At 34.9% G+C, this 57,671-nt stretch carries 58 protein-coding genes and 1 tRNA gene (2 of these 59 only partly in view); 37 read left to right on the forward strand and 22 right to left on the reverse strand.

Features of this window, described 5'->3' with window-relative positions; genetic code table 11:
* Together fsa and EGI24_RS04395 are read left to right on the forward strand one after the other, a co-directional pair.
* Positions 1–24, forward strand: partial view of a fructose-6-phosphate aldolase gene (gene fsa, locus EGI24_RS04390; protein WP_255047116.1) — the 3' end only. The gene continues 633 nt to the left of window position 1, outside the view; only the last 24 of its 657 coding nucleotides appear in the window; its start codon lies off the left edge, out of view; its stop codon occupies positions 22–24.
* Positions 25–69: 45 nt separating this feature from the next.
* Positions 70–753, forward strand: a complete 684-nt coding sequence (locus EGI24_RS04395) for a cell division ATP-binding protein FtsE (RefSeq protein ID WP_255047117.1) — start codon at positions 70–72, stop codon at positions 751–753.
* Here the strand turns inward: EGI24_RS04395 and EGI24_RS04400 are convergent.
* Genes EGI24_RS04400 through kdsB form a run of 3 tightly spaced genes read right to left on the reverse strand, consistent with a single transcriptional unit; the run spans position 737 to position 3,795 of the window.
* Positions 737–1,441, reverse strand: a complete 705-nt coding sequence (locus tag EGI24_RS04400; RefSeq protein WP_255047118.1) for a hypothetical protein — start codon at positions 1,439–1,441, stop codon at positions 737–739. The two genes, EGI24_RS04395 and EGI24_RS04400, sit on opposite strands and share 17 nt — an antisense overlap.
* Positions 1,442–1,443: 2 nt before the next feature.
* Positions 1,444–3,009, reverse strand: coding sequence for a PglZ domain-containing protein (locus EGI24_RS04405; protein ID WP_255047119.1), 1,566 nt, complete (start codon positions 3,007–3,009; stop codon positions 1,444–1,446).
* Between the two features lie 36 nt (positions 3,010–3,045).
* The gene (gene kdsB / locus EGI24_RS04410) at positions 3,046–3,795 is read right to left on the reverse strand and encodes a 3-deoxy-manno-octulosonate cytidylyltransferase (protein ID WP_255047120.1); all 750 of its coding nucleotides are present in this window, start codon (positions 3,793–3,795) and stop codon (positions 3,046–3,048) included.
* 122 nt (positions 3,796–3,917) lie between these two features.
* Between kdsB and EGI24_RS04415 the strand changes: the two genes are divergently transcribed.
* From EGI24_RS04415 to EGI24_RS04460, 10 genes are all read left to right on the forward strand, one after another.
* Positions 3,918–4,808 carry a LysM peptidoglycan-binding domain-containing protein gene (locus EGI24_RS04415; protein ID WP_255047121.1) on the forward strand — a complete coding sequence of 297 codons (891 nt, stop codon included), beginning with the start codon at positions 3,918–3,920 and terminating at the stop codon, positions 4,806–4,808.
* A 3-nt stretch (positions 4,809–4,811) separates the two neighbouring features.
* Positions 4,812–5,597, forward strand: coding sequence for a TIGR02757 family protein (locus EGI24_RS04420; protein WP_255047123.1), 786 nt, complete (start codon positions 4,812–4,814; stop codon positions 5,595–5,597).
* 61 nt (positions 5,598–5,658) lie between these two features.
* On the forward strand, positions 5,659–6,243 hold the full coding sequence (locus tag EGI24_RS04425) for a bifunctional nuclease family protein (protein ID WP_255047124.1): 585 nt from the start codon (positions 5,659–5,661) through the stop codon (positions 6,241–6,243).
* A gap of 41 nt (positions 6,244–6,284) precedes the next feature.
* Positions 6,285–7,145, forward strand: coding sequence for a 1-acyl-sn-glycerol-3-phosphate acyltransferase (locus EGI24_RS04430; RefSeq protein WP_255047125.1), 861 nt, complete (start codon positions 6,285–6,287; stop codon positions 7,143–7,145).
* A gap of 86 nt (positions 7,146–7,231) precedes the next feature.
* Positions 7,232–8,110 carry an ABC transporter permease gene (locus EGI24_RS04435; protein WP_255047127.1) on the forward strand — a complete coding sequence of 293 codons (879 nt, stop codon included), beginning with the start codon at positions 7,232–7,234 and terminating at the stop codon, positions 8,108–8,110.
* 4 nt (positions 8,111–8,114) lie between these two features.
* A complete protein-coding gene (locus EGI24_RS04440) occupies positions 8,115–8,348 on the forward strand; it encodes a DUF3098 domain-containing protein (protein ID WP_255047128.1) in 234 nt (77 codons plus the stop codon).
* A gap of 3 nt (positions 8,349–8,351) precedes the next feature.
* Positions 8,352–9,143 (forward strand): undecaprenyl-diphosphate phosphatase, encoded by a 792-nt coding sequence (locus EGI24_RS04445; protein WP_255047129.1) that lies wholly within the window; start codon positions 8,352–8,354, stop codon positions 9,141–9,143.
* Complete coding sequence (truB, locus tag EGI24_RS04450; RefSeq protein ID WP_255047133.1) at positions 9,143–9,823, forward strand: tRNA pseudouridine(55) synthase TruB; 681 nt, start codon at positions 9,143–9,145, stop codon at positions 9,821–9,823. The genes EGI24_RS04445 and truB overlap by 1 nt, the downstream gene beginning before the upstream one ends.
* Positions 9,810–10,745 carry a bifunctional riboflavin kinase/FAD synthetase gene (locus EGI24_RS04455; RefSeq protein WP_255047135.1) on the forward strand — a complete coding sequence of 312 codons (936 nt, stop codon included), beginning with the start codon at positions 9,810–9,812 and terminating at the stop codon, positions 10,743–10,745. The genes truB and EGI24_RS04455 overlap by 14 nt, the downstream gene beginning before the upstream one ends.
* A complete protein-coding gene (locus EGI24_RS04460) occupies positions 10,738–12,426 on the forward strand; it encodes a hypothetical protein (protein WP_255047137.1) in 1,689 nt (562 codons plus the stop codon). The genes EGI24_RS04455 and EGI24_RS04460 overlap by 8 nt, the downstream gene beginning before the upstream one ends.
* On the opposite strand, the gene pheA is transcribed toward EGI24_RS04460, so the two are convergent.
* The gene (gene pheA, locus EGI24_RS04465; protein WP_255047139.1) at positions 12,423–13,496 is read right to left on the reverse strand and encodes a prephenate dehydratase; all 1,074 of its coding nucleotides are present in this window, start codon (positions 13,494–13,496) and stop codon (positions 12,423–12,425) included. The genes EGI24_RS04460 and pheA overlap by 4 nt on opposite strands.
* 12 nt (positions 13,497–13,508) lie before the next feature.
* Positions 13,509–15,392, reverse strand: a complete 1,884-nt coding sequence (locus EGI24_RS04470) for a DNA topoisomerase IV subunit B (protein WP_255047140.1) — start codon at positions 15,390–15,392, stop codon at positions 13,509–13,511.
* 159 nt (positions 15,393–15,551) lie between these two features.
* Between EGI24_RS04470 and EGI24_RS04475 the strand changes: the two genes are divergently transcribed.
* From EGI24_RS04475 to bshB1, 8 genes are all read left to right on the forward strand, one after another.
* Positions 15,552–18,053, forward strand: a complete 2,502-nt coding sequence (locus EGI24_RS04475; protein ID WP_255047142.1) for an SLBB domain-containing protein — start codon at positions 15,552–15,554, stop codon at positions 18,051–18,053.
* Positions 18,054–18,055: 2 nt separating this feature from the next.
* Positions 18,056–19,147 (forward strand): hypothetical protein, encoded by a 1,092-nt coding sequence (locus tag EGI24_RS04480; protein ID WP_255047143.1) that lies wholly within the window; start codon positions 18,056–18,058, stop codon positions 19,145–19,147.
* 10 nt (positions 19,148–19,157) lie between these two features.
* Positions 19,158–19,997, forward strand: a complete 840-nt coding sequence (locus EGI24_RS04485) for an ABC transporter permease (protein ID WP_255047144.1) — start codon at positions 19,158–19,160, stop codon at positions 19,995–19,997.
* 13 nt (positions 19,998–20,010) lie between these two features.
* Positions 20,011–21,252 (forward strand): ABC transporter ATP-binding protein, encoded by a 1,242-nt coding sequence (locus EGI24_RS04490; RefSeq protein ID WP_255047146.1) that lies wholly within the window; start codon positions 20,011–20,013, stop codon positions 21,250–21,252.
* 53 nt (positions 21,253–21,305) lie between these two features.
* Positions 21,306–22,388, forward strand: coding sequence for a DegT/DnrJ/EryC1/StrS aminotransferase family protein (locus EGI24_RS04495; protein WP_255047147.1), 1,083 nt, complete (start codon positions 21,306–21,308; stop codon positions 22,386–22,388).
* A 1-nt stretch (position 22,389) separates the two neighbouring features.
* On the forward strand, positions 22,390–23,517 hold the full coding sequence (locus tag EGI24_RS04500; protein WP_255047148.1) for a glycosyltransferase family 4 protein: 1,128 nt from the start codon (positions 22,390–22,392) through the stop codon (positions 23,515–23,517).
* A gap of 89 nt (positions 23,518–23,606) precedes the next feature.
* Complete coding sequence (locus EGI24_RS04505; protein WP_255047149.1) at positions 23,607–24,830, forward strand: M23 family metallopeptidase; 1,224 nt, start codon at positions 23,607–23,609, stop codon at positions 24,828–24,830.
* Complete coding sequence (gene bshB1, locus EGI24_RS04510) at positions 24,830–25,546, forward strand: bacillithiol biosynthesis deacetylase BshB1 (RefSeq protein WP_255047189.1); 717 nt, start codon at positions 24,830–24,832, stop codon at positions 25,544–25,546. The genes EGI24_RS04505 and bshB1 overlap by 1 nt, the downstream gene beginning before the upstream one ends.
* Here bshB1 and EGI24_RS04515 read toward each other — a convergent pair.
* Entirely contained in the window at positions 25,529–26,290 is a 762-nt protein-coding gene (locus EGI24_RS04515; RefSeq protein ID WP_255047150.1) for a glycosyltransferase family 2 protein, read from the reverse strand. The genes bshB1 and EGI24_RS04515 overlap by 18 nt on opposite strands.
* Positions 26,291–26,406: 116 nt before the next feature.
* Between EGI24_RS04515 and EGI24_RS04520 the strand changes: the two genes are divergently transcribed.
* From EGI24_RS04520 to EGI24_RS04530, 3 genes are read left to right on the forward strand one after another with little or no spacing between them, the layout of a single operon-like run.
* Positions 26,407–27,573, forward strand: a complete 1,167-nt coding sequence (locus EGI24_RS04520) for a glycosyltransferase (RefSeq protein WP_255047151.1) — start codon at positions 26,407–26,409, stop codon at positions 27,571–27,573.
* Positions 27,536–28,249, forward strand: a complete 714-nt coding sequence (locus EGI24_RS04525; protein ID WP_255047152.1) for a DUF5672 family protein — start codon at positions 27,536–27,538, stop codon at positions 28,247–28,249. Before EGI24_RS04520 ends, EGI24_RS04525 begins: the two co-directional genes overlap by 38 nt.
* Positions 28,250–28,251: 2 nt before the next feature.
* The gene (locus tag EGI24_RS04530; RefSeq protein ID WP_255047153.1) at positions 28,252–29,409 is read left to right on the forward strand and encodes a glycosyltransferase family 4 protein; all 1,158 of its coding nucleotides are present in this window, start codon (positions 28,252–28,254) and stop codon (positions 29,407–29,409) included.
* Here the strand turns inward: EGI24_RS04530 and EGI24_RS04535 are convergent.
* From EGI24_RS04535 to EGI24_RS04550, 4 genes are read right to left on the reverse strand one after another with little or no spacing between them, the layout of a single operon-like run.
* Positions 29,385–30,890, reverse strand: coding sequence for an oligosaccharide flippase family protein (locus EGI24_RS04535; RefSeq protein WP_255047154.1), 1,506 nt, complete (start codon positions 30,888–30,890; stop codon positions 29,385–29,387). The genes EGI24_RS04530 and EGI24_RS04535 overlap by 25 nt on opposite strands.
* Positions 30,891–30,936: 46 nt before the next feature.
* Positions 30,937–31,662, reverse strand: coding sequence for a TylF/MycF/NovP-related O-methyltransferase (locus EGI24_RS04540; RefSeq protein WP_255047155.1), 726 nt, complete (start codon positions 31,660–31,662; stop codon positions 30,937–30,939).
* On the reverse strand, positions 31,646–32,383 hold the full coding sequence (locus EGI24_RS04545; RefSeq protein WP_255047156.1) for a class I SAM-dependent methyltransferase: 738 nt from the start codon (positions 32,381–32,383) through the stop codon (positions 31,646–31,648). The genes EGI24_RS04540 and EGI24_RS04545 overlap by 17 nt, the downstream gene beginning before the upstream one ends.
* Positions 32,367–34,862 carry a YfhO family protein gene (locus EGI24_RS04550; protein ID WP_255047157.1) on the reverse strand — a complete coding sequence of 832 codons (2,496 nt, stop codon included), beginning with the start codon at positions 34,860–34,862 and terminating at the stop codon, positions 32,367–32,369. Before EGI24_RS04550 ends, EGI24_RS04545 begins: the two co-directional genes overlap by 17 nt.
* A gap of 299 nt (positions 34,863–35,161) precedes the next feature.
* Between EGI24_RS04550 and EGI24_RS04555 the strand changes: the two genes are divergently transcribed.
* From EGI24_RS04555 to EGI24_RS04565, 3 genes are read left to right on the forward strand one after another with little or no spacing between them, the layout of a single operon-like run.
* Positions 35,162–35,518: a hypothetical protein gene (locus EGI24_RS04555; RefSeq protein ID WP_255047158.1), complete on the forward strand. Its 357-nt coding sequence runs from the start codon at positions 35,162–35,164 to the stop codon at positions 35,516–35,518.
* Positions 35,519–35,550: 32 nt separating this feature from the next.
* Positions 35,551–36,153 carry a phage holin family protein gene (locus EGI24_RS04560; protein ID WP_255047159.1) on the forward strand — a complete coding sequence of 201 codons (603 nt, stop codon included), beginning with the start codon at positions 35,551–35,553 and terminating at the stop codon, positions 36,151–36,153.
* On the forward strand, positions 36,150–36,869 hold the full coding sequence (locus EGI24_RS04565; RefSeq protein WP_255047160.1) for an alpha/beta fold hydrolase: 720 nt from the start codon (positions 36,150–36,152) through the stop codon (positions 36,867–36,869). The genes EGI24_RS04560 and EGI24_RS04565 overlap by 4 nt, the downstream gene beginning before the upstream one ends.
* On the opposite strand, the gene rodA is transcribed toward EGI24_RS04565, so the two are convergent.
* Positions 36,866–38,140 (reverse strand): rod shape-determining protein RodA, encoded by a 1,275-nt coding sequence (gene rodA / locus EGI24_RS04570; RefSeq protein ID WP_255047161.1) that lies wholly within the window; start codon positions 38,138–38,140, stop codon positions 36,866–36,868. The two genes, EGI24_RS04565 and rodA, sit on opposite strands and share 4 nt — an antisense overlap.
* A complete protein-coding gene (locus EGI24_RS04575) occupies positions 38,140–40,005 on the reverse strand; it encodes a penicillin-binding protein 2 (RefSeq protein WP_255047162.1) in 1,866 nt (621 codons plus the stop codon). Before EGI24_RS04575 ends, rodA begins: the two co-directional genes overlap by 1 nt.
* Positions 40,006–40,252: 247 nt before the next feature.
* On the opposite strand from EGI24_RS04575, the gene tsaE reads away from it, so the two are divergent.
* Genes tsaE through EGI24_RS04590 form a run of 3 tightly spaced genes read left to right on the forward strand, consistent with a single transcriptional unit; the run spans position 40,253 to position 42,299 of the window.
* Positions 40,253–40,663 (forward strand): tRNA (adenosine(37)-N6)-threonylcarbamoyltransferase complex ATPase subunit type 1 TsaE, encoded by a 411-nt coding sequence (tsaE, locus tag EGI24_RS04580; protein ID WP_255047164.1) that lies wholly within the window; start codon positions 40,253–40,255, stop codon positions 40,661–40,663.
* The gene (locus EGI24_RS04585) at positions 40,663–41,880 is read left to right on the forward strand and encodes an alanine dehydrogenase (protein ID WP_255047165.1); all 1,218 of its coding nucleotides are present in this window, start codon (positions 40,663–40,665) and stop codon (positions 41,878–41,880) included. The genes tsaE and EGI24_RS04585 overlap by 1 nt, the downstream gene beginning before the upstream one ends.
* Before the next feature lie 14 nt (positions 41,881–41,894).
* On the forward strand, positions 41,895–42,299 hold the full coding sequence (locus EGI24_RS04590; protein ID WP_255047166.1) for a hypothetical protein: 405 nt from the start codon (positions 41,895–41,897) through the stop codon (positions 42,297–42,299).
* Here EGI24_RS04590 and EGI24_RS04595 read toward each other — a convergent pair.
* The 5 genes from EGI24_RS04595 to EGI24_RS04615 all read right to left on the reverse strand — a co-directional run bounded on the left by EGI24_RS04595 (position 42,271) and on the right by EGI24_RS04615 (position 47,521).
* Positions 42,271–42,990, reverse strand: a complete 720-nt coding sequence (locus EGI24_RS04595; protein ID WP_255047167.1) for a lysoplasmalogenase family protein — start codon at positions 42,988–42,990, stop codon at positions 42,271–42,273. The two genes, EGI24_RS04590 and EGI24_RS04595, sit on opposite strands and share 29 nt — an antisense overlap.
* Complete coding sequence (locus EGI24_RS04600) at positions 42,983–43,573, reverse strand: hypothetical protein (protein WP_255047168.1); 591 nt, start codon at positions 43,571–43,573, stop codon at positions 42,983–42,985. The genes EGI24_RS04595 and EGI24_RS04600 overlap by 8 nt, the downstream gene beginning before the upstream one ends.
* A 122-nt stretch (positions 43,574–43,695) precedes the next feature.
* Positions 43,696–45,003 carry a Gfo/Idh/MocA family protein gene (locus EGI24_RS04605; protein WP_255047169.1) on the reverse strand — a complete coding sequence of 436 codons (1,308 nt, stop codon included), beginning with the start codon at positions 45,001–45,003 and terminating at the stop codon, positions 43,696–43,698.
* A gap of 103 nt (positions 45,004–45,106) precedes the next feature.
* Positions 45,107–46,048: an SUMF1/EgtB/PvdO family nonheme iron enzyme gene (locus EGI24_RS04610; protein ID WP_255047170.1), complete on the reverse strand. Its 942-nt coding sequence runs from the start codon at positions 46,046–46,048 to the stop codon at positions 45,107–45,109.
* Between the two features lie 75 nt (positions 46,049–46,123).
* Positions 46,124–47,521 carry a PQQ-dependent sugar dehydrogenase gene (locus tag EGI24_RS04615; protein ID WP_255047171.1) on the reverse strand — a complete coding sequence of 466 codons (1,398 nt, stop codon included), beginning with the start codon at positions 47,519–47,521 and terminating at the stop codon, positions 46,124–46,126.
* A 74-nt stretch (positions 47,522–47,595) separates the two neighbouring features.
* On the opposite strand from EGI24_RS04615, the gene EGI24_RS04620 reads away from it, so the two are divergent.
* Positions 47,596–48,468 (forward strand): serine hydrolase, encoded by an 873-nt coding sequence (locus EGI24_RS04620; protein WP_255047172.1) that lies wholly within the window; start codon positions 47,596–47,598, stop codon positions 48,466–48,468.
* Here the strand turns inward: EGI24_RS04620 and EGI24_RS04625 are convergent.
* Together EGI24_RS04625 and EGI24_RS04630 are read right to left on the reverse strand one after the other, a co-directional pair.
* Positions 48,465–49,085 (reverse strand): CoA pyrophosphatase, encoded by a 621-nt coding sequence (locus tag EGI24_RS04625; protein ID WP_255047173.1) that lies wholly within the window; start codon positions 49,083–49,085, stop codon positions 48,465–48,467. The two genes, EGI24_RS04620 and EGI24_RS04625, sit on opposite strands and share 4 nt — an antisense overlap.
* Positions 49,086–49,146: 61 nt before the next feature.
* On the reverse strand, positions 49,147–50,730 hold the full coding sequence (locus tag EGI24_RS04630) for an NAD(P)/FAD-dependent oxidoreductase (protein WP_255047174.1): 1,584 nt from the start codon (positions 50,728–50,730) through the stop codon (positions 49,147–49,149).
* Between the two features lie 54 nt (positions 50,731–50,784).
* Here EGI24_RS04630 and EGI24_RS04635 point away from each other — a divergent pair, with 54 nt between their 5' ends.
* The 4 genes from EGI24_RS04635 (at position 50,785) to EGI24_RS04650 (ending at position 53,044) form a co-directional block, all read left to right on the forward strand.
* The gene (locus EGI24_RS04635; RefSeq protein WP_255047175.1) at positions 50,785–52,101 is read left to right on the forward strand and encodes a 4Fe-4S dicluster domain-containing protein; all 1,317 of its coding nucleotides are present in this window, start codon (positions 50,785–50,787) and stop codon (positions 52,099–52,101) included.
* A complete protein-coding gene (locus EGI24_RS04640; RefSeq protein ID WP_255047176.1) occupies positions 52,102–52,620 on the forward strand; it encodes an NADH-quinone oxidoreductase subunit J in 519 nt (172 codons plus the stop codon). It abuts the gene before it with no gap.
* Positions 52,613–52,918, forward strand: a complete 306-nt coding sequence (gene nuoK, locus EGI24_RS04645; RefSeq protein ID WP_255047177.1) for an NADH-quinone oxidoreductase subunit NuoK — start codon at positions 52,613–52,615, stop codon at positions 52,916–52,918. Before EGI24_RS04640 ends, nuoK begins: the two co-directional genes overlap by 8 nt.
* 52 nt (positions 52,919–52,970) lie before the next feature.
* A tRNA-Arg gene (locus EGI24_RS04650) sits at positions 52,971–53,044 on the forward strand.
* A 282-nt stretch (positions 53,045–53,326) separates the two neighbouring features.
* On the opposite strand, the gene msrA is transcribed toward EGI24_RS04650, so the two are convergent.
* Both msrA and EGI24_RS04660 read right to left on the reverse strand, forming a co-directional pair.
* Positions 53,327–53,959, reverse strand: a complete 633-nt coding sequence (gene msrA, locus EGI24_RS04655) for a peptide-methionine (S)-S-oxide reductase MsrA (protein ID WP_255047178.1) — start codon at positions 53,957–53,959, stop codon at positions 53,327–53,329.
* Positions 53,960–54,283: 324 nt separating this feature from the next.
* Positions 54,284–55,165, reverse strand: a complete 882-nt coding sequence (locus EGI24_RS04660; protein WP_255047179.1) for a 1-aminocyclopropane-1-carboxylate deaminase/D-cysteine desulfhydrase — start codon at positions 55,163–55,165, stop codon at positions 54,284–54,286.
* 22 nt (positions 55,166–55,187) lie between these two features.
* On the opposite strand from EGI24_RS04660, the gene EGI24_RS04665 reads away from it, so the two are divergent.
* Both EGI24_RS04665 and EGI24_RS04670 read left to right on the forward strand, forming a co-directional pair.
* A complete protein-coding gene (locus EGI24_RS04665) occupies positions 55,188–56,231 on the forward strand; it encodes an RluA family pseudouridine synthase (protein ID WP_255047180.1) in 1,044 nt (347 codons plus the stop codon).
* Entirely contained in the window at positions 56,228–56,674 is a 447-nt protein-coding gene (locus tag EGI24_RS04670; protein ID WP_255047181.1) for a GNAT family N-acetyltransferase, read from the forward strand. The genes EGI24_RS04665 and EGI24_RS04670 overlap by 4 nt, the downstream gene beginning before the upstream one ends.
* On the opposite strand, the gene EGI24_RS04675 is transcribed toward EGI24_RS04670, so the two are convergent.
* Positions 56,671–57,486: a ZIP family metal transporter gene (locus tag EGI24_RS04675; protein WP_255047182.1), complete on the reverse strand. Its 816-nt coding sequence runs from the start codon at positions 57,484–57,486 to the stop codon at positions 56,671–56,673. The genes EGI24_RS04670 and EGI24_RS04675 overlap by 4 nt on opposite strands.
* Before the next feature lie 125 nt (positions 57,487–57,611).
* Here EGI24_RS04675 and EGI24_RS04680 point away from each other — a divergent pair, with 125 nt between their 5' ends.
* A protein-coding gene (locus EGI24_RS04680; RefSeq protein WP_255047183.1) for a DUF2905 domain-containing protein crosses the window boundary here: on the forward strand, positions 57,612–57,671 show its 5' end (the start). 162 nt of this gene lie beyond the right edge of the window; only the first 60 of its 222 coding nucleotides appear in the window; its start codon is at positions 57,612–57,614; the stop codon falls past the right edge of the window.

The following is a 57,671-nucleotide window of genomic DNA, read 5'->3' on the forward strand; positions in this document are numbered from 1 at the left end:
GATCACGCCAAGGTTAACAAATAATATTTAATTTAGGCGGAAAATTTTTTCCGCCTTTTTTTATCTACCATGAGCGAAGCTGTAATTTCACTTTCTAATGCATACATTTATCAGAAAGAGAATCTTATTCTTTCTGACGTAAATTTCACTATAAACAAAGGTGAGTTTGTTTACTTAATCGGTAAAACAGGTAGCGGAAAAAGTTCCTTACTAAAAACGCTATATGCCGATCTCTGGCTTGAAAAGGGAAGTTGTACAGTAGCTGGATTTAAGCTAGAAAATATTAAATATAAGGAAATCCCGTTTTTAAGAAGGAAAATCGGAATCATTTTTCAAGATTTTCAATTATTGCCAGATAGAAATATACTTCAAAATTTGAGGTTTTTTATGGAGGCTATGGGATGGGTAGATATAAAAAAGATTGACGATAGGATAGTTGAAGTCCTAGAATTGGTTGGCTTGCCCGATGTTTTAAAAAAAATGCCTCACCAGCTTTCTGGAGGTGAACAACAGAGAATTGCAATTGGTAGAGCTTTGCTAAATCATCCCGAGATACTATTTGCGGACGAACCCACTGGAAATTTGGATCCAGAAAAATCAATTGAAATTCTAAAATTGTTCTTTAAAATAAATGAAGTTTCGGAAACTGCTGTATTAATGGCAACCCACGAACTTGATTTAATAGAAAGATTTCCGAGAAGAACGCTTTACTGTGATGGGGGTGTAATTAATGACCTCACAGGTAACTCGTGATACCCACTTTGAAATAGACACTTTGAGGTTTTACCGACTTTTTAGCATCAATTACCTCATAATCAGCGGTAAACCCAACTCGATCTCTGTCAATAATTTTGACAGAATTAGATTGTGTGTAACCAAGTCCAAAATCTACATAAGTAAATGGTCTCTTCTGACCAGAAATTTTTATACTGCTCCCCATTTCGAGATTATAACTTAATGTGGTAGCCGAAAATCCATAAACTTTATAAACTTCATCTTGACCAGCATTTTCCATCATTCTAGAAAAATATAACTTAGGACCTAATCCTCCATCCAAATACGGCACTACTTTTCTTATAGCTAAATTTGGCAAATATCTAAATTTTAAAAGCGTCCAAACTTGCCGATGATTCATGAAAAAATCACCTTGTGCGGGTGGCAAGAAAAATGAATTTTGTTTGTTACCAGAAATTCCAAATTCTCCTCCCAAAAGAATCGAACTCAACTCGCCAGCTTTTTTTCTTGGATTTACTAAGTACGAAAAAGATATCCCTGAGCTATTCAATTTAGAAAAATCAGATGAAATCGCCTTTTTAAATTGCCCTAAAGGGCTTTTAACATAAAATGAAATATTATAAAAACCCTTATATATTACATCCTTAGGTTCTTCTTGAGCAAAACCTTTGATAGACAACAAAAACAGAAATAAAACTTTCTTCATATCTATTTGGCCTTCAATACAGCAAAAGGAATAATTACTTCTTCTAACGAAACGCCGCCGTGCTGAAAAGTATCTCTGTAATGGCTTACATAATGGTTGTAATTGTTGGGATAAGCAAAGAAATAATCACAAGTAGTAAAGAAATAAGAAGTGGATAAATTTGGACTAGGTAACTTATAAGTCTCTGGTTTTCTGACCTCTATCACAAAATCTCGCTTATCATCTAGGTTGAGATTTCTTCCTTGTTTATATCTCAAGTTCGTATTTACATTTCTGTCGCCCACTATCCTTTTGGCATTTTTAACTTTTACCATTCCATGGTCTGTTGTTATAATTAGTCTGCCATTTTTTGAAGCTATTAACTTTAAGAAATCTAACATTGGCGAGTGTTGAATCCAAGACTTAGTAATGGATCTATAGGCAGCCTCATCAGGTGCAAGTTCTTTTATAACGGCCATGTCTGTTCTGGCATGCGAAAGCATATCAATAAAGTTGTACACCACTACTACTAGATCATCTTTCATTAGATTGTTAAAATTGTCCACCAATGACTTCGCCTGACCATTATTGAGTATTTTGTGATAAGAAAACTTTTGCTGTAAGTTGTTCTTTTTCAATTGTCTTCTCAAAAACTCATCTTCATTTTTATTTAAACCATCTTCATTATCTCCTTCATCATTTACCCAAATATCAGCATGCTGCTTTGACATTTCCAGTGGCGTTAATCCCGCAAAAATCGAATTTCTAGCATAAGAAGTTGCCGTAGGCAAAATAGAAAAGTAAGTTTCGTCAGATTCAATTGTAAAAAACTCGCCTATGATGTCTTCCATTATTTTCCATTGATCAAGCCTGAAATTATCAATCAGAATAAAAAACAACGGAGAACCTCCGTTTAAAAGCGGAAACACCTTTGTCTTCAACAGATTGTGCGACATGACAGGCTTCTTTACATTTGGATCCGTCATCCAACTTGCGTAATTATCCTCAATAAAGTCTGAAAAACGAGCATTAGCTTCAGCTTTTTGCATTTGGAAAACCTCTTCCATTGATTTATCAGAAGAACGATCAATTTCTAATTCCCAAAACACTAGCTTTTTATAGATTTCTGACCACTCATTAAAGTCCAATTCATCATTATATTGCATGCTCAATTGTCTAAAATCTTGCATGTAACTCGAATTGGTTTTTTCGGAAACCAACCTTTTGTTATCCAAAAGTTTTTTTATGGAGAGTAATATTTGGTTTGGATTGATCGGTTTTATGAGATAATCAGCAATTTTAGATCCTATGGCCTCTTCCATGATCCTTTCTTCTTCAGATTTGGTAATCATAACTACAGGAATCGTGGGCTTTATTTTCTTGATTTGGACCAATGTATCCAAGCCCGTCATACCGGCCATCATTTCATCTAAAAAAATGATATCATAGTTGTTTTTTTCGACTAAATCCAAGGCATCGGCACCACTTGGCACTGGCGTAACATCGTATCCTTTATTTTCAAGAAAAACTATATATGGTTTAAGTAGTTCAATTTCGTCGTCAGCCCATAGAATGGTGAATCGTTGCATAAATTGTTTTTTTTTAATGTTATATAGTTCTATACGCTATTTTTTATCTAAAAATTGCTTTAAACGTTCAAAATCTTGCTCTGTATCAATTCCAAAACCTTCACTTGGTGCTTCTACCATATTGATTTTAAAACCATTGGATAGCCACCTCAGTTGCTCTAATCTTTCCTGAGATTCTAACTTTGAAACAGGAAATTTCACCAATTTCTCCAAAATATCTACTCGGTAGGCATATATTCCTAAATGTTTATAAAAAGTATTATTCAGTAGCCATCGATCCACTTTTTCGTCTCGAATATGAGGAATTGGAGAGCGGCTAAAGTACAAAGCTTGATCTCTCTCGCTTTTGACAACTTTTACAATATTTGGGCTCAATAAATCTTCCAACTTTCCTATCGGAAAACAAGCAGTAGCAATTTCTATTTTATTATCCAATACTGAACATAAACCATCTATGGTATTGGGATCTATAAGTGGTTCGTCTCCTTGTATATTTACTACATAATCGAACGAAGAACTTCCACCACATAGTTTTAATGCTTCTGCACACCTGTCAGTACCACTTTCATGATTGGTATGGGTCATCAGCACTTCTCCATGAAAGCCTTCTACATGCTCAAAAATAGCCTCGTGATCAGTTGCTACAACGATTTTGCTTAAACTTTGAGTTTTTTCACACTGCTCATATACCATTTGAAGAATTGATTTTCCCTTGATTGTTTTTAATAATTTGGCTGGAAATCGAGAAGATAAATAGCGTGCTGGAATTATGCCGAGAATTTTCAAAGTGTTAGTATTTTAGAAACACAAAACTAAAATAAAATACTTTATTTATCATGGATAAAAAAAAATTATGCTCTTAAATCTTAAAAATGTAATTTTGCGGTTCATTTTACATTTAATCCATCATGAAAGTTTTAGCTTTATTTCTAATAATAAGTTTGCCTAGATTAGTCTTTTCACAAAATGCTCCCAAAGACTCGGTATATACTGAAGTGATAAATAACATAGTTTATATACTGCATAAGGTTGAACCCGGACAAACATTGTACAGTTTGGTTAACAAATACGAATGCTCTGTTGCCGAAGTTTCAAATGTAAATCCAAGTTTAAAAACTGAGGTAGGCATAAAAGCGGGACAGGTTTTGAAATTCCCAATGATTAAAAATGGAAAGCATGTAAGTGCATCGGCATATTGGGCTATGAGAAAGAAAGCGTGGGCAAGTAAGAATGCACCTTCTACCACACCCAAAACAAAAACTCCAGTAAAAGAAAAAGCCTCAAAGGGCCCGTACCATGATATTAAAGCAGGTGAAACCATTTTTTCAATTTCGAAATTGTATGATCTGGATATTTCTTATTTAGTAGAAGCTAATAAGATCAGCGACAACAAGATAAAAGTTGGCGAAAAACTATTAATTGACAAAAATGAAATTGAAAAAATTGTAGTCGATTTAGAAAAAGAGACAGAACCTGTTTTAGTATTAACCCCAGTTGGCAGAAAAGTATCAGAAGCAGGAATTGCCGAGGTTATCAATACGAGCAATAGAACCACAAAATACCTCGCCTTACACAGAACTGCAAAAGTGGGCAGCAATATAAAAGTTACGAACGAGGCTACTGGTATCACCATCGTAGCCAAAGTAGTGGCCAATTTGAGTAAAAAAGGGCATGATGAAAACGTAATGATCAAACTTTCGCCCTATGCATTTTACAAATTGAGACCGAAAGACTCAAAAATGAGAGCTACCGTGGAATATTACGTCCCATCTAAGAAGAAGGCCGTTCACGGTAAATAAATTATGCCAGAAATAGTTTCACCCGAGGTAGCGGATTTATTAAATGAAAAATATATAAAATTCAATAGCTTAGATTTTATTGCCACCGACCCAATTTGTATCCCTCATCGTTATTCCCAGAAACAAGATATTGAAATTTCAGGTTTTTTTGCCGCAATTTTGGCTTGGGGCCAACGCAAAACTATTATCAATAAGTGTTCGGAATTACTCGAAAAAATGGATAATGCCCCTTACGAGTTCGTGAAAAATGCCAATTCAAATGAAATAAAGAAATTAGAAACATTTGTTCACCGAACTTTTAACTTTGTAGATTTACTGTACTTCCTGGAGTTTTTCAAGGCACATTATACCAAACACGCTTCATTAGAATCAGCTTTTTTGAATAAAGGAAATAAAGATGAAAATCTAAAAATGAATTTAATCCACTTTAAAGAATATTTCTTTTCGTTGGAGGATTCACCAAAAAGAACTCAAAAACACATTTCGAGTCCTGCTTCGAATAGTGCATGTAAACGAATAAACATGTACTTAAGATGGATGGTGAGGCGTGACAACAAAGGAGTAGATTTTGGTATTTGGAACAGTATTTTACCTTCTCAACTGATTATACCTTGTGATATTCATGTAGAAAACATTGCTCGAAAACTAAAACTAACCACAAGGCCTAAAGCCGATTGGAAAATGGCAGAAGAAATAACCAATACTTTGAGAATTCTTGACCCAGAAGACCCTACAAAATATGATTTTGCCTTATTTGGAATGGGAATTGAAAAATATTTTGGGACTTAGAAAAGATATTTTTCTGTAAAAACATTCTTTTTAATACATCAAAGGGAAGTATATTTGTATCGTGGATAAAATAAAATTAGAAATATTAGACCTATCGCCTAGCCAACTTCAGGCAGGTTCGTTTACTTTGATTCTTACAGAATCTAATGGGGATCGTCGCTTGCCTATTATTATTGGAATGTTTGAGGCCCAAGCCATTGCCATAGAAATGGAAAAAATCACTCCAACTAGGCCATTGACCCACGACTTATTCAAGTCTTTCTCCAAATCATTTGATTTTTCAGTGGAGGAAATACATATTTCAGACATTTCTGAAGGTGTTTTTTATTCTAAAATCATTTGTACGGATGGCATTCGTCAGAAAAATATAGATGCTAGACCTTCTGATGCCATTGCCATTGCCTTGAGGTTCAACGCGTCAATATATACAACCGAAAACGTTCTTAACGAAGCAGGCATAAGTGCCGATGATTTAGGTGGACAGGAAACGAAAAAAACTGCACCCAAAAGCATTAAAGTTAAATCGAGTTCTGATTTGATGTCCCTAAACTCCGAAGAATTGTCAAAAATGCTGGATGAAGCGATCAGAAATGAGGAATATGAAAAAGCAGCCAAGATTAGAGACGAAATAGATAAGCGGAATTAATTAGAATTCATCCACAGATTCGGTTCATAAAATCAATCTAAATGCTAAAAATACTTAAAAACTTCTTACCAATACCTGCCGAAACAACCCACCCATTGTTGAAGACCTTGTCGTATTTTGACATTTTGGGTTTGTTTCAAAAAGACCCCTTTGGCAATTGGATGGTATTGAAAAGAATGGTAATATTTATAGCTGGATGGCCTACTTATTGGAGAATAGCCGTTGCCAATAAATTGAAAATTGAGGGTTTGGAGCACCTTAAAGATCTTCCAAACACAAATGTTTTCTTCATCTCAAATCACCAGACCTATTTCGCTGACGTGATTTCTTTTTATCATATTTTTTGTAATCTAAAATGGGGATTTGGTAAGAAATTATTGCCTATTTATCTTTTTTCTCCCAGAGCCACCATCTATTATGTTGCGGCCAAAGAAACCATGAAGTCTGGCTTAATACCCAAACTTTTTAGTTTAGCTGGTGCTATTTTAGTAGAAAGAAGTTGGAGAGCAGAGGGTGTAAACGTAAAACGTGACGTGGACACTTCAGCAGGCGACAACGTTACGAAAGGTCTAAAATCTGGCTGGGTAATTAGTTTTCCACAAGGAACTACAAGCCCATATGCACCTGTAAGAAAAGGAACTTCACACATTATCCTGACTAATAGGCCAGTGGTAGTACCAGTAGTTATCAACGGTTTCAGAAGAGCTTTCAACAAAACTGGCCTAAAATATAAAAGAAGAAATACGCTCTTAACCGTAAAATTCAAAAAACCCATATATTTTGATGAAACGCATAGCCTTGATTATATAACCAAAACGGTTGAGGAAATTATTGAGCAAAACATGCCTGAAATGATAGCAGAATGGAATGCTTTGAAAGAATTGGCTAAAAAAGGTGAATAAATGTTTAAAAAAACTTAAAATGAATTCACTTAAAATACCAATCTTAAATAATTTTTTATCTTTGTACTTAGCTTTTCAAACCAAAAATGAGTTTTAACAAGAAATTAGGTAGTTACCCGGGCATTCTTATTACGATAAGTTTAAGTGTGGCTTTGTTTTTAATCGGATTCTGCGGTTGGATTGCCATTTCTTCTAAGGAGTTAATAAAATATGTAAAACAGAACATAGAAATTCAAGTATATCTAGAAAGAAATCTTGAAAAAAAAGATTTGGATGCAATTTCCAGCAAAATAGCAAGCATGGGTTTTGCGGAAATAAAAAATGGAAAACCTGAAATCAAATTAACTTCGAAAGAACAAGCTGCAGAAATATTTTATAAAGATACCAAAGAAGATTTCAAAGACGTACTGGGCGACAATCCTTTTAGAGATGCGTTTAGTATCCGGCTAAAAGAGGAAAATATTACTGAAGAAAAGTTGAAATACATCAAAACACAAATTGAAAAGCTAAGTGGCGTTTTTGAAGTTGAATATGCAAAAGACTTCTTAAAAGGTATAATAACCAATGTCAACAAAGTTTATAAAGTATTGGCCCTTATTGTATTGATATTTTTTGTTGCAACGCTTTTATTGATCAACAATACCATAAAATTGGCCCTTTATTCTCAAAGATTTATAATTAGAACGATGCAATTGGTCGGAGCCACTGATTTATTTATTCAAAAGCCGTTCTTGATAAAAGGATTTTTTCAGGGACTTATTGCCAGCATAATCAGTACTTTTCTCATATTTGTAACCAAGTATGTGTCAACTTCCCAAATCGACGGCTTGAATCTTATTCAAAATAACACAGCTATTACGTTTTTATTTGTAATACTTTTAATTCTCGGACCAACTATTGGCGTACTCAGTACCTTTCAATCTATCGTGAGGTACCATAAAATGGATTTAGATAAATTATATTGAAATAATGAAAAACACTAAAGATTTAAATGAAACAGCTGAAGCATCAGCATCAGATTTGCCTTTTAAGAAAGGAAATTACACCATCATGTTAGTTGGAGTGGCTTTAATAGTTGCCGGTTTTATTATCATGACATTGGATAAAGAAGAATTCGGATTTGGGTTTTTCGGTATTACTCTTGGGCCTATCGTAGCTTTTGTAGGTTTCATGGTGGAATTTTATGCCCTTCTAAAAAAATAATCCATGAATGTAATTCAAGCCATCATATTGGCTATAATAGAAGGCATTACAGAATATCTTCCAATAAGCTCTACTGGTCACATGATTATTGGAGCTTCTTTTTTAGGAATTGCAGAGCATCCATTTACCAAAATTTTTGAAGTAAATATTCAATTTGGTGCTATTTTGGCCGTAATTGTACTCTACTGGAAACGCTTTTTTCAAAGTTTCGATTTCTATATCAAACTCTTGGTAGCATTTATCCCAGCAGCGATTATCGGCTTTGTCTTGAATGATTTTATAGATTCCATTCTGGAAAATGTTTGGGTAGTGGCCATAAGCTTACTTCTTGGAGGAATAATACTGATATTCATCGATAAGTATTTTGAACAAAGAACCCACAAAACAGAACCCAACCTTAAAGACAGTTTTGTTATTGGTCTCTTTCAATGCATAGCCATGATTCCTGGCGTATCTCGCTCCGCTTCTACAATTATTGGCGGTATGTTTATGGGATTAACCAGAAAAGCCGCTGCTGAAATGTCGTTCTTTTTAGCAGTTCCTACGATGTTTGCTGCATCGGCCTACAAGCTATTAAAAGGCTACAAAAGCGGAGACTTAACTTTTGATAATGAACAACTTATGTTATTAGGTGTTGGAAATTTAGTCGCGTTTATTGTTGCAGTGGTAGCCATTAAATTCTTTATAGAATTTCTACAAAAATACGGATTCAAAGTATTTGGTTATTATAGAATTGTTTTGGGAATAATACTATTGGCATTGCTTTATTCAGGAGTTGATTTAAAAATTGTTTGATGAACGAACCATACAATGACTCCGTTTTACTTCTTGACAAGCCATTGACTTGGACATCTTTTGATGTTGTAAACAAAGTAAGATACGCTGGTAAATTCAAAAAAGTTGGTCATGCGGGTACGCTCGATCCATTAGCAACAGGCTTGTTGATTCTTTGCACTGGAAAAAAAACGAAAGAGATTGACCAATATCAGGCTCAGATAAAAGAGTATACGGGTAAGTTTATTTTAGGAAAAACCACACCGTCTGCCGACGCAGAAACTGAAGTAGATGCGACTTTTCCTATTGAACACATAAATGGAGAAATGTTGGAAACTGCTAGAAATAAGTTTTTGGGGAAAATTTCTCAAGTACCTCCCCTATTTTCAGCTATCAAAGTAAAAGGAAAACGAGCCTATGAAGCCGCAAGGGAAGGAAAAACACTAGAACTTAAGGCTCGCGAAATTGAAATCCAAGAATTTGAGATAGAGGCTGATAATTTTCCAGAAATTTCTTTTCGAGTTATTTGCTCAAAAGGAACTTACATCCGAAGCTTAGCAAGGGATTTTGGCCTTGAAGTAGGCTCTGGAGCATATTTAAGTGAACTTAGAAGGACCAAAATTGGAGAATTCTCGGTAGACAATGCAGAAACTGTGGAAAACATGGTTCAAAAAATCAAAGATTCAAATGAAGATTTATAATAAACTCTCTGATTTTCAGCCCAAAGGCAATGCTGTGGTGACTACTGGAACTTTTGACGGAGTTCATATTGGTCATCAGAAAATCATCAAAAGGCTTATAGAAAAGGCAAAAGAAATCAATGGCGAATCAGTTTTATTAACTTTTTGGCCACATCCCAGACTCATCATTTCGCCCAACGACGATAACCTAAAGTTACTAACAACGATAGACGAGAAAACCGAAATCTTAGAAAAACTAGGTGTTGATCATTTTGTAGTTTTGCCTTTTACCCGAGAATTTTCAGAACTTAGTTGTGAGAAATATATAGAAGATATATTACTAGATGGCTTAGGAACCAAAGCCATGGTAATTGGCTACGATCATAGGTTCGGCAAAAACCGTGAGGGGGGAATAGATTATCTAAAGAAACATTCGGAAAGGTTTAAAATTGAAATCGAAGAAATTTCGAGGCAAGAAATTGAAAATATCACCATTAGTTCCACAAAAATTAGAAATGCCATACTTCATGGGGACTTAAAATCGGCTAGTGAATTATTGGGAAGAGATTATCAGTTCTCAGGACCTGTTGTGAAAGGGAGACAACTCGGCAGGACAATTGGTTTTCCAACTGCGAATATTCAAGTTCAGAAAAAATACAAATTGATTCCAAAAAATGGCGTATATGCTACGAATGTATTTTTAAGAAACCAGAAATACCAGGGCATCATGAACATCGGCAACAGACCCACTGTAGATGGACTTGGTACAACACAAGAAGTTCATATTTTTGATTTTTCGGATGATATTTATGGAGAAACTATAAAAGTTGAAATTTTGGAATTTATCAGAGAAGAAACTAAATTTGAAAGTATTGATGAATTGATCAAGCAAATAAAAGTAGATTGCAATTCTGCACTGGAAATATTTTCAAAAAATGCATAAAAAAGCTAAGTATATATTTTGGACAATTTCATTATTCCTGATTTCAGTTTTATGGTTATTCCAAAATAAAATCTCAGTAAACATTCCTTGGTGGGATGATTTTCATGGGATTATACTTCCTGTATTTCAGTTGTTTTCTGACCTACCTTTTTTAGAAAAACTAAAGCTATTCTTTTCTTTGAATAACGAACACCGCGTTGTTAATGATAGAATATTTCTGCTCGTAATATACTTAATATCAGGAAATTTTGAATTAAAGGCCTTGGCTTTATTGGGTTTCATAAACCTTATAATAACTTTCTTGGTCTTGGTTAGGGTCTCAAAACCACTGTTTGATAATAGATTATATTTGCTACCTATAGCATTGTTGATTTTTCATGCACAATATTATGAAAGTCTTCAATCATTGATGGTCCCATTTCAAAACTTCTCTGTCATTTTATATGTTTTTCTGACCTACTATTTTCTCATTTATAGAAAAAACAAAGGCTTAACTCCAGCATTCATTTTTGCTGTTTTAGCAATTTTTTCGCACGGAAATGGCATTTTGGCATTCTTAATTGGAGCAATAATCCTTTTTTTCAACAAACGTAATAAGGATTTTATAACTTGGAGTGCCATATCTTTACTGAGCATAGTTCTTTATTTCTGGGGATACAAAAAACCGGAATGGAGTTCAGGAGTTTCTGCATTTTCTGAGCCATTGGCAGCATTGAGGTATGTTTTTGAATTTTTCGGAGCTTATGCTCTGAATATCACTGACCTATCTACGAGAGCAAAAGAAGTTTATTCGCACAATGTCTCAGAACTTTTTGGTCTTTTTTTAGTTGTGACATTCTTGGTATTATTTCTAAAAAAATACCCTATACTGACAAAGAGGCGGATGGACGCACTCGACAAATTAAGACATTCTAAAGCAGATCAATTTATAATTTGTGTTTTTGGATTTGTATTTGCCACAGGTTTAATGATTGGGATTTCAAGAACTGGATTTTCAATGCTTAGTCGATATACCATTAATTCTTCATTTATGACCATTGCGGTCTATATTTTCTTAATTTCAAATGTAAAAAGAAAAAAGGTTATAGGTATTGTGACCACCATTTTTTGCTCTATCATACTTATTTTCAGCTATTTTAACAATTATGAAATCGCTCTATTCAACCGCAAGAATGCAATAACAGATGGGATTAACTTTCAGAAAACTGGCACATGGTCAAATCAATACATTGATTCCTCTCACATTTCTAAGCTAAATCCATTGTTGGTAGAACCATATAAAGCAAAGAAATATATCTTTCCGGCCTCTATTTTGGATAATTATTCAAATATAAATTCATCGATTGCTAATGAAAAACTCACATTCAGCATAAATGACGGAATTCTTGAAATCTCTGGCGTGCAAAATAAAAACCTTAATCCAAATTCTGAGGAAGATGGCATTTATTTCTCCTTAGAAAATGAAGATAAACAATTTATTTTTCCGGCATTACATCAGAAAAACAATATTCTGAAAAGTATCTTACAACGAAAATATTTTTCAGACTTTTATCGGACAATTTACCCAGTAAAACTGATTCCAAAAGAGAAATATAACCTATTTAAGATAATGGTGAGTGAAGATAAAGTTTACAAATACGATATGGGTAAAACTTACGGTCCAGACGCTATGATTCGCTAGGCATTTCTCACATAACTTCCAAGAACCTTAATGCTGTCTTGGTGTTTTTTCAATACCTCCTGAAATTTCTCATCTTTGAAATAGCCCAAAAGCTCAATAAAGAACCAAAAATTAAAATCTTCGTCACCCTTGTATGGCCTACTTTCAATTTTTGTTAAGTTAATTTCTTGTTCTTTAAAGTCTTGTAAGAAACTTGCCAAAACCCCTGCTTCATCAGTATGAGGCAATCTGGCAATCAAAGTGGTTTTGTCATTTCCTGAAGGTAAATTCTCGAACTTTTTAGAAAGAATAAAAAACCTTGTTCTATTGTTGCTATTGTCTTCTATGTTATGAAATAATACAGGAATTCTAAACAATTTAGCCGCAATATCACTGCAAATAGCAGCTGCTTCGGGATCTTCTGCCGCCAATTTTGCGGCTTTTGACGTTGACTCAACTTGTATTTCTTCTGGACTGTGCTGTTCAAAATACTTATTTAAGAATCCACGGCATTGACGAAAAGCTATATCTTTTGAATATATTCTTTTAATTTTAGCTGGATTTTCAGCTTCTGTGGCCAAACTAAAGTGAACGGGAATTTTCAATTCTGCAGCTATATTCACATTGGTTTCGTTGAGTAAATCAACGGTTTCATAAACTATACCTTCCTGGTTATTTTCGATAGGTACCACTCCAAATCTAACTCTCTCGGTTTCTACCGCTTCAAAAACCGATTTAATTGTAGGTAGGGTCATGTATTCCGAAAGAGCCCCAAATCTACTTTCTGCTGCTTGATGGGTAAAACTACCCTCTGGGCCAAGATAGGCTATTCTTTCAGGAAGTTCTATATTTCTTGCTGTTGCAAAAATCTCTAAAAATATGGCTTCTATAGCTTCTCTAGACAAAAGTCCATCTGACTGGCTATTTAATCTTTCAATTATTTGTTTTTCGCGTTCTGGCCTATAAATTATTTCTTTTGATTTGTTTTTTATTTCTCCCACTCTTTGCACCCAACGCATGCGTTGATTCAAAAGCTCCAAAAGATGATCATCAATTTTGTCAATTTCTTTCCTTACCTCGTCTAAAGTCACAGTTTTGTTTTTTTAATCTTCTATAATCAGTTCTTTTTCTTCTAATATATCTTTCTCAATAATCAAATTATCAATAATAAATACCTGACGCTCAGGCGTATTTTTGCCCATGTAGTACCCAAGTATTTTAGGAATGGAGGACTCTTTCTCAAATATTACTGGGTCCAGTTTTATTTCTTTGCCTATAAATGCTTCAAACTCATGAGGTGAAATTTCTCCCAATCCCTTAAATCTGGTTATTTCGGGCTTTCCTCCCAATTTATTGATGGCTACTTGTTTTTCATCTTCAGAATAACAGTAAAACGTCTCTTTCTTGTTTCTGACCCTAAAAAGTGGTGTTTGAAGAATATACAAATGTCCTTCACGCACTACATCAGGAAAAAACTGCAAGAAGAAAGTTAGAAGTAATAACCTAATATGCGAACCATCTACGTCGGCATCAGTAGCAATGATGATTTGGTTGTATCTCAAAGTTTCAATTCCATTTTCAATATCAAGAGCATGTTGTAGCAAGTTAAATTCCTCATTTTCATAAACTACCTTTTTACTTAAACCATAGCAATTTAGTGGCTTACCTCTCAAACTGAACACCGCTTGGGTTTCTGGGCTTCTTGCTTTGGTGATAGATCCACTGGCAGAATCGCCCTCAGTTATGAATAACATGGTGTCTAACCTTCCCTCAAATTTCTCATCCATCAAATGATACTTACAATCTCTGAGTTTCTTGTTGTGCAAATTCGCCTTTTTGGCTCTTTCATTGGCAATTTTCCTTACGCCTGCTAACTCTTTTCGTTCTCTTTCTGACTGTTCAATTCTCTTTTTCAATGCATCCTTTACATTGGGATGCATGTGTAAAAAGTTATCTAAATGTTCCTTTATAAAATCATTCACGAAAGTTCTGACCGTTGGGGCATTTTCTTCTAAAGAAATATTGGTAGAGCCTAACTTGGTTTTGGTCTGAGATTCAAAAACTGGTTCTTGGATTCTGACAGATATTGCACCGATAACGGACTGTCTAATATCTTCGGGAGCATAATCTTTGTTATAGTGATCCCTTATGGTTTTTACAATGGCCTCTTTAAATGCTGAAAGGTGAGTTCCGCCTTGGGTGGTATTTTGACCGTTTACAAAGGAGTAATATTCTTCACCATACTGATTACCATGGGTAAGTGCAATCTCAATATCTGGCCCTTTTAAGTGAATTATATTATAGCGAAGCGTAGATTCGTCGGTTTTCCTAAGTAATAAATCCAATAAACCATTTTGAGAAATGTATTTTTTCTTGTTAAAGTTCAAAGCGAGACCTGCATTGAGATAACAATAGTTCCAAATCATGTTTTCTACATAATGAGGAATAAAATGATAATTCTTAAAAACCGAATTATCGGGTATAAACTCTACAAATGTGCCATTCTTTTCCGTTGTAATTTCTATGGGAGACTCTTCAACGAGTACACCTCTCTCAAAAATCGCCTTCTTACATTCTCCTTCTCTGTATGCAATTACTTTAAAATAACTTGAAAGTGCATTAACCGCTTTTGTACCAACACCATTTAATCCAACAGATTTTTGAAAAGCTTTACTGTCATATTTTGCCCCAGTATTAATTTTAGAAACCACATCTACAACTTTACCCAATGGAATTCCACGTCCAAAATCCCGGACAGTAACTTTTCCTTCGTCAATTCCTATTTCTATAGATTTGCCATGACCCATCGCAAATTCATCTATACAATTATCCATAACTTCTTTCAGCAATACGTATATTCCATCATCTGGTGAGGTTCCATCACCGAGCTTACCTATATACATACCAGGTCGTAAACGAATATGCTCTTTCCAGTCTAAAGATTTAATACTGTCTTCGTCATATAACGCTTTACTTTCTTCTGACATAATAATTTTCTATATTTTATGGGTAAAAACAAATTTATAATTAACTTTGCAACTCAAAGTACTTTTTAAAATAAAGACTTTTTAATTTAATTTACCAAAATTCTTCTGTTAATTTTGCGATTTAAATAGCAAAACCTAGAAAGAGCAAATTTTTAATTTATGAAATCTCCCAAATTTAGGAAGACAAATCCAATAGCAAAAGCACTCGTATTAATAATAATACAATTTGCTATAAAAAACACCATTTTTGCCCAAACTATTCCTGCTAATCAAATACCAGCTACAATACCAACGGAAAAAACTGCACCTGTAACTGCAAAAGAAAAAACGGCTACTAACAACCGTACCAACACAGTAAACAGGACACCTATTAATGCTCCAGAAAATGTTAGAGACATCGACCTTACTACAGAGGATGAGCAAGCAATGGTGGATCAAGAAAAACAAAGACTTGAAAAAGAAGCAGAACTCTCGGCAGATCTAGCCAAGAAAAATATAATTAAAAGAACTTTTGGAAGTTCCATATTTACGAATTCAAAATTTGACCCATCTGCCACTGTAAATATTGCGACTCCTAACAATTATGTTTTAGGAGCTGGTGACAAACTTGTCATGGATATTTATGGTTATTCTCAGTTTAAACAAACCACTACTGTTAATCCAGACGGATTTATCGTATTAGAAAAAGCTGGTGTAGTCAACGTATCGGGATTAACCATAGAAGAAGCTGAAAAAAAGATAAAAAATGCTTATTCCAAAATTTTCTTAGGCCTAAATGGTGGCAGCGGTTATCCTGCAAATACCTTTCTTAAAGTTTCTTTAACAGGATATAGATCCATAAAAATAAAAATAACAGGAGAGGTAGTAGCACCAGGCACTTATACAGTTACTTCTTTCACCAGTCTTCTTAATGCATTATATGCTTGCGGGGGGCCTAATGACATTGGTACTTATAGAGATATTAGACTAATCAGAAACAACAGGGTAGTAAGTACACTAGACTTATATGATGTCATCACAAAAGGGTTTTCAAAAGGTGATATGCTATTAAAGGATCAAGATATTGTGCAAGTTGGTCCTTATCTCTCAAGAGTTGCAATGGAAGGTAATCTAAAGAGAAAGGGATTGTTTGAAATACTGCCAAATGAAAATCTCCAAACTGTTATAAACTATGCGGGTGGTTTTGATCAATATGCTTATTCAGAAAGAGTAAAAATCTACAGAAATACCACAAAAGAAAAAAGAATCATCGATGTGAAAAACAATGATTTTAAAACGAGCTTAGTTTACAGTGGCGATTCCATAGTAGTCGAAAAAATATTAGAAAGATTTGAAAACCTGATATCAATCCAAGGAGCAGTTTATCGTCCTGGTGAATATTCCCTCGACTCCAATCCAACTTTGATGGCTTTGATAAATTCAGCTGAGGGACTTAAAGAAGAATCCTTACAGGGTAGAATAAATATAATCAGAACCAACGACGATTTGTCAGTTTCTAATATTTCAGTTAACCTTCTTGATATAAAATCTGGTAGAACTACCGACCAGACTTTGAAAAGAATGGATAAAATTATTATTCCTAGTATTTTCGATTTGACTGAAACTTCTTTTGTGAAAATCCAAGGTGCAATCAATAATCCTGATGCTTTAATTGGAGTTGAAGTACCTTATATCAAAGAAATGACCATTCAGGATTTGATTGTAAAAGTAGGTGGTCTAACTGAAGCTGCATCATTGTCAAAAGTTGAAATAGTCAGAAGAAAACGAAATGTGGATGCCAAACAAATTGATGCCCAGATTTCTGACATCATTGAATTTGAAATTCGTTCTGATTTAAGTTATGATTCAAAAAGCGAAAGCGTAAAGCTTTTACCTTTTGATGAGGTTTTTGTTAGAACCTCTCCAAATTACGAAAAACAGAATTTTGCGACTACAAAAGGTGAAGTAATTTACCCTGGAATTTATGGGATTAAATACAAAGACGAGAAGATTTCTGACCTAATTTCTAGAGCTGGGGGGCTTTCTCCTCAGGCTTATATAAAAGGTGCCACTTTAGTAAGAAAAACGCCTATTAGTGATTTCCAAAAGAACCAAAGAGATGAAGTACTCAACAACCTCAATATCAACGTTAAAGTCAAACCTATCATTGAAGATGTAGAGAATGAAGAGCCACAACTAACCGAAGAAGGAGAAGTTTTAGACAACGTCATAACCGAGTCAGTTGGCATTGACTTAGAGAAAATTCTTAAAAATCCTGGATCTGTAGAGGATCTGATCTTACAAGACGGAGACGAAATAAACATCCCTAAAAAACTTCAAACGGTCAGAATTGAAGGAGAAATTTTGTACCCAACAACTGTAAAATATCATCCCGAATTTAAGTTTATTGACTACGTATCTAAATCTGGTGGTTTTACAAAAAAATCAGCCCGTGGAAAAGCATTTATTATTTATCCAAATGGCTCGGTAGATCGAACAAGAAAATTTCTTTTTGTAAAAATACACCCTAAAGTAGAACCCGGAAGCGAAATTATCATTCCTGGTAAAACAGAAAATACGCAAGCTCAAATAGCTCAGTTTGGTGGTCTTGTTGCTACTTTAAGTGCGACGCTCACCACAATAATCACCATATTCGGATTCTTAAAACTCAATCAAAATTAAGAATGGATCAAAATATAAAAGGAGAACAGATTTCAACCAGAGAGTTTTTTCTTTCAGTTTTTAAGTATTTCAGATTTCTTGGCAATAATTGGCAACTCTTGTTGGTAGCATTAATTGTAGGCTCTATTTATGACATTATAAACAATACTTTTCTTGATTCTGAAGATACTTACAGCGGTCAAATCACATTTCATTTGGAATTGGAAGGTGGTGGAACGCAGAATCAACTAGGTGGATTTGCTTCCGCATTTGGGCTGGGTGCTGGGGCCGGACAAGCTCAAGGAGGTAGTTTGTTGGCATCTTCGAATTTTGAAGCAATAATCCTTTCTGGGAATGTTTTTCATAACGCCTTTATGAGAGAAGTAAAAATAGGTAATAGAAAAGAATTATTTATAAATTATTTCATAGACAGCAGCGACATCAAAAGAAAAGAATGGGGTGGAAATTTATTCAGAGGTCCTTCACCGTATTCTGAATACAGATTTAAAAAGAAAGACATTTCTGAATTTACCCCCTATGAAAACCAAATTTTAGCCGACATCTACACAAAACTGTATAATGTTACGAGAGTAGAACCGGACAAAAATTCTAGCTTAATCAGTATTTATTCCACAACCTCAAATGAGAAGTTAACCAAAGATTGGATTGAGACTTTAATGGGGGCTACCGAGGATTTTTATAGAGATATGAAAACCAAGAAAACTAAACAAATTTTGCGTGTTCAAGAAGGCCGATTAGATAGCTTAGCTTATGCCATGAAATACAATGACAAAAGAATTGCAAGACTAACTTTTGACAATCCCAATGTAGTAGATCCTTCCGGGATAATGAGGCAACAACAAATAACCAGAGACAATACTTACCTTTCCAATCAATACTACACCCAATTGGCCAATGTGGAAAGTCTAAACAGACTTATTATTGAGCAAACACCTATTTTTACAGTATTAGAGCCGGTAAGATTGCCCCTTCAAATAGTAAAAAAGACCGGATTGAGTACACGTTTGAGTGGATTGATAGCGTTAGTGGCCATGATATTTATCATTACCATTAGAAAAACCTATCTTGATGTAATGTCAGAAAATAGCAATTGAAAATTTTTATATGAATTCAACAGAGCGAATAATTACCGCAAAAAAATCTATATCTGCTTACCTTAATGAAATTTGGGATTTTAAAGAGCTTTTTTGGATTTTAGCCAAAAGAGACATCTTAGTAAAATATAAACAAACTGTTCTGGGAATAGGCTGGAGTGTGATCAGACCATTAATAACAATGATTGTGATGGCCTTCGCATTTGGTAAAATAGGCAAATTAGACACCAATACCGCAATACCGTTTACACTTGTTGTTGCACCTGGAGTTATCATTTGGCTGTTTTTTTCCCAATCATTGCAGGCTTTGAGCCAAAGTATTGTTCTGAATTCTAATCTGGTTTCAAAGGTTTATTTTCCGAGATTAATCATACCACTGTCTACTATATTTTTAGGACTAGTCGATGTTTTGATATCAGTTATATTATTTTTTATTATCTGTATTTGGTATCAATTTTTGCCAGATTGGAAATTATTCCTAGCCCCAATATTTATACTATTAACTTTTTTAGCTGCTTTTGGGATTGGATTGATTTCGGCAGTTTTGAATGTAAAATTTAGAGATATTGGCCAAATTATCCCTTTTGTTATTCAGTTTGGTTATTTTATTTCACCAGTTGGGTACCTCACCGAAAGTGTAAAATCTGCTGACCATGCTTGGTATTATAAACTTTTTGTTCTCAATCCAGTAACAGGCTGTATTGATGCTCTTAGATGGTGCATGTTAGACGACTTTGCAGCGTTTAATTGGGACAGTTTTATTCCATTGGTGATATTTATTATTATTACTTTTTTCTATTCCATCAGGTTTTTTCGCAAACACGAAAACTCTTTTGTTGATCATATTTAATTCGCTTTAATCAATGACCGTACTTAGTATAGAAAATGTTTCGAAGAGGTATCAACTCAACCAAAAGGGAAATTCAACAGATGACCTGAGAGATACAGTCACACGTTGGTCTAATTCGATATTTAAACCTTCAAAAAAAAACAATCACAAAGAAGATTTTTGGGCCTTAAAAGACATTAACTTAGAAGTCAAACAAGGCGATAGACTGGGATTGGTTGGTGCCAATGGTGCAGGAAAATCTACCTTGTTGAAAGTTTTAAGTCAGATTACTGAGCCAACCAACGGAATAGTAAGGGTGAAGGGCAGAATGGCCAGCTTATTAGAAGTAGGTACAGGTTTTCATCCCGAACTTACAGGTAGAGAAAACATTTTCTTGAATGGAGCAATTTTGGGAATGCAAAAATCTGAAATAGTGAAACATTTTGACGCTATTGTAGACTTTGCAGGTATTGATAAATTCATCGACACACCTGTAAAACGCTATTCTTCAGGTATGTATGTCCGGTTGGGTTTCGCAATTGCGGCTCATTTAGAACCCGAAATATTGGTGGTGGATGAAGTTTTGGCTGTTGGAGATGCTGATTTTCAGAAGAAAAGTATTGGAAAAATGAGGGACGTATCCAATAGTGGAAGAACCTTGATTTTTGTAAGTCATAACCTTACTGCTGTTCAAGGACTTTGCAATAAAGGAGCATATTTAAGAAACGGCCAACTGATAAAGGCTGGAAAAATAGACGAGGTAGTAAACGAATATGTAAAAACTGTTTCGAAATTTCAATTAAAGCAAAACTGGGCAACATCCGATGACGCACCTGGAAATGAGCAAGTAAGAATAAAAACAATTAGCCTTACACCTAATCAAGAAATATTAGTTGATAATTTCGATACGCGTACACCACTTAAAATGGTGTTTGAATATTGGAACATGATGGATAACGCTGAATTGAACGTCAGTATTTTTCTTTATAGCATGACCGGCGAATGTATCTTTAACATCGGAGATGATGCCAAGATTTACCAAAAGGGAATTATCAGTGCAACTTGTGATATTCCAGGAGATTTTTTAAATGATGGTTCATATTATATTTCGGCCATGATAGTTAAAGACAGATTGGCTCCTGTTTTTTTCTTTGAAGATGCCTTGGCGTTTGATATTTTAGATTACCGAGAAGGAACAGATTGGTATGGAAAATGGCCTGGAGCCGTCAGACCGAAAATGATTTCTGTAAATTCTGTTCAGAAAGAATTGCTTTAAATCATATTTTATGTTTGTACATTAAGCTAGTATTGTAAAAAAATTGAATCGATTTGGAAAGGATTAACGTAACAAAATCATTTTTACCTCCTAAGGAAGAATATCAAGCTTACCTTTCAAAAATTTGGGAGGCCAGTTGGCTCACCAATAATGGGCCTTTGGTGGTTGAACTTGAGGATAAAATTTCCAAATATTTAAATTCACAATACTTTTCATTTGTAGGAAATGGCACAATCGCTCTTCAAATAGCCATCAAAGCTTTAGAACTAGAAGGCGAAATTATTACCACGCCATTTTCATATTGTGCCACTACCACGTCTATCATTTGGGAAAACCTTGAACCTGTTTTCGTAGATATCAATCCTCAAGATTTGAATATCAATGCTGACCTAATTGAAGCTGCTATTACTGAAAAAACATCTGGGATTTTAGCCACTCACGTATATGGAAATCCATGTGATGTTGAAAAAATAGAGGAGATCGCCAAAAAATACAACTTAAAAGTAATCTATGATGCTGCCCATGCATTTGGTGTAGAATATAAAGGCAAATCACTTTTGGAATATGGTGATATTTCGACTTGTAGTTTTCACTCTACGAAGGTTTTTCATACTGTAGAAGGAGGATCGATAAATTGTCATTCTGAAGAATTACACGAAAAAGTGAAACTATTAAGAAGTTTCGGTCACATTTTAGACAACTATTATGTTGCTGGTATAAATGGAAAAAATTCGGAGTTCCATGCCGCCATGGGCCTTTGCAACCTCAATCATTTATCTTCGATTATTTCGGGAAGAAAGCGTGTTTTTAGGATTTATGATAATCTATTAAACTGGGATCACCTTGAAAAACCTACTGAAATTACGCCCGATTTAGTTTATAATTTCGCATATTATCCGGTTGTTTTAGAAAACACTGAGATAACAGCAAAAATAATGGAAGCACTAAACAAAGAAAATATTTACCCTAGACGATATTTTTACCCATCACTAAATCAACTTAAATATTTAACTAATTATCAAAGTTGTCCTGTAAGTGAGGACATTTCGTGCAGGGTACTCTCTCTCCCACTCTATCCAGATTTGGAGGATAAAATAGTTGAAAATATATCTGAAATAATCAACTCAAATCTTTGAATTGAAAAATATAAAAAAAATACTTTTCGTAAGCCACGATGTCAATAGAGCTGGTGCTCAACTTTTTATATTGAGCATCATGAAGTATTTTAAGCAAAAAGATATCGAAATTGTCCTTTTGGCCATCAATGACTGGGGTGCACTGAATGATGAATTTAGTGAGCTATTTCCTGTATATTTTTTAAACAATCGTTCAACTCAAAAAAAGAAATTATTTTTTGGGAAGGAGCAAAATGTGATAGAAGAAATTAAAAGGAATCATTTTATTGATTTGATTTACCTCAATACTATCGCTAGTGTAGATTTACTACCTGAGTTAACCAAAACATTCGAAGTGCCCATTGTAAGTCATATTCATGAATTGCAATATTCGATTGCTCAATATGGCTCGCCAAATTCACTTGAAATTCTATTTAAATATTCTACCAAAATCATTGCTTGCTCACAAGCTGTTTCAGACAATTTAAATGAATTTTCAAATTCAAACGATATACATGTTGTTCATTCATTCGTAGAAAATACAGAAATACTCAACAAATCAGCAAATTCAGATGTTAAATCCATAAAAGAAAAATATGGGTTGAGTTCGGACAAAATTTGGATTTGTGCCTGCGGAAATGCAGATTGGCGAAAAGCACCAGACATTTTTCTTCAAATAGCTGCCGCAACCATGAAAAACAATACTAAATTTGGCTTTGTATGGATTGGAATAAAAAAGGAAGGCGAGTTATTTGACCAGTTAAAATACGATGAAAAAAAATTTGGCATAGAAAATGAGATTAGATGGATAAGCCCGACCAGTGAAGCGGTAGAAATTATCAATTGCTGTGATGTTTTTTTGGTTAGTTCAAGAGAAGATCCATTCCCATTGGTAGTTTTAGAAGCTGCCTTATGTGGCAAACCAATCTTAGGTTTTAGAAATACAGGCGGAGCTGATGAATTTATTGATGATAGTTGCGGTATTAAAGTTGATTACTTGAATGTTTCCGAAATGTCAAAACAAATAACCACACTAAATTCTCAAAATATAAAAAATTTGGGAGAAAAATCCAGAGACAAAGTTTTAACAAAATACAACTTTGAAGTTTCAATAAAAAAAATAGAATCCATATTTGAAGAAATGGTTTAAAAAATTCAAGATTTAGCCATAATGACAATTTTCTTGAGTAGAAAGAGTTATATTCTATGATTTGTAAGTTTTATTTTTAAAAGATTATTATGAAGTTCCCTATAAGCATATTTATAATTACTGTTTTTTTCTCATTCTCGACCTACGCTCAAAAGGAAAAAGGGAAAATCTTAAATGCACCTAAAATTCCGAAGAATAATACAAAACCTACCACCAATCAAAAAGACGCAAAAGATAAAACCAAAGATGAATTCGACTTCACTTTTGAAGATGAACCTAAGTTGCGTTTTTCCAACCAATACGAAAACAGCAACAGTAATAAAGTTACTAATACAGAAAATACAAGTTCAAAAGCTCTAGAAGGTATAAAAATAGAACCTCTCAGAGAACTCAATCAAATTGTGCACGAAGACACTTCAACCATAGACGAAGGTGAACTTTTGGTGGTAGAAATTGAGGAAGACGCACAGTTTCAAGGTGCCGACAAAATGGTGGAAATCGCTTCCTACTATTCAGTTTGGGATACTAAAAGCCTTAACCCATATGGATTAAATCCCAAAGAATTTGAGGAAACTGTTCCAATAACCCTATACAATGTAAGTGAAGGTCGGAACTGGGCTCCTGTATTGGACAAAAGTCATGTTACTTCACATTTTGGGTGGAGAAATAGAAGATGGCACAAGGGAACCGACTTAGATTTAGAAACTGGGGATAAAGTATATGCACCTTTCGACGGTGTAGTTAGAATATCAGGCGTACATTCAGGATATGGAAGAACCATAATTTTAAGACATTATAACGGTATCGAAACGCTTTATGGGCACCTTTCAAAATTCAATTACGAGCCAGGAACTTTCATAAAGGCAGGTGAAGAAATAGGAAAAGGAGGAAACACAGGACGAAGCTCTGGCTCACATTTACATTATGAAACCCGATTTGAAGGCAATCAATTTGACCCTGAAAATATTTATAATTTCAGAAATAATCCTATGGAGCTTAGGAGCTCTGAATTTGTACTTTCACCAAAAGTATTCGATTATTTAAGAGGTGGTTCTTCACGCCCAACGAGTATAATCTCTGATCCTACCTCTGTTCAAAGTAGTGGAACAGCAGAAGACATTGAAGAGGAAATCGAGGATGAGGAAGAGGTTCCAGTAAAAGTCGAAAAGAAAGTTTGGTATACCGTGAGACATGGGGATAACTTAACCGAAATAGCAAGGAAATTCCATTCATCAGTGGGTGAGATTTGTAGATTAAATAAAATTAGTGCCTACAAGAAACTTTTTGTTGGTTTGAAATTAAGAGTAAAATGATGAAAGTAGATATATTGGTTTTGGCTGTTCATCCTGACGATGCAGAGTTAAGTTGTTCAGGAACGATTGCTAAGCACATTCAATTAGGCAAAAAAGTAGCAATAGTAGACTTCACCGCTGGGGAATTGGGAACGAGAGGCACAGCAGAAATACGATTGAATGAAGCGGAGGATTCGAAAAATATTTTGAAATTAGTAGCTAGAGAAAATTTGGGTTTCAGAGATGGATTCTTTAAAAATGATGAGGCTCATCAGTTGGAGCTGATAAGAATTATCAGAAAGTATCAGCCTGAGATAGTTTTAGCCAATGCCATTGAAGATAGGCACCCTGACCACGGAAGAGCAGCTTTGCTATCCGATGAGGCTTGTTTTTACAGTGGTTTACGCATGATAAAAACCATGGATAAAGGGCTAGACCAGCCTGCATGGAGGCCTAAAAATGTCTTTCATTATATTCAGGATAGATACATTGAACCAGATTTTGTAATAGATATTACCCCACATTGGGAAATCAAAGAAGCTTCCATCAGAGCATTTAAGAGTCAGTTTTTTGACCCAAATTCTCCAGAACCCGCCAGTTATATTTCTTCGGCCGAATTTATGGATTTTGTAGAAGCCCGCTCAAGAGAAATGGGACACAAGATTGGAACCAAGTATGGAGAAGGTTTCACAAAAACAAAGACAATCGCAGTCAACGATTTATTTGAGGTACTTTGATATTCTAAAAAGATTAAAAATATCAGCTCGTAAGACAATCCTGATGTGATTCCAAACATTAGAAAAAAAACCAAAGTGGCTATTTAGAACCAAAAATCTATCTTTCCAAGATTTAAAAAGCTGCTGATGTGATGTGCCTCCTTCTAAGTATTTTGATAAAATCCCAGGATAAACAACTACATTTTTCGCAAGTTTTAGACATTTTATTTCCCAGTCTATGTCAGCACTTAGATTATTTTCGATGTATTTTGGGGCTAAAGTTCGTTTAACAATAAATGACTGGTGACAAACTAGCATTCCCTTATTATATCCTTTCCAAGTAAGCTTATCGGGTATTTTATGTGGCAAAATCTCCGTTCTTAGCCCTACAAAACCCCCTTCATTATTCACTAAAATGGTATCTGAATAAATAACATCAGGTTCACTTTTGCTCAAATCCTTCAATTTCTCAATTGCATCCATTTCTGCTATCTCATCTCCTGCATTCATAAACCACACATATTCTCCAGAAGCATTCCGCAATCCCTTATTCATGGCGTCGTAAAGGCCTTCATCTTTTTCTGAAATGATGACGGTAAACAACTCTTTGTTAGATTTTACCAAATCCATTGTATTATCTTTCGACCCACCATCAATCAAAATGTATTCAAAATCAGTAGAAGTTTGATTTCTAACACTTTTCAAGGTTCGCTCAAGAAAATCTTGGGCATTATAGGTTATTGTAATAATAGAAATAAGAGGCACTACAGCAAAATATTTAAGACTTTGAAACAAAAAAGCAAAATTAAAGAAGCCAAATGCCTCCAAACTGGCATGAAATTACATTATTCTTTGCATATTTGTAATCTTTATTTTCTAAAATGGAAAAACTGTTATTCTTTACTAAAATGAATTTTGCTGTGAAAGGAAGCGGCGGAATTCAAAACAAAATTTTCGCACAAGCAAATGCTTTTGACCAACTAGGAATTAAAACGGATATTTTTTATTTCGAAAATGAAAAAATATATTTAAAATCAGAAGAAACTGTATTAATGAATCAAATTAATTCAAAATTTGGTTTTCTAAAATATATCTATGGCGGTTTCTTAAAGGACATCAAAATACAAAATTACGAATACCTGTTTGTTAGGCATTTTCTTACAAATCCCCTTTTTATTTGGTTACTTTTTAGAATAAAACTCGCCAATCCCAAAATTGTGATTTTCATGGAGATACCAACTTACCCCTACAAATTCGAGTTTGGTTTGATGACTTTAAAAAAGAGAATGGAGCAAAAAATAGATGAGTTTTGCACGTACTTCTTTCGGTTTTTTATTCAAAGAATCGTAACATTTTCTGCTAAAACAAAAATATTCGGAATACCCACCATACAGACAGATAATGGCATTGATATTGAAAAATTCGGTTTGACTATTCGTCCTGTTTTCGACGGCAAAAATATTCATCTATTAGGACTGGCTAATATACAGCCATGGCATGGATTAGACAGGGTTATTTGCGGCCTATCTGAGTATTATAAACGAGAGAATCCTATCAATGTTTTTTTTGATGTTGTAGGCAGTGGTGATGAATTACCCAATCTAAAAAAACTAGCAAATTCTCTTTCTTTGGACCAATATGTACATTTTCATGGTTTTGTGAGTGGAGATGATCTATTGAAAATTTTTGAAACCTCTCATATTGGGATTGGTAGCCTTGGAATGCATCGAATTAACGTTGCGAAAGGTGAAACCTCGGCATTGAAATCACGTGAGTATGCAGCAAGAGGAATTCCTTTTGTGATTGCCTATTTGGATCGTGGTTTTCCAGATGACTTTCCATTTCTGCTAAATTTGGAAGCTAATGAAAATCCAATTGATATTCAACAAATTGTCGATTTCTATACCAATTGTTTGCAAGAAAAGGATTATCCAGAAATATTGCATAATTATGCAAAAGACAACCTAACATGGAATGCCAAACTGAAACCTGTGGCGGAAGCTTTAAAAAATGCAAAAAAAAGTAGCAATAGCGATACCGATTTATAAACAAAATTTGACTGAAAATGATAAACGCTCTCTCACTCAATGTCAAAAGATATTAGGTGAATTTCCGATTTATTTTATTCAGCCAGAAGAATTAAACATTGCATCTTACAAGAGCATAATACCCAATTCAAATCAAATAAGTTTCAGCCCTACCTACTTCAAAAGCATTCAAGGTTATAGCCAATTAATGCTTTCACCTCAGTTTTATGCCAAATTTAGAAATTATGAATATGTGCTTATTTACCAAACAGACGCCTATGTTTTCTCTAATCAATTGAAATTCTGGTGTGACAAGAACTATGACTACATAGGAGCTCCTTGGCTAAGCAAACCGCCTTTGGTCAATGGCAAACCTATCGTTGATATGACACCGTGGTTTATTAATAAGGTAGGCAATGGTGGTTTTTCGTTAAGAAAAGTAAGGACTCATTATTTAAATACCTTGATTTTTAGGCCTTTTCTTAAATTTTTCATAAAAAATGAAGACATGTTTTGGGGTTTGTTTATAGAATGGTTGAATCCTTTTTTCAAGAAACCCAACTATCAAGAAGCCTCCAGTTTTGCTATAGAAATGGATAAAGACATTGCCTTTAAATATACCAATGGCCAGCTTCCATTTGGTGTGCACGCTTGGGAAAAATATGAATTTGAATTTTGGAAAAATTGGGTGAAATAAATATGAGAATTTTAGTATTTGTAAAAACATTCGCAAATCCCACGCTGACTTTCATTTACAGTGAGATTCTGGAAATGTCAAAGAAACACGAAGTTTTGGTAGTTACGAATGAGAGAAGAAATGAGGAATTATTTCCCTTTCAAAATGTTAAGGAAGTTCCTTTTTCTACTGAGAATATTGTTTCTAAAATTAAGCTAAAACTTCAGTATAACAATGTCCCTTGGAGTTTTAAAAATACCAACTTCGAAAAATCAATATCTGAAATGGTTGAAAATTTCAAGCCTGATATTATTCATACGCACTTTGGATTCGAATCTTGGTATTTTCTGTACAATTTCAAAAATCGCTTACAAATTCCAATCTTTATTTCTTTTCATGGATTTGATGCTTCTCATAAACTAAATTCATGGCTTTACAGACAATCTGTTAGAAAATTCTTCAAAAGAAATGATATAAACCCAATATTTGTTTCCAATTTCATGAAGAAGCATGTTGCAGACAAGTTAGGATTGAAAACAATAAAAGGCAAAATATTGTACTATGGAACAGATACAGAGTTTTTCAAACCGGATACTGACCGAAATATCAAAAATGAAGAGATAATTTTTCTTCAAATATCGTCCTTTACAGAGAAAAAGGGTCATGAATACACCATTAAGGCCTTTCACAAGTATTTGCAATTAGGAAGCAAGACTAGTATAAAGGCTAAAATGATACTCGCTGGCGATGGTTCTTTAAGGCAATCAGCCATTGATCTTGTCGAACAACTTAAAATTGCTGACAAAGTATCTTTCCCAGGGATTGTGACAAAATTTGGAGCAAGAGAACTCATGATGGAAGCAAATATTTTTGTACATCATAGTATTACATCATTAACAGTCGGTGATATGGAGGGTATACCAAACGCTATTATGGAAGCGATGGCTATGGAATTACCTATTTTATCCACTTTCCATTCAGGAATACCCGAACTCGTCGAAAATAACTTAAACGGCTACCTTGTTAAAGAGCGAGATATAGAGGATTATTCAAATAAGATGGATTTAATATCAAACTGGTCTAAGTTACCAATAAACAGAGAGAAAGTAGAAATGTTTTTCGAGAAAAATACCCACCAAAAATCTTTAGAAAACTATTATTTAGAGGCTTTAAATATTTGATCAGAGAATTTCTTAAACAAAACATTGATATCCTCTGAGATATTGAACTTTATGACGAGGGAAAGAAATATTACAATTAAAAAAATAGATTTAATGCCAATTGAGAGAAAAATGGCTATATAATTTCCACCAAAACTAGGAAAAAAAATGCCAACCATGGCGGTAACCATTATGACAAAAAATGCAGGCAAATCTTTTTTAGAAAAAGGATAAATATTAAATTTAGCATAAACAAAAATTAATCGGATTGCAGAGGATATTAAGGTGATAGAGGCTGTGGCCAAAGCAGATCCATTTATACCTAAATAAGGAATGAACAATATATTAAGATAAAACGCCATAAACGCCATCAAGATTACCAAAAGCGTATTAAGTTTATAGTATTTTGAAAAAGCAATAATCTCAATATTTAATCCCAAACTCATATCAATCCATTTTGCTAAACCAACAATCAGCACTACCATAATACCTTTTTCGTAAATTTCACTTTTAGGTAAAACAGAAAAAAGTTGCTCCAAATTGACTGCTATCAATAAGTAAGTTATTCCACCGATTAAAAACAAATTCAAAGCCGATTTTCTATAAAGAGAAATCAATTTCTCTCTGTCATTCCGAAATATAACATCCGAAATAATTGGACTAGAAATTTGACGTATCGATTTTGAAGGAATCTCAATAATGGCCGCTATGTAAGATGCCACTGTAAATATAGCCACCTCAGTTGGGCCAATCTTTGCCGCAATTATGTTCCTGTCTAAAAACAAAACCAAATTAGATCCAATTCCTCCCAAAATCAAAACTCCACCAAATATAGCCATTTCTCTAAGTATAGACCAGTTCCATACTTCCTTATTCCAACTCCAGTACCATTTTTTAAGAATGACAATATAAATAATTAAAGCGAAAGGGATAAAGGCCATTGTAATTACAAACAAGATAATAAAAAGCTGGAAATCCAGAAATCCAAATCCTAAAAGTAGTATCAATAAAATATTTAAAACCCTCATTATTACCTCTCTTAAAAAAGTAGGTACTGCTGCACGGCCATTACATCTAGAATAAGACTCAAATACAGAGATATATACCCAAATAATTGAAATGGGAATAGTGTACTTGATATAAGGGATTATTACTGGCGATTTGTCAGAAAAAATATTACCAATTTCTGTTTGAAAAAAATAATAAAAGCAAAGTAGAATTGATATTCCCAAAAGAGGAAAAATAGTAATAAAAATCAAAAACCCATTGTGTTTATTCTCATCAGACTTAAATCTTGAAAAAAACTTGTCGCTAATATATGGAGTTCCCAAATGTGAAAATGCGGCAAATATGAGGCCGTTTTCAAGCAATATTCTTGAAATGGCCAACTGGTCAGGCTCAAGAAATTTTGTAGAAATAAATAGCGTGTTAAGGGCACCGAGCAATACGCCTATATAGTAACCTACACTGGACTTTAAACTCTGTCTAAAAATCAAACCCATGAAATTAGAATTTACTTTTAAAATTTATTTAAAGTCCAATATAAACTCAACCTTTGATAGCTATTCTGCCGGTGTAATCAATTCGGTTAAGAAGAATCCTCAGTTTATTTTTTGAAATATATTCATCCACTGCCTTTTTAGCTCCTTGCCAATGTCCATAATCATCAATAATCAACACCCCGCCATCAGTAAGTAACGGATATAGGTGTTCGAGTTCATGCAATGTGGATTCGTACCAATCGGTATCCAATCTTAGAATAGAAATTTTTTCAGGTAAATTTGCTGGAATAGTTTCTTCAACCATCCCTTTTATATATCTAATATTATCTTCAGGGTAATTTGTAAGTGCCATATTCTTTTTTACCTCAAAAATATTAGCCTCACACTTATCACGATTATCCCAAGTTTCGGCAGCATCTTCACCAATCATGTTTTTATCATTCTCTGAAGGCTCATTCATTCCTTCGAAAGTATCATAAAGAAAGAGCTTTCTATTTTTCAGTTTAAGAGAAAGAGCCGCCATCATACTACTTCCACCTTTCCATACGCCACATTCTACTATATCTCCTTCAATATTATTTGACTCGATATACTGAACCGCTTGATTTAAGGAGAACATTCTTTCCTTTGAGGTCATGGTAAATGCCTTACATTTATTATACTTTTCCATAAACATGGCATTTTCATCCATATCTATTGAACCCTTCAAAAGATCTTTCTCTTTTATCAACTTCCACCCAAAAGATCTTAATATTTTATTTATTACTCCCATTATTCTTTTCTCCTATTATTATATATGTACAAGCATCAAAATCTATGACCTCTTGACGCTGAAATTTATCAAAAAGCCAAATTAAAATCTGCAAAGGGGCTACTACCAAAGGCTGAAGGAATTTGGGGAATTTAAATACTAAACCATCCTGAAATAGCTGCAAGCCCATAGCCATTCTTCCAATAATACCCTTAAATCCTATTACTTTGAATCCATTTTTCTCAACTATTTTTTTTAGACCTGCAGACGTCCATCTCCAGTAATCTGTGGGATCTGGATGGTACATCCAATAACCATGAGTGGTCAATAAAATCCGACCGCCCGGTCTAAGAACTCTAAAAGCCTCTGAGAGATAGCCATCTGGATCTTCAACATGCTCCAAGACTTGCGTGGATATGATTACGTCAATGCTATCGCTTTCGGTTTGAATTTTACTGTCATTCCCTACAATTATATCAGCATAAGGATTCCATTCCAAATCAATTCCCAGATATTGATATTCATTTTGATTGAACAAACTGATATATGGCTTTGTGCCACAGCCATAATCAGCCAAAACTACTTTTTCTCCTCCATTATTTTTTACGATGTAATTATCTCTTCCCCACTCAACTAACTCTTTGAGTTTCTTTAAATAATACCATCTAGCGTGTGGAAATGGAGGTTTTATTCTATAATGCTTAGAAGCATCTTCTGGCATTTGCTCAGTTCTTTGACTCATCTCCGCTAATTTTAGATGGACGAAAATGCATAAACAGAGCCCCCAAGACTAAAAAAATCCACGCAAAAGATGCGTAAACATCATATTTTTGACCTTGTTTTACAGTTACGGGTACAAAATCGAAGGTAATTTTATGTTTACCAGCTGGCACTTCTAATCCCCTAAGAATATAATTTGCTCTAAAATGATTGACTGCTTTGTCGTCAATTTTTGAAATCCAGTCTACATTCCCTTTATAAAAGACTTCAGAAAATATCACTATTTGGGCAGTCGGGCTATCAAAATCATATACCAAGTGATCTGGATGATATGAAATGAGTTTAACTGTCCCTTCTGTGGCTTTAGAAGGTTTCAAATTCTTAGCCCCGGCAAATTTTGTTAAATCCACTACAGCAGTTTCATTTGGCTTCAGGCTATCCAAAGCTTTCATTTCATCATCTGGGCTATTTACAAACATAATGTTAGACACAAACCAAGCATTGTCTAAAGCCGAAGGGTTTTGTTGGACCATAGGCACGCCATTTTGACCCGGAGTTATAAAATATTTGGTGTTTAACATGTTCAATACCCCCATATTGTTTTTTGAGATTTGATTGATTATCAAATCATTGTATCTACTCAACTTGGCAGCACTGTATCCACCTATGGATTTATGATAAACACTTGTAAGTGCATTATTAAAGGGACTTCCCGTAACATCTATTACCCTGTATGAAAGACTTTTGTCTTGTTGAATTTGTAGATCCGCCTGTGAAGGAGTAAACTGGTCATCTCTATTCACGACTTTTCTTTCAAAATCATCAGAATTCAAATATCTTTTATCAACTAACCATAAGTCTGTTAGGCAAAGAAATACGATGATGGCACCTACCAAATTGGCATTTTTAAGTTTAGTATTTACAAAAGCCCAAAGAACTCCTGCTGTTAACAAAATAAATATCAAACTTCTCCAAGCATCGCTGCTGATCAATTGTTGCCTATCAGAAATAAGTGCGTTGTACAAACTATTCACCGCACTTTGGTTTTCACCGAAACTTTGTTTCAATGCCTCTTTGAATTCAATATCTTTTTCAATTGTGACATTCAAAAGACTAGGCATAAGAGCAAAAATCAAACAAATACCAGCGGTTATACCTAAACTTATGTAAAATGGCTTCTTGAATTTTTCCCAACTTGGAGGAGATTTGAGTATTTCGTTTAATCCCAAAGCCACAATTACCACCAAACAAAGCTGAAAAAGTGAAAGAATCATGCTTACTGCCCTAAACTTATTAAACAAAGGCAAATAATCAAAAAAGAGGTTATTCAATATAGTGAAATTGCCTCCCCAAGAAATAAACAAGAACAAAACTGTACAAACCAAAAATGGATTTCTATATCTTTTGTCTACAAAAAAGAGAGCCAAAATAAACAAAAAGCAGATAATAGCCCCAGAATAGGTACTTCCGCCAACGAACATCTGGTCGCCCCAGTAGGTTGGTAAACCCTGCACAAATTGGCTTGCTTGACCACTGTCAACACCCAAGTTTGTCAAAACCTTGTAAGATTCAGATTTGTTATCTAACACCCCTCCAGAAGCCCCTCCCGAAAAGTTTGGAATCAAAAAAGTAAACGATTCTAATTTTCCGTAGCTCCACTCATATGCATAATCCTTTTCCAAACCTTTTTCTGAGCCTGCCGCTGTATTTGACTTTAGCTCACTACCACCTCTCATGGTGTATTTTGAATAATCATTGGAAGTCAATAATCGTGAAGCATTGGTTCCAACAGCCAAAAGACCCATTAGGATACACAATCCTGCTGCAAGAAAAAATTTGGACAATTTACCTTCTTTGTAGGCCTGAGATAATTCAAAAATTCCAAAAATCAAGATGATAAAAGCCGAATAATAGGTAATTTGAAAATGATTGGCATTGAGTTCGAAGCCAACACCCAAACTAAATAAAATAGCTCCAATCCAAATTTTACCTCTAAAACTTAAAACTAAACCCGCCAACATTAATGGTAAAAAGGCCAATGCATAAACTTTTGCTAAATGTCCAGCTTCAATTATGAGAACATTGTATGAAAAAAATGCGTAGGCAATAGCACCCAAAATACTGGGAATTGTTTTTATTCTCAAACTCAATAACAAAATATAAGCACCCAATAGATATAAAAACAAATAGGTGCCTTGTTGAGAAAAGAGATTATAAATGTATGGTTGAGCTTTTGAAAAAACTCCTTTTGAATAATCCCCTCCTATAAAAAAAGTTGGCATCCCGGCAAACATACTGTTGGTCCAACCTATAAATTCTCCCTTATTTTCGGCCTCAAACTTCCTTATTTCAGATTGAGCTGCATGGCCATTTACAGTATCACTTTGTCTCAGAGCCTTGCCGCTGAGCATCGGACTCATATAAACTATCGACAAAACGGCAAAAAACAGGACCACAAAAAAATGGGGAGCTGCATTTTTTATATTAAACTTTTCAGTCATAATTCTTTTCTATTTTTGATAATATCAATTAAAACCCAAATTTATTAAAACCTAATGATAGAACAGTAAATTAATTTGAAATATAATGATTTTGATAGCTTAGAAATTACAATTTGGCTGGCTTTTCGCACATTACATTTATTAAAAAACCAAAATATTATTAAGAAAAACCAATTTGTAGTCTATTTTTCTAATTTGTTTGTAAATGCAAATACATGACCAAACAAAAAAATACAAATTAGATATTCCAGAATAAAGCATTATTTGTAATTTAGTTAAAAATATAGAATCCAAAACAAATGAAAAACTGCCCAGAATGCGGAAACATAATTTTAGGAAGAGTAGATAAAAAATTCTGCTCGGATATGTGTCGCAATAATTTCAACAATAAGCTCAAAGCTGTCGAAGTAAATTACGTTAGAAATATCAACAACGCTTTGAAAAAAAACCGACGGATTTTAGAGGAAATTTGTCCAGAAGAAAAAAGCAAAACTACCCGTAATACGCTCAATGACAAAGGTTTCGACTTCAATCATATCACGCACCTTAGAAAAACGCTCAAAGGAGCGGTTTACTATTTTGTTTACGACTATGGATACCTTGAGTTAGACAATGACTTTTTTTTGATTGTCAAAGACAATAGAAGCAAAGATTAAACGTAGTAAATTGCATCATTAAAAATATTTTTATGTTAAGACTCACTCTCGTATTTCTATTTTGTATTTCTCTCTTTTCATGCCAAAGGAAAAATATGGGCGGTTTTCAAAAATCAACCAGAGAAAATTTTTCTTCCAAAACCAATAATTCTAAGCTTCTATTTACTTCAGAAAATCCGATTTTCATAGAGGAAATTCAATCAGAACCTGAAGAATTGGAGGCTTCTATAGATAGCGAGTTGCGAATAGAAACCCTCTCATCCGAAAACAAAAAATATCGCAGAATAAATAAAGAGTTAGAAAACACTTCAAAAATTGAAGTTGCTCAAACAGAATTTGAAGATGCTCAGCTTGTTAAAACTCCTGAGAATAAAAAAGCCAATTTCGTTAAACGTAATCCTGTTTTTAATGATAGCTTGAAAATTGGTTTGGTGTTTCTAATAATTGCTGCCGCCTTAGCATTTGTACCTGCCCTGCTCCAGCTTGCTGTTTTATTTGCAGTGGTGGCTATGGTGTTTTTATTTATAGGCCTTAAAAAGCTATTTAATCGTAGGGCAAAAATCAAAAAAAAGAAGATACGAAAGGAGAATAATGAAATGAGGAAAGAGAAAGTAAAAGAAATGTTTAAGAAATGAAAAATATAGTTTTTTTGCACGGTTTCGGAGAAAATGCCTCCGTTTGGACGGATTTCATAAAATTACTAAATCCTGAAAATCAATATTTTACCCCTGATTTCTCTCCTAAAAAGGATTGTTTTTCTATACCAGAATACGCAGACTGGTTGAAAAACTATTTAGATAAAGAAAAAATTAGAAAAGCTGTAATCATTGGTCATTCCATGGGTGGCTATATTTCTGTAGAATTTTGCAATAGATATCCAGAAATGACCCTTGGACTCGGCTTATTCCACTCTTCAGTAGCAGCAGATAGTGAAGAAAAAAAAGAGAATCGAGACAAAACAATTCAATTTTTAATAAAACACGATACCAATCTTTTTATCAAGCACTTTTATCCAAACATGTTTACGGAGGAATTCAAGTCTAAAAACGGTGAATTTGTTCAAAACAATATTGAGAAATTTAGCAAAATACCTAACGAAGCATTGCTAGCCGCTACTTTGGCAATGAAAAGTAGAGTGAGTTATATTGGCGAGTTGGGTAAATTTGAATTTCCAATATTTCAAATTTTAGGAAAACAAGATACTTTTGTAAATTATAAAGACGCTTTGGAGCAAACTATACTTATGAAATCCCCAAATGTTTTGTTGCTTGACCATATCTGTCACGCTGGAATGTTAGAAAGCCCAGAAATTTGTGCTCAATTTATCGACAATTTTATAGCTTCTATTTAAACCTTGTAGCTTCTGTGGGCATCCAGCTTAAGAAAAATAAAGAGTAGTAAGGTAAAAGACATCAAAGACGAACCGCCATAACTAACAAAAGGAAGCGGTATACCTATAACTGGCATTAAGCCGACAGTCATACCGATATTTACCAAAATATGGAAGAAAATTATACTCGCCACCCCATATCCATAAATTCTTGCGAACTTGGATTTTTGCTTTTCTGCTAAACTCAGCAGTCGTGTTAGTAGTATAAAATATAAACCCAACAAAACAAAACTACCTACAAAACCCCACTCTTCGCCAACCGTACAAAATATAAAGTCAGTGGATTGTTCTGGCACAAAATCAAACTTGGTTTGTGTTCCTTTTAAATAGCCCTTACCCAACACTCCTCCGCTGCCTATGGCTAGTTTTGACTGTGTAACATTCCAAGCAGCACCTAATGGGTCAATGTCAGGATTTACCAACACCTTAATACGCTTTTGCTGATGAGGTGCTAATACATTGTTTATTATAAAATCTACAGTAAGTACAAACCCAGAAAACAATATAAAAAGTCCGAGTATTCTTTGAAAATTTTGTTTGTTACGCTCATAACGTTTTAGAAATAAATACCAAAACAACACACCAAATAAGGCTAAACCCAACACTACTGCCCAATTTGGAAAAACCAAAGCCAATATCAACAAAATAATAAAAGAAATAATCAAAGCTGGATAGACTCCTGGAAGACCTTCCCGATAAAATACAATCATCAGAGCTGCAAAAGTTAGTGCTGACCCTGTTTCTTTCTGTAAAATAATAATAATAGGTGGAATCAAAATAAACAAAGAAGCCCTAAAGGCATACTTCAATTTGGATACATTTACTCCCATCGTACTCAGATATTTGGCCAAGGCCATTACAGTAAAAGTCTTGGCAAACTCTGCCGGCTGAAGTGAGAATGATCCAAATTTTATCCAAGACTTCGAACCTTTAATGTCACTCCCAAGAAAAATTGTACCTATAAGAACGACAATCCAAATTCCATAAAAAATATATGCGAAGGTATCATAGACCTTGAAGTCGACGAACAAAATGACCAAAATAAGCATAAAGGCAACAAACATAAATAATATTTGTCTACCAGCATTATGCTCCAATGAAAAAATAGGCTTGGGATTATCTACGTTGTATACAGCCGCATAAATATTCATTAAACCTACTATTAAAAGAGCTACATAAATCCAAATGGTAGTCCAATCAATTCCTTGTTTTATATCTATATCTTTTGCCATCAGTTTGTAGTTTTAGCAGGTGTACTTGTAGTTGTTGTTCTCGATGCTGAGCCAGCTACAGTGGTCCATCTGGTACTGGCCACCTGCTCTTTATATGCCAGTCTTTCAACTTTCCCTTTCAAATATTGCTCTATCATCAATCCACAGATAGGTGCTGAAGCCGTTCCACCAAAACCGCCGTTTTCAACTACCACCGCAATAGCAATCTTTGGCTTATACTTTGGAGCAAAAGCTATAAAAATTGCATGGTCTTTTCCTCTCTTATTTTGTGAAGTTCCGGTCTTTCCACAAACTTCTATCCCTTCAACTTGAGCGGAACGCCCCGTACCATTAGATACCACGAGTCCCATTCCCTTAACTACTTCTTCAAAATGTCTTGGACTAATATCAGTTCGGTGGGTTTCTACTTTAATTCCCCTAATATTTTCTTTATTGACACCTGTTTTTTGAACCAAGTGTGGCGTTAGCCAATATCCCCTATTTGCCAAAGTCGCACACAAATTCCCAAGTTTCAACACATTCACCCCATACTCTCCCTCACCAATACTCAGTGAATAAATGTTGGAGAACTTCCACTGATTTTTTCCATAAACTTTATCATATCTTTTTACATCAGGCAATACACCTTTGGTTTCTGAAGGCAAATCAATCCCCAATTTTTTACCAAAACCGAATTTAGACACAATTTCTCCCCAAGTCTCTAAACCCACTCTGGCTTGTGCATAAGGACTAGTTTCACTGTTGTTGCCAATTATCTTTCTAAATACATTATAAAAATACGGATTACTAGATTTCTCAATGGCATTATACAGATTAGCCGCCTCATAAGGACCACTGTGGTAGGCAAACATAGTAGGAGCACCAATAAAAGAAGTTCTTGGGGTTATTACACCCATTTCAAGGCCAATTGCGGCTTGAACCAATTTAAAAGTAGATCCAGGCCTATAAAATGCAGAAATCGCTCTATTGTTTAAAGGTCTGTCTGGATTTCTACTTAAAACGGTATAATTCTTTGAAAATGCCTTACCTGACAACAAACTCGGGTCATAGGTTGGGTAGGATCCCATCGCTAGAATTTCACCTGTGGAAGGCTCAATAGCAACAACAGAACCTACTTTATTTTTGAACAAAGTATCAGCCAGTTGCTGAAGCTCTAAATCTATAGAGGTGTACAGATTTTGACCAATTACTGCCATGGTATCATATTTACCCTCGTTGTACTGGCCTTTTTCTTCTCCTTTTACATTCATCAGCGTAAACTTCACGCCTCTTATTCCTCGAAGTTCGTTTTCATAATATTTTTCTAAGCCTGATAAACCAATGTAATCTCCCTTTCTATAGTATTCCTCTTCTTGCTCTTCAAATTTCTTTTGAGGAATTTCTCCGATGTAACCCAAAGCATTGGCAAGCGTTTTTCCTGGGTATGTCCTGAAAAAGGATTGCTCAAAAGTAAAACCAGGATACTGAATCATGGCATCTACCACACTTGCATATTCTTCTTTGGTGAGTTGCCTTAGAAAAAGCGACGGACGATCTTTAGAATATTCTCTGGCGGCTGTTAAAGTACTATCTAGAAAACCTTTGGTAATATTGAAAAGATTGCAAAAAGAGGCGGTATCGAAAGGATAAACCTTTTTGGGTGTAACATAAACGTCATACACTTCCTCATTGGCTACAATTAGCTTGCCGTTTCGGTCATAAATTTGACCTCTGAGCGGAATGTTAATTTCTCGCCTAATAGAGTTTAGTGCTCCTAGCGATTGATACTTGGTGTCTAATATTTGCAAATAGAATAATCTAAGGATATAGATAACCCCAATGGTATAAAAGAATATTAAAATAACTGGTTTTCTACTTTCGAGCATGAATGTAATGAGGACAAAATCACAGCTCAAAGTTCCGAAAATTTTATATCATTTTGTCACTTTCTATTATAAAAAATATTTAAGGTCATTGCTTTAATCTAACAAAATCAATAAGAAATGATAATTTGCCCTAAAAAGCTGATTTTTAGAATATTTATTTAATTGAAATTATACAAAACTTTAAAAAAGTCGCAATTAATAAACTCTAGAATTTTTAAATATTAAATTTGCAAAAAAACAGTCTTAATTGAAATATTTAAATGTTGGGGTAGAGGGCCTCTCACAAGTTGCAGATGAAATAATTAAAATTGGAAATGAGCTTCCAGTTTGGACTTTCGTGGGGAATTTGGGAGCTGGAAAAACTACTTTGATAAAAATTCTAGCCAATAAACTCCACATTCAAGATTTAATAAGCAGCCCTACATTTTCTTATGTGAATGAATATGATGACAAAGTTTTTCATTTTGATTGTTACAGGTTGCGTTCTTTAGAGGAAGCCTTAGATTTTGGAATTGAAGAATACTTAGATTCTGGCAAAAAATGCTGGATAGAATGGCCACAAATTATTGAACCCATTCTTCCTACTCCGTATTTGGAAATAAATATTGAACACAACGAGAACATTTCAAGAAATATATATCTTAAAATTATAAAATAATGGCAACAGATACTTTAAAAGAACTTGCTCGGGCTTCGGCCATCAGTCCTAAAGAATCGCCCTTTGCTATTCAACAAAAACACAATAGCCTAAGCTTGGGACTTCCCAAGGAATCTTCAGAATTTGAAAAAAGAATAGCCTTGACACCTGATGCGGTAGCCCTACTGGTCAAAAACGGCATGTCAGTTTCAGTTGAAACTGGTGCTGGACTGAGTGCAAATTACTCAGACATGGACTATTCAAATGCCGGTGCTCATATTGTTTTTAGCCACAAAGAAATTTTTGAGAATGATATAATTCTAAAAATCGAACCTTTGAAAGAAGAAGAGTTTGAATTTATTAAACCAAACGCTACGCTTATTTCTACGCTCAATTTGCCAGTCTTGGATCAAGCCTATTTTAACAATTTAAATAAGAAAAAAATAACTGCCATTGCTTTTGAATTTATAGAAGATAAGGTTGGAGAATTCCCCATTATCCGAGCTATGAGTGAAATTGCTGGTAGTGCCGTTTTGTTAATTGGTACGGAATATTTGAGTAGTGTCAACAATGGTAAAGGGATTATTCTCGGTGGAATAACAGGTGTGCCGCCAACCAACGTGGTAATTCTCGGAGCGGGAACTGTCGGAGAATTTGCCGCAAGATCAGCCTTAGGATTGGGAGCCAATATCAAGGTTTTTGATAGGCAACTTTATAGACTTCAGCGGCTTCAATATGCAGTCGGAAGTAGAATTTTCACCTCAATTATTGATTCAGTAAACCTAAGTAATGCCATACAAGAAGCAGATGTGGTGATAGGTGCGTTGCGTAGCGAAATTGGAGTAGCTCCGATGGTGATTACTGAAGAAATGGTGGCTAAAATGAAACCAAACTCACTAATTATCGATGTGGCGATTGATCATGGAGGCTGCTGCGAAACCTCCCAGGTTACCAGCCATGGTAGTCCTGTGTTTAAAAAACACGATGTGATACATTATTGTGTACCTAATATCGCATCTCGCTTTGCTCACACAGCCAGTATTGCATTGAGCAATATTTTTACGCCTGTATTATTAAAAACAGAAGGATTGGGTGGTGTTAATGAAATGATTTTTCAGAATAAATGGTTTATGAAAGGAGTAGTTTGCTACAAAGGCAGTGTTACCAATTTACATTTAGCCAAAAGGTTTAATTTAAAATATAAAGACTTGGGCCTAATTCTATCGGCCAGATTCTAAAACTAACAGACGATATGATAAATCACAGCAATGAAAATGTATTAATGGATGATGCCAATTCTCCAGAAATCAATCAAAAGCTCATGGGAAAAGTCTCTTCTGACTTTATAAAAGTTTCTGAACACTTAAAAGAAGCATCTTATCAAATAATTAAGAGGAAGTTTTCAGAAAATCCAATTTTTATTTTAACCGAAAATCCAGTTGAAATCGGAGCTACATTGTTTCAGCAAGTTGATTTTAAGACTACTTATGAATACAGAGCCAGCTTTTTGGAAGAATTCATTTCAAGAAATATGATTGGTGAGGAATCAGTTGAGTTTTTCAAGGAAAACTACAAAGACCCTGAAGAATATTGTTGTCTATTTGTAATAGATCAAGCGTTTGCTGGCTTTATATATCTCCCGTTTCCCAATGATTAGCGGCATCTGCTAATATTTTTTTCCTGTTTAGAATAAACCCATATGCCAAGAGAAACTTTGAGGAAATATATAGCGTCCTAATAATAGGGTAGCCAAATTTAAAGTCTCCTAAAAACACATACCAAGAAGAAATAATATCAGAAACAGCCATTAGGCCAACCGCAATTATGATGTATTTTTTGCCCTCAAAACTGTTGTTTAGCATCAAGGAATACGCCCCCATAATGGCAAATTGGAAAACGTAAAATATCATCAAGACAAATATTGAATCAGGCACGATTTCCATTAAGAAAAATCCAAAAAATAAAAATGCCGTTAGAATATATGGCCAGCCTTTTTTCATTAAATCAAAGTTGGTCATATTCTTCTTTTGAAAATTGGGCTGTCTAAGAAGAATTATATACAACTGATGCTCAACCAAATACAGAAAAACCAATATTGAATTTAAAACCTCAGTTTTTTGGTAAACAAATCCTATCTCGCCCATAAAACCGAAAGCAAAAGCTATGAAGAAAATATTGTCTGTATAAAGAAGCTTTCCTTCTATTTGGATATAATAAAAATAAACCAACAAAGTACCAATGAAAAACTTAACTGCTATGTTTAGGTAGAAATTGCCAGTGTAATAGAAGGTTACCTCTAGTGCCAGTAATAAAAATACTAACAAAAATATCAAACTATTTTTATTCATATTTTGGTTTTAGATTTGTAGAAAAGCTTTCAAAGAGAAATATTTGTGAAAATACATAAAAACCAAAACTAATCCCATAAAACTGCTCAATACTATTCTGCGAAGAGAATAAAAAATAAAATAGTCCATATAAAAACAAGAGGGTCATTCCAAAAACTCCAAAGTAAAATGAGTAATTATTGATGGGCCTATACATGCTTAGAATGAACAAGATAACTACCAAAATGGCGTATAAAACCAGCAGGATGTAATTGAGAACCTTAGTTTCATCAAATACAAAATATCCGAAAATAAGGAAAACTAATCCTGCTGGTATAAAAATCTTTAGAACATCTATTTTTGACTCCTGGACTAAAATTGCCCCTTCTTTTCTAAAAACTATTAAAAACAAAAATTGGATAATTAAATGAAGTGAAATTTGAATTTTATCCTTAATCTGCAAGTCTTTAAAAAAACTGAGCTCTAACAAATCTGATATATATAAGGTCAATAAAGCAAAAATTATGTGTTTATCGACAGGCAACTTTTTTGATTTTCTATTAAATAAATAATACAGAGCAAGTAATGGAATGAAAAGTCCCAAAAATATATTGAAATAGAGTTCCAATTTCAAAAACTTGGTACATACACCCACTACGCCAAATATTATTAAAAATAAAAAAGCAATAGTTTTCATGAACACATCATATTGTTAAACTTAGGCTATTATATAATCTTATCTTTTCCAGGTACAGGTACTGGATAAAATCCCTTGCTGTCAGGAAGAGTTTTTGGCATAGCATTCCAATCAAACTTATCTGGCATGAGATTTATATTTGAGTTAATGGCATCCTCCCATTTCACTTTTTGGCCAGAATATGTGGCCATCCTTCCCAAAATACTCGTCATGGTGGCCATTGCTCCATTTTCGGCATCATTTATAGGTTTGTTATTTACTATACAATCAAACAAAACATCATGTTCTACTTGATAAGGATTTTTATCATCCGCATCTCTGTGTCTCCAAAGGCTATTTCCTGCTAAATCGGTTATTTTACCCTCAGTGGCACGGCCTTTGGTACCCACTAAATGCTCCGAAACGTTAGAAACTGTACCTGGCTGATGCCTACACTGACTATTCAAAATCATTCCATCGCCATATTGGAACTCCACATAATGATGATCAAAAATCTCGCCATATTCATTGCCTTTTCTAACTTCTCTTCCTCCCATTCCAATTGCCTCAGTGGGATGCCCCCCTTTAAACCAGTTTATAACATCAATGTTATGAATGTGTTGCTCACAAATATGATCACCGCATAACCATACAAAATAATACCAATTACGCATTTGATACTCCATTTCTGTCATCTGACTTTCACGCTTTACCACCCAAACACCATCATTGTTCCAATAACATCTCGCAGATACTATATCTCCAATCACTTTCTGATGGATGACTCTATCGTAAGTTTCCAAATATGACTTTTGGTAATGTCTCTGAAGACCCACAACTACCTTGAGGTTTTTTCTTTTAGATTCTTCTGCAGCTTTCAGCACTCTTCGGATTCCTGGTGCATCTGTAGCAACAGGTTTTTCCATAAAAATGTGTTTACCTTGGGCTACAGCTTCTTCAAAGTGAATGGGTCTAAAACCTGGAGGTGTCGTCAAAATCACCACATCTGCTAAAGCAATGGCCTTTTTGTATCCTTCAAAACCGACAAATTTATTTTCTTCGGCCACTTTTACTCTAGCCTTTACTTTTGGGTTTTTATCTGACATTAAAGAGGTGTAACATTTATCTACTCTGTCTTTAAATGCGTCAGCCATCGCTACTAAAGTTACATTTTCTTTGACAGAAAGTGCCTGAAATGCAGCTCCAGTACCTCTTCCCCCACAACCAATGAGTGCTACTTTTATTTCATCCCCAGCATTGGCGTAAAAGGCAGAAGACATTTGTGGAGAGGCCGCAATAATGGCTCCAGTGGCAAGTGAAGTACTTTTTAGGAATGATCTTCTATCTAAATTGTTCATTTTTCGTTTATTTTTTGGTTGAATATGTATAAGTTATTTTTATCGAAAATAGACATTAAAAATTGTAATTTCAAATTCTAAATTAAAAATACATTTAACGGCATCACTCATCCACCGGTGGAAGAGCAAAATAAGCATCAATTTCTTTCTGTGAAGGCACAATCACTGGTCTTACAATTCGAAAACCCAAAAATGGAGCATCTGTGAGCCACCATTTTGAACGTGGTATTTGAGGGTCACGTTGTTTCAAACGAGGTGTAGAAGGCCTTCTGGCTGCACTTCGCAAAAGATCAGCATCGTCATCCCAATGCCCTCCCTTTATGGTATGCGGATACAATTCAAACATTTGATTACTAGGATCTTTTGCTGAAATTTTAGAATAGTAATTTTCTTCATAAAAGTCTGAAGTCCATTCGGCTACATTTCCGTACATATCATGCAGCCCCCAAGCGTTTGGTTTTTTTCCTCCCACTATCTTGTAGGCTCCGTTTGAATTATCGAAATACCATGCATACTCACCAATTTCTTTCGGATTATCTCCAAAATAGTAAGGCGTATTGGTTCCAGCCCTAGCCGCGTATTCCCACTCTGCTTCAGTTGGTAATCTGTAGAAAATACCTGTTGTTTGATATAGCCATTTGCAATAAGCTCTTGCTGCAAACTGTGTTACATTACAAACAGGAAACCCTCCATTTTTTCCTTGGCCAAAGCTCATTTCAACATAAGGTTTAGTTGGCCTGGCTATGGCATCCACTTTTAAGTTTTTTTCTGTTTCAAGTTCTTTGTTTTGAAAAATTAAGTACGTATCCCAAGTGGTTTCGTACTTTGACATCCAAAACGGACTTATTTCCACTTCCTTTTGAGGACCTTCATCTGGTTTTCTGGCAGCTTCAGTTGCTGGACTTCCTATCATAAACTTCCCTCCTTTTATCGCTACCATTTCTATTTTTTCATTAGAATTTGGGATGTTCTGGGTATATGATGTGAAGTCTTCTGCGAAAAAAAAACTTAGAAATACCGCCGCAAATATTGGGATTTTCAACATATAAAAATCTTAAAATTAATTACTTAACAAAAAAAAATCTTCTTTCTTTAAAAAAATACTAAAGGACATTTAGAATTATTTACTCAATGGTATCAACCTAAACACCATACCCGGATTTTCAACACCAATATAAATGAAACCGTCTTGACCCATTTTCACACTTCTCATCCTTCCTATATTGAGTAGTTCCTTGTAGTTTTCTAGCACTTTATTTTCTTTCAAAACTACCCGCTCTAAATAATTAAACCTCAAAGAGCCTATGATCAAATTTCCTTTCCAAGATGGGTATTTATCACCAGTCACAAACGCCATTCCTGAAGGAGCGATAGATGGCAAATAATAATGAATTGGCTGCTCCATACCCTCTTTTTTAGAAAGATTGGTTATGGGTTTGCCATCATAATTGATACCATAACTGATAGTTGGCCAGCCATAATTTACTCCTTTTTTAACAATATTAATTTCATCACCACCTCTTGGACCATGTTCATGCTCCCAGATTTCTTTGGTAATAGGATGCTGCGTTAATCCTTGGGGATTTCTATTTCCATACGTATAAAGTGTTTGACTATTAGGTGCTTTCCCAAAGAAGGGATTGTCCTCGGGTATTCTTCCATCATCAAAAATTCTGTGGATTTTCCCAAGATCATTTTCTGTACCTTGTGCGTATTCAAAATGCTTTCCTCTTTCGCCAACACTTAAATACAAATATCCTTTGTCATCAAAAACAATCCTCGACCCATAATGATGCGTGGTTTTCGTGTAAGGATTTGCCTCAAATATTTCTTTGGATTCAATAAATTCATCCCCCACAATTTTTCCTCTTACCAAGGCGGTGGTGGTCCAGGTTGCTCCTGCATCTTCTTTATATTTTGAATAACTTAGATAGACCCAGCCATTCGAAGCATACTGTGGGTGAATTTCTACGTCCAACAACCCACCTTGTCCTTTTGAAAGAGCTTTTGGGGTATTCTTTATCTCCGTTTTTTGTTTATTTTGGTCTATTTTATATAGTTTACCAGCTCTATCGGTTACTAAAAGTTGGCCGTCTGGTAGTTGGGTAATACCCCACGGACTATCAAAACCCGTCGCCACTGTATCTAATTTCAAATTCATAGAGCCAGATTTAAAAATATTGGTTTTGGGTTTTGAAGAAAACTTATATTGGTCAACATTTGCCAAACTTTTAACAATTTGATTGGCCAAATTGTCTATTTGCTTTGAAGACAACGTATTTTTCCAAGAAGGCATACCAGCATCTACCGCACCATTGGTGATTGTTTTTACAATATCCACCTTGGTGGTTCCATACTTCCATTTTCTATCTACAAACGCCTCAATTTTTTCTCCATGGCAACTGGAGCAATATTGGGTAAAAATAGCATCTGTTTTTGCATCAATTATTTTTTTGGATTTTGCAAAAGAATACGTTGCAATAGATACTAAAATTAAAATTGGGATAATTTTTTTCATAAATGTATTTTGTTCAATTGCGAAACTAAATAATTTTGACGTAATTAAAATTTTTTATTATCTATTTTTAAAAAATGAAAAAATCAGCCCTCATCACTTTCGGATGCTTCCTATTTACATGTATGAATATTTCGGGACAAAAAAATATTAGATTAAAAGATCAAATCATTGAATTAATGTCTAAAACCGAAGGGGATTTTGGACTTGCTTTCAAAAATCTTGATAATAGCGATACTATTTTTATTAATGCCCACGAATATTTCCATGCCGCTAGCACCATGAAAACACCCGTAATGTTGGAAATTTTCAATCAGGAAAAACAAGGGAAATTCAAAATTTCGGATTCCATAATTGTCCAGAATGAATTTGAAAGTATTGTAGATAAAAGCAGATATTCTTTAAGCATAAATGACGATAGTGACGATATCCTTTATCGAAAAATCGGGCAAAAAATGACCATTCATGACCTTACTTTTGAAATGATGACAAAAAGCAGTAACCTTGCCACCAATATCCTTATAGATAAAGTGGGTGCTAAAAATGTCATGAAACTCCTTAGCAGTTTGAATATCAAAGAAAATATAGTTTTGAGAGGTGTAGAGGACCAAAAAGCCTTTGAAGCTGGGTTAAATAACAAAACCACTCCTTTTGGTCTTATGCAAATATTTGAACACATTGCTTTGACGCAACCGAGCAATTCTTTGATGATGGAGATATTATTTGAGCAGAAGTTCAATGAAATAATACCAGCACATTTACCTAAAACCGTAAAAGTAGCCCACAAAACAGGATCGATTACAGGAGTGCAGCATGACTCTGGAATCGTATTTTTACCTGACGGGCGTAAATATGTATTAATACTGCTATCTAAAAACCTTAAAAATGCCGATGATGGTGTAAAAACTTTGGCTGTAATATCAAAACTGATTTATGATCATTTAAATTAAGAAATCACAATCTCCACGACTTCGTTAATTATTAGGGCTGTAGCCCCCCAAATCCACTGATCTTGAATATCAAAACCTGGCACACTTAAATTTCTTTTGCCAACTGTTATGTTTCGTATTCCTTTATTTTCAAGTTTTAAAAAATCCGAAAACTCCACTTCAAATATTTTCTCAACCTCTTTTTTATCAGGAAAAAAATCAGGCTTATAATCTAAATAACCTACAATGGGTTTTACAATAAAATTGCTCACAGGTATAAAAACATCAGTCAATTCGCCTAAAATGTTCACATCCATGGCTTTCACTCCTATTTCTTCTTGAGCTTCTCTCAATGCGGTTCTAACCAAATTTTCGTCAGAATATTCCATTTTCCCACCAGGAAGAGCCATTTGTCCTCCATGGGTGCCATCATAAGCAGGTCTAAGAATTAAAGGAAGATAAACATCTCCATCTGAAGGATAAAAAGCCACCAAAACAGCACTTTGACGAGTAGTGTCATTGGGTTTAATATCGGACATAAGCCTTTCCTCGTGCATGAATTTCCGCTGAAAATCCACACCTGGCAGAGGTCCTTTTAATTTACTTGAAAGTGAGTTGATGAATGGTTCAAAATACACGTTGGATTCCTGTTTGATATACTAAAGATAAAGTTAAAAAACGAGAATTAAAATAATTCTTCTACAAATACTTGTTTGCAAATGCTTCCACACAACGTTCTCCATCCATGGCGGCCGACACTATTCCACCAGCGTAACCGGCACCTTCACCACAAGGAAAAAGCCTTTCTACTTCAAGGTGTTCCAATGTTTCTTTGTCTCTTGGAATCCTAACTGGCGAGGATGTTCTGCTTTCTATACCAATCATTTGACCTTCGTCATAGTTTCGCATTTTCTGACTAAATTGTTTAAAACCCTCCTTTAATGGCTCTGAAATGGATTTTGGCAAAACATCATTAAAATCCATGGCCAAAAGTCCAGGCTGATAAGAGGTCTCATTTAACTGGTATGATTTCCTACTTTTATAAAAATCTTTGATTTTTTGGGCTGGCATAGTTTGAACAAATTCTTTATGAATACCAATAGCCTCTTTTACTTTTTTGTAGGCATTTTGTTCCACTGATTTTTGATATTCCAGAGCTGCCAAAGGTCCGAAAGACTCAAATTCCTTCCAATCATGTTCATTAACAGCTACAACGACACCAGAATTAGCAAATACTGAATCTCTTCTTGAGGGCGACATACCATTTACCACAAGTTCGTGCTGTTCGGTAGATGATGGAACAATAAATCCACCAGGACACATGCAAAAGCTAAAAACCCCCCTTTGGATTTGATTGTAGTAAGTCTGTGCAACCAACGAATAAGATGCCGCAGGCAACAAACCACGGTTGTCAGCATGATATTGGCACTGATCCACAAACATTTGCGTATGTTCTACTCGAACCCCCATGGCAAATGGTTTTGCCTGAATAAGCACTTTTCTATCATTTAATAATTGAAATACATCTCTTGCTGAATGTCCTGTGGCCAAAATCACACCATCGGCCAATATCTCTTCTTTATTATTTATTACAACGCCAAAAATCTTGCTGTTTTTTAGTAAAAAATCTGTCATTCGCGTTTCGAAATGAATTTCGCCGCCTCCATCCAAAATGGTCTTACGAATGTTAGCCACCACCACGGGGAGCTTATTGGTACCAATATGTGGATGTGCATCCACCAAAATCTGTTCAGTGGCATCGTGATTGACCAAAATCTCCAGAATTCTCCTAACGTCTCCTCGTTTTTTTGATCGTGTGTACAGTTTGCCATCCGAATAGGTTCCTGCACCTCCTTCGCCAAAGCAATAGTTTGAGTCAGAATTGACAATATGCTCTTTATTGATAGCTGCAATATCTCGTCTTCTGGCTCTTACGTCTTTCCCTCTTTCTAATACGATAGGTTTTATACCGAGTTCAATACACCTCAGGGCAGCAAATAGACCTGCTGGCCCTGATCCAACGATTATTAAAGTCTTGGTAAATTGTTTTTTGAGGTAGTCATATTTCCCAAAATCAGTATTTTGAAAAGGAAAATCTAGCGAAATTTCTAGTTCAAGATTGATTTTAACATCTCTCTTTCGGGCATCAATAGACTGCTTTAACTTCCTGAAATAAAAGCTCTTGCCAGCCGAAACATTTAACTTATCTCTAAGAAATTGTTCTAAAAGCTGTTCATCCAATGCAATATTTGGTGGTAAAACGAACGTATGTATTTTTTCCATCGGAAAGGTTTTTATCCTTTAATTTTATCTCAAAACTACTAAAATTGTTTTAAAATGAAGCTATATTTGCACATGGCCTACTTTCAAAACATAAAAAGAGGAATAAAAACCACCACCAAGGGCTTGAGTCTGACCCTGAAGCATTTGTGGGCAGCCCGAAAAACCAAAGGTGCCTTGAATGTACAGGACGAAAATTATTTCAAAATTTCGGAAGGATTTGTCACTCTTCAGTACCCGCACGAGAGCATTTCTGTGCCAGAAATTGGCAGATATCAGTTAGATTGTGAGATAGATGACTGTATAGTATGTGACAAATGTGCCAAAATCTGCCCTGTAGATTGCATTGAAATTGAAGCTATAAAGTCACCTGAATTGATAAGAACAACTTCAGATGGTTCGCCAGTTAGGCTTCATGCAGCTAAGTTTGATATTGATTTGGCCAAGTGTTGCTTTTGTGGCCTTTGTACCACGGTTTGCCCAACAGAGTGCCTCACTATGAACAGCGAATACGACTACAGTGTGCTGGATGTCAGCCTATTGAACTTGGCCTTTTCAAATTTATCAGAAAAAGAAGCAGAAGAAAAAAGAACCCTTTATGACCAATTTGTAGCAGAAAAAGAGGCAGCTAAATTGGCAAAAACTGAGGTGGCTGCTCCAAAATCAGATACCGTTTCGGCTTTTAAACCAAAGATACCGAGTGCTTTTCAGCCTAAACCACCAACGTTTATTGATGAAATTAAAACAGAGGTTGAAGCTGTAAAAAAGCCAACTCAGTCAGAAATAATACGAGAAAACTTAGAAGAAATACCGGCCGAAAGGCCAAAACCAATATTTAGTCCTAAGAAGCCGATTATTTCTGCTCCTGAACATAAAGAAGTAGTTGAAAATAAATCAGAAGAATTAAAGCCGAAGTTTGTTCCGAAGAAGCCGACAAATGCTACGGAAACCCCATTTGAAAATATAACACCAACAGAAAGGCCTAAATTCCTGCCTAAAAAGCCAGTTGAAATAACAAAAGAAAATTCTGAGGCACAGACAAATCTGAAATTTATACCAAAAAAACCATCAGCGATAGTATCAGAGGAGATCGTTAGTTTAAATTCAAATATAGATTTAAAACCTAAATTTGTTCCTAAAAAACCGGCTGAAGTTGTTTCAGATGTTAAACCAACAGGATTCACGCCTAAACTTAAGCCAGATATTGATATAAATGAGAACAATACAAACCCAAAACCAGCTGGATTTGTACCAAAACTCAAACCTACAATAACTGATAGTACAGCAATTGAACCTAATCAAAAAGTTGATTCCGGAGTAGAAACAATAAAAGAACCGGCAAAATTTGTACCTAAACTTAAACCCAAATCATAAATGGAAATAGTTCTTAGGGAATTACAAAATGGAAATGTGGCATTTGGCATTTTTTGTCTGGTTGCAGTCATTGGGGCATTGTATGTTTTGTTTTCTAAAAACGTCTTATATGCGTCCTATGGCCTTCTAGTAAGTTTTTTGGGCGTAGCAGGCATATTTGTTTTTGCAGGTGGTGAATTTGTATCTGCTGCCCAAATCATGATTTACATAGGCGGTATATTGATATTGCTAATTTTTGGTATCATGCTAAGCTCCAACAAAAAAATGGGAAAAGGTAGGCTAAATATTGAAAACAAGGATATGGTTTTTAGTCTTACCATTGCGGTCAGTTTGTCTTTGCTACTTTCATTTTTAGTTCTTGAATCAAAGTATAACATTAGTAGCTTTAAACCTCAGCAGCACATCAAAAACCTTGGATATAATTTAATGACAGACTCGGTTTTGATATTAGAGATTATTGGGGTGCTATTGCTTATGGCCTTAATAGGTGCCACTTATATTGCTAAAAAAGATGAATAGTTTAACACCTTACCTTATTGTTTCCGCCATATTGTTTGCCATAGGCTTTGCGATAATAGTTACCAAAAAAAATCTAATTTTGATGCTTATGGGCGTTGAACTGATGTTAAATGCCGTAAACATTAATTTTGTGGCCTTTAGTAAATTTGATAAAATACCAGAACAAGGACAAATTTTTGCATTATTTATTATGTTAGTTGCAGCTTCGGAAGTAGCTGTGGGCTTGGCAATTATCCTCAAAATAAAGAAATATTATGAAAATATTAACCCAGAAAAACTTACAGAACTTAAAAATTAACTGACATTTTTTTTGGAATAAATAAGAAAACCACTACTTTTGCAGTCCAAATGGCTGTGTAGCTCAACTGAATAGAGCGTCTCACTACGGATGAGAAGGTTTGGGGTTTGAATCCCTACACGGTCACAAAGCGAATCGAAAGGTTCGCTTTTTTTGTTTTGAAGCGTCTCACTACGGATGAGAAGGTTGGGCAAGGGTCGCTTCCGACTTTGAATAACAAACGGTCACTAAGCGAATCGAAAGGTTCGCTTTTTTTGTTTTGAAGCATCTCACTACGGATAAGAAGGTTGGGCAGGGGTCGCTTCCGACTTTGAATAACAAACCACTACAAAGCGAATCGAAAGGTTTACTTTGTAGTTTTAGAAAGACTTACCTAAACAGGTAAGTCAATTATTAAAGATACTCAAATCACTTCAACAAATCCGGAAACTTCTTTTTAAACCTTTGGAAACGGGGTACAGATACGCCAACAACATAGGATTGACTCGGATTATTTTTGACATAATCTTGGTGATAATCTTCTGCGTCATAAAACTTTTCCAATTTCGTAATTTCTGTAACTATCGGCTTTTTATAAATACCAGACTTTGCAAGGTCTGCTTTTGCAGCCTCAGCAATTGCTTTTTCTTCTAGGTTGGAGTAAAATATAATTGAGCGATATTGGGGACCAAAATCAGGAGCTTGGCCGATTGTGGTGGGGTCTTGTGATCCGTAAAATACTTTTACCAATGTTTTAAAATCTATCACTTTTGCATCATAATATACCTCAACCGCCTCTGCGTGTCCTGTTCTGCCACTCCCTACCTCTTCATAAGTGGGATTCAACGATTTCCCTCCTGCATAACCGCTCACTACTTCTTTTACACCTTTTACCGACTCAAACACTTCCTCTACACACCAAAAACACCCACTCGCAAAGTAGGCTTTAGACAGGCCAGATAAATTTACTTGAGCTTTTTTAGTTTTCTTTTGTGCTTGCGAACAAGACGACAATAGTATAAGGGCCGAAAACAAAAACACCGACAGAGATTTTAATTTCATGATATCGTTTTTAAGAAATGAATTACCAATACAACAAAGTAAAAACCAATCTGATTCAGAAAAGTTTTGAATATCAAACATATACGTTGATTTTATCCTTTTGGATTTGCTGTTTACTGTTTTTTATCAAAAATTAGCATATGCCGCATTGATTTTGAGAAGAAATTATTCTTCAAAGATGTAAAAATAAGGAACTCCAAAAAAAGAAATACCTTAAATATGAAAATCGAATATCGCTTAGTGCAACTTCGTAAAATCCATTGTAGGTCATTATGAAATAGTTTACAAAGAAAGTAATTACCCAAGAAACCAAGCCTCTAACCATTAAAGTTCAGGAAGACGCCCTTGCAAACCACCAGTGTGCAGAAGGATAATACGCGTTCCTTTTTTAAAATGCCCTTCTTTTATCTTTTGATATACACCAAAAAACATTTTACCAGTATAAACTTGATCTAAATAAAAACCGTGTTTGAGCTCAAATCCTCTTATAAATCTCAATAATTCGTCATTATATTTTGCATACCCACCAAAATGAAATTTTGTTTCTAGTTCTGCATTATCAGGAAAGGTTTTCTCCAAAAAGACAGAAACTTCATTTATCAAAAAATCACTATTCTTTAATACAGAAAATCCTAATACCCTCCCTTTGTAATCGGAATTATTCAACAATCCAGCCATGGTTCCACCAGTACCTACTGCAGTACATATGTATTCGGGATGAGGTTGCTCATCTAAAAGTTCAGCCACCCCTTTGAGTGCCAAATGATTTGAACCGCCCTCTGGAATTACGAAATATTCATTCGAAAACTTACTGCAGAGTATTTCCTTATTTCGATAAGCTTCCCTACTCACAAACTCAAACCGCATCCCTTTTTGAAATGCCATTTTGAGCGTTGGACTACTTTCTTCGTTGAGCTCATCCCCCCTTACGATACCCAAAGTTTCAAAGCCAAAAAGAAAACCAGCCTCGGCGACGGCCGCAATGTGATTGGAATAAGCACCTCCAAACGTCAAAATTTTCTTAAATCCCAAGTTTTTTGCTTCAATCAAATTATATTTTAATTTCCTGAATTTATTTCCAGAAACTTGCTCATGCGTAAGATCGTCACGTTTTACGAATACTTTTATGTCGTTTTCAAGAAATAAATCGTCGAAAATCTCAAATACTGGCGTTGGAATATTTATTAAGCTTTCGAATTCAAGCATATTTTACGAAATTTGCACCCATATGAATACATTAGAAAAAAATATAGACGCTTTTGACGACGAAGAGGACGAAATCATCGAAACCATTGTCATCAATGTTGACCCAGGTCAAACGTTCATGCGTCTTGACAAATACCTCTCGCATCACCTAAAAAGTATTTCGAGAAACCGAATTCAGAATGCCATCGAGACAGATTCTGTAAAAGTCAACGAAAACAATGTTAAGCCGAGCTATAAAGTAAAGCCACTGGACAAAATTACACTTTCATTGGCAAAAGCAAGCGGTATCCCTAGTGAAGTTTTACCTGAGGACATTCCGCTCAATATTGTATATGAAGATGACGACTTGATGATAGTGAACAAATCGCCAGAAATGGTGGTGCATCCTGGCCACGGAAACCACACGGGTACGCTTGTGAACGCCTTGGTGCATCATTTTGCCAACTTACCAACTGGAACAGACGGCAAGGTGCGTCCTGGCTTAGTTCACAGAATAGATAAAGGAACTTCTGGCCTTTTGGTAATTGCCAAAACAGAATATGCTATGCAGTTTTTGGCCAAACAATTTGCAGATCATACTACCGAACGGACCTATAATGCTCTCATTTGGGGTGAGCCAAAAGAGCCAAAAGGAACTATAAACGCTCACATAGGCCGTGGTTTTAAAGACAGAAGAATTTCGGATGTTTTTCCGGAAGGTGATTATGGTAAAGAGGCCATCACACACTATGAAGTTATAAAAAACATGCGTTACGTTTCTTTAATAAAATGTAAGCTAGAAACTGGAAGGACACACCAGATAAGGGCACACATGAAGTATATAGGACATACGCTGTTCAATGATGCAACGTACGGAGGAGATAAAGTTTTGAGAGGAGATTTATTTTCAAAGTATAAACAATTTGTAGAAAACTGTTTTGAAATTATACCGAGACAAGCTCTACATGCCAAATCATTGGGATTCATACATCCAACTACCAAAGAATGGATGCAGTTTGACTCTGAACTTCCAGAGGATTTTACAAAAGTTTTAGAAAAATGGGATCATTACTTGCAATTTAAATGATAAATATTAGAAAAGCTGAAGCCAAAGATGTGCCAGCAATGATGGCTTTGGTAAGAGAACTTGCCCTTTACGAAAAAGCTCCAAAGGAAGTTACAAACACTGAGGAAAGAATGCTAGAAGAAGGTTTCGGCCCAAAAAAAGCATTTGAATGCATATTAGTTGAGTTTGATGGAGAAATAGTAGGCATGTCACTTTACTATTTCAGATATTCTACTTGGAAAGGTCGCCGTTTGTACCTTGAAGACCTTATTGTGACTGAATCGCACAGAGGTAGCGGACTTGGCAAGGTGTTATTTGATAAAACCATAGAAATCGCCAAAGAGGAAAACTGCTCCGGTATGATGTGGCAAGTATTAGACTGGAACATCCCAGCCATCAATTTCTATGATAAATACAGCACCAGATATGATGAAGGTTGGCTCAATTGCCACCTTGATTTTTAGCCCAAAGAAACATCCAAAAACATCATGATAGCGAAACCAACCATTACTCCTATGCTCGAGTAGTCGGTTTCGTTGCCATTATGTGATTCTGGAATCAATTCTTCTACCACAACAAAAATCATAGCACCAGCTGCAAAAGCCAATGCATATGGTAAAATGGGTGTAGCATAAAGAACCAATAATGCTCCCAAAACTCCAGCAACAGGCTCTACCATTCCACTTAATTGTCCATATTTAAAAGCTTTCCATCTTGAAAATCCTTCTCTTCGTAATGGAACAGAAACAGCAGCACCTTCTGGGAAATTCTGAATGCCGATACCTATGGTTAAAGCAATGGCACTTGTCAAAACACCAATTGAAGGGTCTTGAGCTAAAACGCCAAAGGCTACACCAATGGCCAATCCTTCAGGAATATTGTGCAAGGTAATGGCTAAAACAAGTAAAACGCTCCTGTGCCAAGAAGTCTTAATACCTTCTGCATTCTCTGTTTTTTCTCCAAGATGTAAATGAGGCAATATCTTATCCAAAACAAAAAGAAATGCTCCACCAGCGAGGAAACCGACTACTGCCGGTATCCAGCCTATTCCACCTTTTTCTTCAGTCATTTCGATGCTTGGGGCCAATAAAGACCAAAAACTGGCAGCAATCATTACCCCAGCAGCAAAGCCCAGCATCAGGTTAAAAAATTTTCGGTTTATATTTTTAAAGAAAAACACCAAAGAAGCACCAAGTGCAGTAACTCCCCATGTAAAGAGTGTTCCAAAAAGGGCTAATAATACGGGATTTATTTTTAATAGTTCTTCGTAATTCATTGTTAGATTAATCTAATTTATTTGTTATACACACAAAATTAAACTTTTTATTTTAAATTATCTTATAAAAAATACAATTTTGTAAAGATTTAAATCAAAGGACCTAACGAAATAAAATACAGGCCATGACAAATGGAAAATATATAATAGTAGCTGGACTAATTATCGTATTGATTGGTACAATA

Source organism: Lacihabitans sp. CS3-21 (assembly GCF_024343675.1).
GTDB lineage: Bacteria > Bacteroidota > Bacteroidia > Cytophagales > Spirosomataceae > Leadbetterella.

Bases quoted from the DNA above. Each gene is read 5' to 3' on its own strand.
- EGI24_RS04660 (WP_255047179.1), bottom strand. From the start codon at position 55,165: ATGCTTGAATTCGAAAGCTTAATAAATATTCCAACGCCAGTATTTGAG.
- bshB1 (WP_255047189.1), top strand. From the start codon at position 24,830: ATGAAAGTAGATATATTGGTTTTGGCTGTTCATCCTGACGATGCAGAG.
- EGI24_RS04640 (WP_255047176.1), top strand. From the start codon at position 52,102: ATGGAAATAGTTCTTAGGGAATTACAAAATGGAAATGTGGCATTTGGC.
- EGI24_RS04445 (WP_255047129.1), top strand. From the start codon at position 8,352: ATGAATGTAATTCAAGCCATCATATTGGCTATAATAGAAGGCATTACA.
- EGI24_RS04620 (WP_255047172.1), top strand. From the start codon at position 47,596: ATGAAAAAATCAGCCCTCATCACTTTCGGATGCTTCCTATTTACATGT.
- nuoK (WP_255047177.1), top strand. From the start codon at position 52,613: ATGAATAGTTTAACACCTTACCTTATTGTTTCCGCCATATTGTTTGCC.
- EGI24_RS04610 (WP_255047170.1), bottom strand. From the start codon at position 46,048: ATGTTGAAAATCCCAATATTTGCGGCGGTATTTCTAAGTTTTTTTTTC.
- EGI24_RS04400 (WP_255047118.1), bottom strand. From the start codon at position 1,441: ATGAAGAAAGTTTTATTTCTGTTTTTGTTGTCTATCAAAGGTTTTGCT.
- EGI24_RS04405 (WP_255047119.1), bottom strand. From the start codon at position 3,009: ATGCAACGATTCACCATTCTATGGGCTGACGACGAAATTGAACTACTT.
- EGI24_RS04595 (WP_255047167.1), bottom strand. From the start codon at position 42,990: ATGAATAAAAATAGTTTGATATTTTTGTTAGTATTTTTATTACTGGCA.
- EGI24_RS04530 (WP_255047153.1), top strand. From the start codon at position 28,252: ATGAGAATTTTAGTATTTGTAAAAACATTCGCAAATCCCACGCTGACT.
- EGI24_RS04630 (WP_255047174.1), bottom strand. From the start codon at position 50,730: ATGGAAAAAATACATACGTTCGTTTTACCACCAAATATTGCATTGGAT.
- EGI24_RS04490 (WP_255047146.1), top strand. From the start codon at position 20,011: ATGACCGTACTTAGTATAGAAAATGTTTCGAAGAGGTATCAACTCAAC.
- EGI24_RS04565 (WP_255047160.1), top strand. From the start codon at position 36,150: ATGAAAAATATAGTTTTTTTGCACGGTTTCGGAGAAAATGCCTCCGTT.
- EGI24_RS04520 (WP_255047151.1), top strand. From the start codon at position 26,407: ATGGAAAAACTGTTATTCTTTACTAAAATGAATTTTGCTGTGAAAGGA.
- EGI24_RS04435 (WP_255047127.1), top strand. From the start codon at position 7,232: ATGAGTTTTAACAAGAAATTAGGTAGTTACCCGGGCATTCTTATTACG.
- EGI24_RS04485 (WP_255047144.1), top strand. From the start codon at position 19,158: ATGAATTCAACAGAGCGAATAATTACCGCAAAAAAATCTATATCTGCT.
- EGI24_RS04470 (WP_255047140.1), bottom strand. From the start codon at position 15,392: ATGTCAGAAGAAAGTAAAGCGTTATATGACGAAGACAGTATTAAATCT.
- msrA (WP_255047178.1), bottom strand. From the start codon at position 53,959: ATGAAATTAAAATCTCTGTCGGTGTTTTTGTTTTCGGCCCTTATACTA.
- EGI24_RS04555 (WP_255047158.1), top strand. From the start codon at position 35,162: ATGAAAAACTGCCCAGAATGCGGAAACATAATTTTAGGAAGAGTAGAT.
- EGI24_RS04460 (WP_255047137.1), top strand. From the start codon at position 10,738: ATGCATAAAAAAGCTAAGTATATATTTTGGACAATTTCATTATTCCTG.
- EGI24_RS04415 (WP_255047121.1), top strand. From the start codon at position 3,918: ATGAAAGTTTTAGCTTTATTTCTAATAATAAGTTTGCCTAGATTAGTC.
- EGI24_RS04440 (WP_255047128.1), top strand. From the start codon at position 8,115: ATGAAAAACACTAAAGATTTAAATGAAACAGCTGAAGCATCAGCATCA.
- EGI24_RS04545 (WP_255047156.1), bottom strand. From the start codon at position 32,383: ATGAGTCAAAGAACTGAGCAAATGCCAGAAGATGCTTCTAAGCATTAT.
- EGI24_RS04480 (WP_255047143.1), top strand. From the start codon at position 18,056: ATGGATCAAAATATAAAAGGAGAACAGATTTCAACCAGAGAGTTTTTT.
- EGI24_RS04670 (WP_255047181.1), top strand. From the start codon at position 56,228: ATGATAAATATTAGAAAAGCTGAAGCCAAAGATGTGCCAGCAATGATG.
- EGI24_RS04535 (WP_255047154.1), bottom strand. From the start codon at position 30,890: ATGGGTTTGATTTTTAGACAGAGTTTAAAGTCCAGTGTAGGTTACTAT.
- EGI24_RS04665 (WP_255047180.1), top strand. From the start codon at position 55,188: ATGAATACATTAGAAAAAAATATAGACGCTTTTGACGACGAAGAGGAC.
- EGI24_RS04455 (WP_255047135.1), top strand. From the start codon at position 9,810: ATGAAGATTTATAATAAACTCTCTGATTTTCAGCCCAAAGGCAATGCT.
- EGI24_RS04635 (WP_255047175.1), top strand. From the start codon at position 50,785: ATGAAGCTATATTTGCACATGGCCTACTTTCAAAACATAAAAAGAGGA.
- EGI24_RS04550 (WP_255047157.1), bottom strand. From the start codon at position 34,862: ATGACTGAAAAGTTTAATATAAAAAATGCAGCTCCCCATTTTTTTGTG.
- EGI24_RS04615 (WP_255047171.1), bottom strand. From the start codon at position 47,521: ATGAAAAAAATTATCCCAATTTTAATTTTAGTATCTATTGCAACGTAT.
- EGI24_RS04505 (WP_255047149.1), top strand. From the start codon at position 23,607: ATGAAGTTCCCTATAAGCATATTTATAATTACTGTTTTTTTCTCATTC.
- EGI24_RS04395 (WP_255047117.1), top strand. From the start codon at position 70: ATGAGCGAAGCTGTAATTTCACTTTCTAATGCATACATTTATCAGAAA.
- EGI24_RS04430 (WP_255047125.1), top strand. From the start codon at position 6,285: ATGCTAAAAATACTTAAAAACTTCTTACCAATACCTGCCGAAACAACC.
- EGI24_RS04475 (WP_255047142.1), top strand. From the start codon at position 15,552: ATGAAATCTCCCAAATTTAGGAAGACAAATCCAATAGCAAAAGCACTC.
- truB (WP_255047133.1), top strand. From the start codon at position 9,143: ATGAACGAACCATACAATGACTCCGTTTTACTTCTTGACAAGCCATTG.
- EGI24_RS04585 (WP_255047165.1), top strand. From the start codon at position 40,663: ATGGCAACAGATACTTTAAAAGAACTTGCTCGGGCTTCGGCCATCAGT.
- EGI24_RS04420 (WP_255047123.1), top strand. From the start codon at position 4,812: ATGCCAGAAATAGTTTCACCCGAGGTAGCGGATTTATTAAATGAAAAA.
- EGI24_RS04675 (WP_255047182.1), bottom strand. From the start codon at position 57,486: ATGAATTACGAAGAACTATTAAAAATAAATCCCGTATTATTAGCCCTT.
- EGI24_RS04605 (WP_255047169.1), bottom strand. From the start codon at position 45,003: ATGAACAATTTAGATAGAAGATCATTCCTAAAAAGTACTTCACTTGCC.
- EGI24_RS04590 (WP_255047166.1), top strand. From the start codon at position 41,895: ATGATAAATCACAGCAATGAAAATGTATTAATGGATGATGCCAATTCT.
- EGI24_RS04575 (WP_255047162.1), bottom strand. From the start codon at position 40,005: ATGCTCGAAAGTAGAAAACCAGTTATTTTAATATTCTTTTATACCATT.
- EGI24_RS04540 (WP_255047155.1), bottom strand. From the start codon at position 31,662: ATGGGAGTAATAAATAAAATATTAAGATCTTTTGGGTGGAAGTTGATA.
- rodA (WP_255047161.1), bottom strand. From the start codon at position 38,140: ATGGCAAAAGATATAGATATAAAACAAGGAATTGATTGGACTACCATT.
- EGI24_RS04560 (WP_255047159.1), top strand. From the start codon at position 35,551: ATGTTAAGACTCACTCTCGTATTTCTATTTTGTATTTCTCTCTTTTCA.
- EGI24_RS04525 (WP_255047152.1), top strand. From the start codon at position 27,536: ATGCAAAAAAAAGTAGCAATAGCGATACCGATTTATAAACAAAATTTG.